At 71.0% G+C, this 55,691-nt stretch carries 55 protein-coding genes and 1 riboswitch (2 of these 56 cut by a window edge); of the genes, 20 read left to right on the forward strand and 35 right to left on the reverse strand.

Annotated features, from left to right (window positions below):
• Positions 1-653: the 5' portion of an ATP/GTP-binding protein gene (locus ACFY04_RS27540; protein WP_389120596.1), read on the reverse strand. Its footprint begins 1,696 nt before the window's first position; the window shows 653 of its 2,349 coding nt (coding positions 1-653); its start codon is at positions 651-653; its stop codon lies beyond the left edge, outside the window.
• 252 nt (positions 654-905) lie between these two features.
• Here ACFY04_RS27540 and gabT point away from each other — a divergent pair, with 252 nt between their 5' ends.
• Both gabT and ACFY04_RS27550 read left to right on the forward strand, forming a co-directional pair.
• Positions 906-2,252, forward strand: coding sequence for a 4-aminobutyrate--2-oxoglutarate transaminase (gene gabT, locus ACFY04_RS27545; protein ID WP_030012869.1), 1,347 nt, complete (start codon positions 906-908; stop codon positions 2,250-2,252).
• A 394-nt stretch (positions 2,253-2,646) separates the two neighbouring features.
• Positions 2,647-3,219: a phosphatase PAP2 family protein gene (locus ACFY04_RS27550; protein ID WP_389120599.1), complete on the forward strand. Its 573-nt coding sequence runs from the start codon at positions 2,647-2,649 to the stop codon at positions 3,217-3,219.
• Here the strand turns inward: ACFY04_RS27550 and ACFY04_RS27555 are convergent.
• The 8 genes from ACFY04_RS27555 to ACFY04_RS27590 all read right to left on the reverse strand — a co-directional run bounded on the left by ACFY04_RS27555 (position 3,185) and on the right by ACFY04_RS27590 (position 13,022).
• A complete protein-coding gene (locus ACFY04_RS27555; protein WP_389120821.1) occupies positions 3,185-4,948 on the reverse strand; it encodes a chitinase in 1,764 nt (587 codons plus the stop codon). The genes ACFY04_RS27550 and ACFY04_RS27555 overlap by 35 nt on opposite strands.
• Before the next feature lie 112 nt (positions 4,949-5,060).
• On the reverse strand, positions 5,061-5,525 hold the full coding sequence (locus ACFY04_RS27560; RefSeq protein ID WP_389120600.1) for a hypothetical protein: 465 nt from the start codon (positions 5,523-5,525) through the stop codon (positions 5,061-5,063).
• A gap of 171 nt (positions 5,526-5,696) precedes the next feature.
• The gene (locus tag ACFY04_RS27565; RefSeq protein WP_389120603.1) at positions 5,697-7,115 is read right to left on the reverse strand and encodes an NAD(P)/FAD-dependent oxidoreductase; all 1,419 of its coding nucleotides are present in this window, start codon (positions 7,113-7,115) and stop codon (positions 5,697-5,699) included.
• A gap of 42 nt (positions 7,116-7,157) precedes the next feature.
• Positions 7,158-7,964, reverse strand: a complete 807-nt coding sequence (locus tag ACFY04_RS27570; RefSeq protein ID WP_030718627.1) for an ABC transporter permease — start codon at positions 7,962-7,964, stop codon at positions 7,158-7,160.
• A complete protein-coding gene (locus tag ACFY04_RS27575) occupies positions 7,964-8,893 on the reverse strand; it encodes an ABC transporter permease (protein WP_389120606.1) in 930 nt (309 codons plus the stop codon). The genes ACFY04_RS27570 and ACFY04_RS27575 overlap by 1 nt, the downstream gene beginning before the upstream one ends.
• A complete protein-coding gene (locus tag ACFY04_RS27580) occupies positions 8,890-10,038 on the reverse strand; it encodes an ABC transporter ATP-binding protein (RefSeq protein ID WP_389120608.1) in 1,149 nt (382 codons plus the stop codon). Before ACFY04_RS27580 ends, ACFY04_RS27575 begins: the two co-directional genes overlap by 4 nt.
• A gap of 146 nt (positions 10,039-10,184) precedes the next feature.
• A complete protein-coding gene (locus ACFY04_RS27585; protein WP_389120610.1) occupies positions 10,185-11,435 on the reverse strand; it encodes a spermidine/putrescine ABC transporter substrate-binding protein in 1,251 nt (416 codons plus the stop codon).
• A gap of 69 nt (positions 11,436-11,504) precedes the next feature.
• The gene (locus ACFY04_RS27590; RefSeq protein WP_389120612.1) at positions 11,505-13,022 is read right to left on the reverse strand and encodes a gamma-aminobutyraldehyde dehydrogenase; all 1,518 of its coding nucleotides are present in this window, start codon (positions 13,020-13,022) and stop codon (positions 11,505-11,507) included.
• 194 nt (positions 13,023-13,216) lie between these two features.
• Between ACFY04_RS27590 and ACFY04_RS27595 the strand changes: the two genes are divergently transcribed.
• Positions 13,217-13,771, forward strand: a complete 555-nt coding sequence (locus tag ACFY04_RS27595; RefSeq protein WP_389120615.1) for an NADAR family protein — start codon at positions 13,217-13,219, stop codon at positions 13,769-13,771.
• A 534-nt stretch (positions 13,772-14,305) separates the two neighbouring features.
• Positions 14,306-15,895 carry a TROVE domain-containing protein gene (locus ACFY04_RS27600; RefSeq protein ID WP_389120617.1) on the forward strand — a complete coding sequence of 530 codons (1,590 nt, stop codon included), beginning with the start codon at positions 14,306-14,308 and terminating at the stop codon, positions 15,893-15,895.
• A gap of 10 nt (positions 15,896-15,905) precedes the next feature.
• Here the strand turns inward: ACFY04_RS27600 and ACFY04_RS27605 are convergent, their stop codons facing one another.
• Positions 15,906-16,613 carry a DUF4190 domain-containing protein gene (locus ACFY04_RS27605; RefSeq protein WP_389120619.1) on the reverse strand — a complete coding sequence of 236 codons (708 nt, stop codon included), beginning with the start codon at positions 16,611-16,613 and terminating at the stop codon, positions 15,906-15,908.
• A gap of 110 nt (positions 16,614-16,723) precedes the next feature.
• Here ACFY04_RS27605 and ACFY04_RS27610 point away from each other — a divergent pair, with 110 nt between their 5' ends.
• The 5 genes from ACFY04_RS27610 to ACFY04_RS27630 all read left to right on the forward strand — a co-directional run bounded on the left by ACFY04_RS27610 (position 16,724) and on the right by ACFY04_RS27630 (position 21,653).
• Positions 16,724-17,749: an adenosine deaminase gene (locus ACFY04_RS27610; RefSeq protein WP_389120621.1), complete on the forward strand. Its 1,026-nt coding sequence runs from the start codon at positions 16,724-16,726 to the stop codon at positions 17,747-17,749.
• Positions 17,750-17,785: 36 nt separating this feature from the next.
• Positions 17,786-18,475, forward strand: coding sequence for a glycerophosphodiester phosphodiesterase (locus ACFY04_RS27615; RefSeq protein WP_389120623.1), 690 nt, complete (start codon positions 17,786-17,788; stop codon positions 18,473-18,475).
• A gap of 86 nt (positions 18,476-18,561) precedes the next feature.
• The gene (locus ACFY04_RS27620; protein WP_389120823.1) at positions 18,562-19,638 is read left to right on the forward strand and encodes a sensor histidine kinase; all 1,077 of its coding nucleotides are present in this window, start codon (positions 18,562-18,564) and stop codon (positions 19,636-19,638) included.
• Entirely contained in the window at positions 19,635-20,303 is a 669-nt protein-coding gene (locus ACFY04_RS27625; protein WP_389120625.1) for a response regulator, read from the forward strand. The genes ACFY04_RS27620 and ACFY04_RS27625 overlap by 4 nt, the downstream gene beginning before the upstream one ends.
• A 150-nt stretch (positions 20,304-20,453) precedes the next feature.
• Entirely contained in the window at positions 20,454-21,653 is a 1,200-nt protein-coding gene (locus ACFY04_RS27630; protein WP_389120627.1) for a serine hydrolase domain-containing protein, read from the forward strand.
• Positions 21,654-21,656: 3 nt separating this feature from the next.
• Here ACFY04_RS27630 and ACFY04_RS27635 read toward each other — a convergent pair whose 3' ends face one another.
• From ACFY04_RS27635 to ACFY04_RS27645, 3 genes are all read right to left on the reverse strand, one after another.
• The gene (locus tag ACFY04_RS27635; RefSeq protein ID WP_389120629.1) at positions 21,657-22,121 is read right to left on the reverse strand and encodes a hypothetical protein; all 465 of its coding nucleotides are present in this window, start codon (positions 22,119-22,121) and stop codon (positions 21,657-21,659) included.
• Between the two features lie 79 nt (positions 22,122-22,200).
• The gene (locus tag ACFY04_RS27640) at positions 22,201-23,379 is read right to left on the reverse strand and encodes a spermidine/putrescine ABC transporter substrate-binding protein (RefSeq protein WP_389120632.1); all 1,179 of its coding nucleotides are present in this window, start codon (positions 23,377-23,379) and stop codon (positions 22,201-22,203) included.
• 92 nt (positions 23,380-23,471) lie between these two features.
• Positions 23,472-24,911 (reverse strand): gamma-aminobutyraldehyde dehydrogenase, encoded by a 1,440-nt coding sequence (locus ACFY04_RS27645; RefSeq protein WP_389120633.1) that lies wholly within the window; start codon positions 24,909-24,911, stop codon positions 23,472-23,474.
• A gap of 168 nt (positions 24,912-25,079) precedes the next feature.
• Between ACFY04_RS27645 and ACFY04_RS27650 the strand changes: the two genes are divergently transcribed.
• The 10 genes from ACFY04_RS27650 to ACFY04_RS27695 all read left to right on the forward strand — a co-directional run bounded on the left by ACFY04_RS27650 (position 25,080) and on the right by ACFY04_RS27695 (position 34,889).
• Positions 25,080-25,583, forward strand: coding sequence for an Lrp/AsnC family transcriptional regulator (locus ACFY04_RS27650; RefSeq protein WP_007266859.1), 504 nt, complete (start codon positions 25,080-25,082; stop codon positions 25,581-25,583).
• Positions 25,568-26,947 (forward strand): aspartate aminotransferase family protein, encoded by a 1,380-nt coding sequence (locus ACFY04_RS27655; protein WP_314244423.1) that lies wholly within the window; start codon positions 25,568-25,570, stop codon positions 26,945-26,947. Before ACFY04_RS27650 ends, ACFY04_RS27655 begins: the two co-directional genes overlap by 16 nt.
• 185 nt (positions 26,948-27,132) lie before the next feature.
• Positions 27,133-27,891, forward strand: coding sequence for an ABC transporter ATP-binding protein (locus ACFY04_RS27660; protein WP_389120634.1), 759 nt, complete (start codon positions 27,133-27,135; stop codon positions 27,889-27,891).
• A complete protein-coding gene (locus ACFY04_RS27665) occupies positions 27,873-28,946 on the forward strand; it encodes a hypothetical protein (RefSeq protein WP_389120636.1) in 1,074 nt (357 codons plus the stop codon). The genes ACFY04_RS27660 and ACFY04_RS27665 overlap by 19 nt, the downstream gene beginning before the upstream one ends.
• 26 nt (positions 28,947-28,972) lie before the next feature.
• A complete protein-coding gene (locus ACFY04_RS27670; protein ID WP_389120638.1) occupies positions 28,973-30,064 on the forward strand; it encodes an LOG family protein in 1,092 nt (363 codons plus the stop codon).
• An 80-nt stretch (positions 30,065-30,144) separates the two neighbouring features.
• Positions 30,145-31,050, forward strand: coding sequence for a hypothetical protein (locus ACFY04_RS27675; protein ID WP_389120641.1), 906 nt, complete (start codon positions 30,145-30,147; stop codon positions 31,048-31,050).
• Between the two features lie 100 nt (positions 31,051-31,150).
• A complete protein-coding gene (locus tag ACFY04_RS27680) occupies positions 31,151-31,789 on the forward strand; it encodes a hypothetical protein (protein ID WP_389120642.1) in 639 nt (212 codons plus the stop codon).
• A 121-nt stretch (positions 31,790-31,910) separates the two neighbouring features.
• Positions 31,911-32,174, forward strand: a complete 264-nt coding sequence (locus ACFY04_RS27685; protein ID WP_389120644.1) for a ferredoxin — start codon at positions 31,911-31,913, stop codon at positions 32,172-32,174.
• Positions 32,171-33,574, forward strand: coding sequence for an NAD(P)/FAD-dependent oxidoreductase (locus tag ACFY04_RS27690; protein WP_389120646.1), 1,404 nt, complete (start codon positions 32,171-32,173; stop codon positions 33,572-33,574). The genes ACFY04_RS27685 and ACFY04_RS27690 overlap by 4 nt, the downstream gene beginning before the upstream one ends.
• Positions 33,575-33,641: 67 nt before the next feature.
• Positions 33,642-34,889 carry a cytochrome P450 gene (locus ACFY04_RS27695; protein ID WP_389120648.1) on the forward strand — a complete coding sequence of 416 codons (1,248 nt, stop codon included), beginning with the start codon at positions 33,642-33,644 and terminating at the stop codon, positions 34,887-34,889.
• Here ACFY04_RS27695 and ACFY04_RS27700 read toward each other — a convergent pair.
• The 9 genes from ACFY04_RS27700 to rpsB all read right to left on the reverse strand — a co-directional run bounded on the left by ACFY04_RS27700 (position 34,886) and on the right by rpsB (position 44,743).
• On the reverse strand, positions 34,886-35,929 hold the full coding sequence (locus ACFY04_RS27700; protein ID WP_389120650.1) for an ABC transporter ATP-binding protein: 1,044 nt from the start codon (positions 35,927-35,929) through the stop codon (positions 34,886-34,888). The genes ACFY04_RS27695 and ACFY04_RS27700 overlap by 4 nt on opposite strands.
• The gene (locus ACFY04_RS27705) at positions 35,929-37,545 is read right to left on the reverse strand and encodes an ABC transporter permease (protein WP_389120826.1); all 1,617 of its coding nucleotides are present in this window, start codon (positions 37,543-37,545) and stop codon (positions 35,929-35,931) included. Before ACFY04_RS27705 ends, ACFY04_RS27700 begins: the two co-directional genes overlap by 1 nt.
• A 95-nt stretch (positions 37,546-37,640) precedes the next feature.
• Positions 37,641-38,741 carry a thiamine ABC transporter substrate binding subunit gene (locus tag ACFY04_RS27710; protein WP_389120653.1) on the reverse strand — a complete coding sequence of 367 codons (1,101 nt, stop codon included), beginning with the start codon at positions 38,739-38,741 and terminating at the stop codon, positions 37,641-37,643.
• Between the two features lie 83 nt (positions 38,742-38,824).
• A riboswitch (TPP riboswitch) is annotated at positions 38,825-38,934 on the reverse strand.
• A 59-nt stretch (positions 38,935-38,993) separates the two neighbouring features.
• Entirely contained in the window at positions 38,994-40,106 is a 1,113-nt protein-coding gene (rlmN, locus tag ACFY04_RS27715) for a 23S rRNA (adenine(2503)-C(2))-methyltransferase RlmN (protein ID WP_389120655.1), read from the reverse strand.
• 93 nt (positions 40,107-40,199) lie between these two features.
• Complete coding sequence (locus tag ACFY04_RS27720) at positions 40,200-41,273, reverse strand: phosphatidate cytidylyltransferase (protein ID WP_389120658.1); 1,074 nt, start codon at positions 41,271-41,273, stop codon at positions 40,200-40,202.
• Positions 41,273-41,830, reverse strand: coding sequence for a ribosome recycling factor (gene frr, locus ACFY04_RS27725; RefSeq protein ID WP_030016386.1), 558 nt, complete (start codon positions 41,828-41,830; stop codon positions 41,273-41,275). Before frr ends, ACFY04_RS27720 begins: the two co-directional genes overlap by 1 nt.
• 93 nt (positions 41,831-41,923) lie before the next feature.
• Positions 41,924-42,703 (reverse strand): UMP kinase, encoded by a 780-nt coding sequence (pyrH, locus tag ACFY04_RS27730; protein ID WP_030016384.1) that lies wholly within the window; start codon positions 42,701-42,703, stop codon positions 41,924-41,926.
• A 162-nt stretch (positions 42,704-42,865) separates the two neighbouring features.
• Positions 42,866-43,702: a translation elongation factor Ts gene (gene tsf / locus ACFY04_RS27735; protein WP_389120661.1), complete on the reverse strand. Its 837-nt coding sequence runs from the start codon at positions 43,700-43,702 to the stop codon at positions 42,866-42,868.
• A gap of 135 nt (positions 43,703-43,837) precedes the next feature.
• Entirely contained in the window at positions 43,838-44,743 is a 906-nt protein-coding gene (rpsB, locus tag ACFY04_RS27740; RefSeq protein ID WP_389120663.1) for a 30S ribosomal protein S2, read from the reverse strand.
• Between the two features lie 250 nt (positions 44,744-44,993).
• On the opposite strand from rpsB, the gene ACFY04_RS27745 reads away from it, so the two are divergent.
• Positions 44,994-45,464, forward strand: coding sequence for a M23 family metallopeptidase (locus ACFY04_RS27745; RefSeq protein ID WP_389120665.1), 471 nt, complete (start codon positions 44,994-44,996; stop codon positions 45,462-45,464).
• 33 nt (positions 45,465-45,497) lie between these two features.
• Here the strand turns inward: ACFY04_RS27745 and ACFY04_RS27750 are convergent, their stop codons facing one another.
• From ACFY04_RS27750 to trmD, 13 genes are all read right to left on the reverse strand, one after another.
• Complete coding sequence (locus ACFY04_RS27750) at positions 45,498-46,055, reverse strand: TetR/AcrR family transcriptional regulator (RefSeq protein WP_389120828.1); 558 nt, start codon at positions 46,053-46,055, stop codon at positions 45,498-45,500.
• A 52-nt stretch (positions 46,056-46,107) separates the two neighbouring features.
• Positions 46,108-46,944, reverse strand: a complete 837-nt coding sequence (whiG, locus tag ACFY04_RS27755; RefSeq protein ID WP_030012408.1) for an RNA polymerase sigma factor WhiG — start codon at positions 46,942-46,944, stop codon at positions 46,108-46,110.
• Between the two features lie 209 nt (positions 46,945-47,153).
• The gene (dprA, locus tag ACFY04_RS27760; protein WP_389120667.1) at positions 47,154-48,329 is read right to left on the reverse strand and encodes a DNA-processing protein DprA; all 1,176 of its coding nucleotides are present in this window, start codon (positions 48,327-48,329) and stop codon (positions 47,154-47,156) included.
• The gene (locus ACFY04_RS27765; protein WP_389120669.1) at positions 48,326-49,960 is read right to left on the reverse strand and encodes a YifB family Mg chelatase-like AAA ATPase; all 1,635 of its coding nucleotides are present in this window, start codon (positions 49,958-49,960) and stop codon (positions 48,326-48,328) included. Before ACFY04_RS27765 ends, dprA begins: the two co-directional genes overlap by 4 nt.
• Complete coding sequence (locus tag ACFY04_RS27770) at positions 49,960-50,331, reverse strand: YraN family protein (protein ID WP_389120671.1); 372 nt, start codon at positions 50,329-50,331, stop codon at positions 49,960-49,962. Before ACFY04_RS27770 ends, ACFY04_RS27765 begins: the two co-directional genes overlap by 1 nt.
• A gap of 126 nt (positions 50,332-50,457) precedes the next feature.
• Positions 50,458-50,766 (reverse strand): DUF2469 domain-containing protein, encoded by a 309-nt coding sequence (locus ACFY04_RS27775; RefSeq protein WP_005311352.1) that lies wholly within the window; start codon positions 50,764-50,766, stop codon positions 50,458-50,460.
• 55 nt (positions 50,767-50,821) lie between these two features.
• Entirely contained in the window at positions 50,822-51,328 is a 507-nt protein-coding gene (locus tag ACFY04_RS27780; RefSeq protein ID WP_389120672.1) for an NUDIX hydrolase, read from the reverse strand.
• On the reverse strand, positions 51,318-52,100 hold the full coding sequence (lepB, locus tag ACFY04_RS27785) for a signal peptidase I (protein WP_389120674.1): 783 nt from the start codon (positions 52,098-52,100) through the stop codon (positions 51,318-51,320). The genes ACFY04_RS27780 and lepB (ACFY04_RS27785) overlap by 11 nt, the downstream gene beginning before the upstream one ends.
• A gap of 43 nt (positions 52,101-52,143) precedes the next feature.
• Entirely contained in the window at positions 52,144-53,043 is a 900-nt protein-coding gene (lepB, locus tag ACFY04_RS27790) for a signal peptidase I (RefSeq protein WP_389120676.1), read from the reverse strand.
• A gap of 112 nt (positions 53,044-53,155) precedes the next feature.
• Complete coding sequence (gene lepB / locus ACFY04_RS27795; protein ID WP_389120678.1) at positions 53,156-53,971, reverse strand: signal peptidase I; 816 nt, start codon at positions 53,969-53,971, stop codon at positions 53,156-53,158.
• A gap of 67 nt (positions 53,972-54,038) precedes the next feature.
• Positions 54,039-54,776, reverse strand: a complete 738-nt coding sequence (gene lepB, locus ACFY04_RS27800) for a signal peptidase I (protein WP_389120680.1) — start codon at positions 54,774-54,776, stop codon at positions 54,039-54,041.
• Positions 54,777-54,820: 44 nt separating this feature from the next.
• Positions 54,821-55,171, reverse strand: coding sequence for a 50S ribosomal protein L19 (gene rplS, locus ACFY04_RS27805; protein WP_301366251.1), 351 nt, complete (start codon positions 55,169-55,171; stop codon positions 54,821-54,823).
• 133 nt (positions 55,172-55,304) lie between these two features.
• Positions 55,305-55,691, reverse strand: the 3' portion of a protein-coding gene (trmD, locus tag ACFY04_RS27810; protein ID WP_150259726.1) for a tRNA (guanosine(37)-N1)-methyltransferase TrmD. The gene runs 435 nt beyond the window's last position; only the last 387 of its 822 coding nucleotides appear in the window; its start codon lies beyond the right edge, outside the window; it ends in the stop codon at positions 55,305-55,307.

Genomic DNA, 55,691 nt, shown 5'->3' on the forward strand with positions numbered 1-55,691 from the left:
GCGGTCTTCGCCGTACTGTCGAGCGCGAGGTTGGCCTCCTGGTCCGTGCCGTAGGGCAGGAACGCGAAGACCAGCTGCCGGAGCGGCAGCTGGTGGTTGTCGACGAGGAGGAGCGTGACCCACGCGAGCGGTACGACCGCGAGGGCGGGAGCCCAGGGGCCGCGCTCGACGACCAGGCGGCTCCATGCGGTCCGCCAGCTGCCGAGCCGGCCGAACCCGCAGAGGAGCGCCGAGACGAAGAGCAGTTCGTAGACCGGCTTGGCCCGCATCCCGCCCGTCCCCATGACGGGTTCCCCGTTCGCGGCGTACCAGCTGTCGGGGGTGAAGAGGTTGAGCGGTGCGTCCCAGAAGGGGATGTACGTGTTGCGCATCAGGGACCAGACGAGGACGCACGCCAGGAACGAGACGAGTGCTCCGGTGGCAAGAGCCCGGTCGGGGGTCGTCGGTGGCTCCACCGCCTCCCGCGGGAGGTGGCCGTAGCGCCATACGCCCGGCTCGGCGACCGGCCGGGGGGTGCGCAGCCAGTCGGCGACGGTCGGCCCCCGGTCCGGCGCGTGGCGCGGCTTCGGGGGGTGCGCCGGCGGGGCGGCGGCAGGTCTAGGTACGCGATCCGAGCGGGTTGCCCGTCCGTCGTACGTGCCCTCGGTGTCCATGAAACCCCTGCCCCCTGCCCGTGCCTGCGCTGCGTCGCTCAATGTAGTTGCCCGGCGTCGGCCGTGGGCCCGTACCCGCGCTCCGATGCGCCGCGCCGTCCACAAGACGCGCGCCTGGGTCCTTCCTATGGCCGTCACGGACAAGGACACGCGGTGATCACTACCGAACGGAGCATGCAGGACCACCGCTCCCGGGCCTAGCCTGCGGACAAAGAGACAAGTGCGTCCGAAAACACCCCCCAGGAGCCCCCTATGACCGCTGTTCCGCAGGAGCGCAAGATCGTCACCGCGATCCCCGGCCCCAAGTCGCAGGAGCTGCAGGCCCGCCGCCTCCAGACCGTGGCCGGTGGCGTGGGCTCCGTGCTCCCCGTCTTCACGGCCCGCGCGGGCGGCGGCATCATCGAGGACGTCGACGGCAACCGCCTGATCGACTTCGGCTCCGGCATCGCCGTGACCTCGGTCGGCGCCTCCGCCGAGGCCGTCGTGCGCCGCGCCTCCGCGCAGCTCGCCGACTTCACCCACACCTGCTTCATGGTCACCCCGTACGAGGGCTACGTCGAGGTCTGCGAGGCCCTCGCCGAGCTGACCCCGGGCACCCACGCCAAGAAGTCGGCCCTGTTCAACTCCGGCGCCGAGGCCGTCGAGAACGCCGTCAAGATCGCCCGTTCGTACACCAAGCGCCAGGCCGTCGTCGTCTTCGACCACGGCTACCACGGCCGTACGAACCTCACCATGGCGCTGACCGCGAAGAACATGCCGTACAAGCAGGGCTTCGGTCCGTTCGCCCCCGAGGTCTACCGCGTCCCGGTCGCCTACGGCTACCGCTGGCCCACCGGTGCCGAGAACTGCGGCCCCGAGGCCGCCGCCCAGGCGATCGACCAGATCACCAAGCAGATCGGCGCCGAGAACGTCGCCGCGATCATCATCGAGCCGGTCCTCGGCGAGGGCGGCTTCATCGAGCCGGCCAAGGGCTTCCTGCCCGCGATCGTGAAGTTCGCCAACGACAACGGCATCGTCTTCGTCGCCGACGAGATCCAGTCCGGCTTCTGCCGCACCGGCCAGTGGTTCGCGTGTGAGGACGAGGGCATCGTCCCGGACCTGATCACCACCGCCAAGGGCATCGCGGGCGGTCTGCCGCTCGCCGCCGTGACCGGCCGCGCCGAGATCATGGACGCCGCGCACGCGGGTGGCCTGGGTGGCACCTACGGCGGCAACCCGGTGGCGTGCGCCGGTGCGCTCGGCTCCATCGAGACCATGAAGGAGCTCGACCTCAACGCCGCGGCGAAGAAGATCGAGTCCGTCATGAAGGCCCGTCTGACGGCCATGCAGGAGAAGTACGACATCATCGGCGACATCCGCGGCCGCGGCGCCATGATCGCGATCGAGCTGGTCAAGGACCCGGTGTCCAAGACCCCGTTCCCGGAGGCGGCCGGCGCGCTCGCCAAGGCCTGCCACGCCGAGGGCCTGCTCGTCCTCACCTGTGGCACCTACGGCAACGTGCTCCGCTTCCTCCCGCCGATCGTCATCGGCGAGGACCTGCTGAACGAGGGCCTGGACCTCATCGAGGCCGCGTTCGCGGCCATCGGCACGGCCATCTGATCGAACGGCTAGAACGTGCGCACGCAGCGACCGGCCCCTACCGGCGGTAACGGGCGGACGCTGTGAAGAAGCTGTGGGGGGCCGATGGCGGGAGCGCGATCCTGCTGCCGGTCCCCCTTTCACTGCCGTACGGTTTCTGCAGATGAGTGAGACACCCCGCTCCAGGGAAACCGGGGGCGACACCAGTACTGGGCTTCCCCAGCACCGTACTGGGCATGCGTTCGCGCACACTCCTCACCGATCGGACAGCCGTTCGCCCCAAACCCCCCGGGGCGCCCGGCAACCCGATCCGGGCGGCCGTCCCGGAACCATCCCCCCTGTTCCGGGACGGCCGGCCACTCCTCTCCTGATCGCCGCGGTCTGCGGCCTCCTCTTCTCCCTGGTCACCTGGCAGGTGCTGGTCTCCGGCCCGCTGCTGACCCCGGACCACGCGCTGAGCCGCGCCCTGGTGCGCACGGTCCCGGACTCCGTCACCGAGCGCCTCTCCGACCTCGGCAACATCCCGGTCGCCGTGCCCGTCCTCGTCCTGGCCATGGCCTACGCCGCCCGGCGCGGGCGGGCGCTCGCCGCCGGGGCCGCGGGCCTGGCGATGGCCCTGGTGCCGGCCCTGGTCATCCCGTTCAAGGAGTGGACCGCCCGGCCCGGACCCCTGGAGCCCTGGGCCGCCGGCTACTTCCCCTCGGGCCACACGGCCACCGCCGCCGTCGCGTACCTCGGCGCGGCCCTGCTCGTGCGCCCGTACGCCCGCCGGGCATGGCCGACGGCCGCCGCCCTGGTCCTCACGGGGGCGACGGCCGTCGGGCTGATCCTGCGGGGGTGGCACTGGCCGCTGGACGTACTGGCCAGCCTGCTGCTCTGCACTCCCCTGCTGCTCGGCGTGGCGTGGGCCGACCGGGCGAGGCGGGTCAGCCGGGTCGGCCGGGCGAGGCGGGTCAGCCTCCGAAGTACGCGTCGAAGTTCCGGCTGAACTCCCAGCCTCCGAAGCGGTCCCAGTTGATCGACCAGGTCATCAGGCCGCGCAGGCCCGGCCAGGCGCCGTGGGTCTGATAGGTCCCGCAGTCGGTCTTCTTCGTCAGGCAGTTCAGGGCCTTGTTCACCTCCGCGGGCGAGGTGTGGCCGTTGCCCGCGCTGGTCGTGGCCGGCAGGCCGATGGCGACCTGGTCCGGGCGCAGGGCCGGGAAGACCCGGGCGGTGTTCCCGGCGACCGGGAAGCCCGTGAGCAGCATGTCGGTCATGGCGATGTGGAAGTCCGCGCCGCCCATGGAGTGGTACTGGTTGTCGAGACCCATGATCGAGCCCGAGTTGTAGTCCTGGACGTGGAGCAGGGTGAGGTCGTCGCGCAGGGCGTGGATGACCGGGAGGTACGCGCCGGCCCGCGGGTCCTGGCCGCCCCAGGGGCCCGAGCCGTAGTACTGGTAGCCCAGCTGGACGAAGAAGGTCTCCGGGGCCATGGTCAGGACGAAGTCCGGTCCGTACCGGGCCTTCAGGGTCTTCACGGCCGAGATCAGGTTGACGACGACCGGGGTGGTGGGCGCCCGGAAGTCGGTGTCCCCGGTGGTCAGGGACAGGGAGTGGCCTTCGAAGTCGATGTCCAGGCCGTCGAGGCCGTACTCGTCGATGATCTTGCTGACGGAGGAGACGAAGGTGTCCCGGGCGGCCGTGCTCGCGAGCTGGACCTGGCCGTTCTGGCCGCCGATCGAGATCAGCACCTTCTTCCCGGCCGCCTGCTTGGCCTTGATGGCCGCCTTGAACTCCGCAGGGGATTCGACGTTCGGGCATTCCGCGACCGGGCAGAGCCGGAAGCGGATGTCGCCCGAGGTCACCGAAGTGGGTTCGCCGAAGGCGAGGTTGATGACGTCCCAGGAGGCGGGGACGTCGGCCATCCGGACGTAGCCGGAGCCGTTGGCGAAGCTCGTGTGCAGGTAGCCGACGAGCGCGTGCGCGGGGAGGCCGCCCCCGCCGCCTCCCCCGCCACCGGGCGTGGTCGCGGAGGCGGGCGCGCTCTGCGGGGAGGTGCCCGCCGCGTTCACCGCGCTGACCCGGAAGGTGTAGGTGGTGGCCGCGGCGAGGCCGGTCACGGCCGCCGAGGCGGAGGTGACGCTCACGGGCGCCGCGCCGTCCCGGTGGACGGTGTACGAGGTGGCGCCCGGGACCGCCGACCAGGACAGCGCGACGGACGTCGACGAGGTGGCGGAGGCGGTCAGGCCGGTGGGGGCGGCCGGGGGCTGGGGCTGCCCGGGACCGCCGGGGTCCGGGCCGACCAGGGTGAGGTCGTCGGTGACATGGGCGGGCTGGCCGTACCAGCCGTGGGTGTAGACGGTCACCGAGGTCGTGGCCGGGCCGGTACGGAAGGTGGTCGTCAGCTGCTTCCACGCACCCGGCGTCTGTGTCCAGGCCGACACGTCGGTGGTGCCGGTGCCGGTCGCGCCGAGGTAGACGTACGCGCCCTGCACCCACGCGCCGAGCATGTACGCCGAGTCGGGCTTGACGGTGACGGTCTGGGAGCAGCGGGCGTTGTCCTGGCCGGCCGGGGTGGCCCGCAGGGCGGAACCTCCGCCGTGGACGGGTGCGGTGACGACGGCTCCGCTGCCGCCCGAGCAGCTCCAGCCGTCGAGGCCGGCCTCGAAGCCGCCGTTGCGTACGAGATCGGCGTCGGCCGCCGCGGCGGGCGGTCCCGCGGCGAGGAAGCCGGCCACCGCGAGGGCGGCGGCCGTGAGGAGGGGTAGGGCTCTGCGCACAACTGCCTCCGGTGCATGGGGGGATGGAGGGGGTCAGCGGCGCCCAAGATGGTCCAGACCAATGCCCTTGTCAAGACGTCCGGCCCGCCTTCGCCGGCACGCCCGCAACGGCCTCGTGCATCGCGAGCTCCAGCACGGCCGGATCGGTGAGCGTCCCCTCGCCGTCCGGGATCACCAGCCAGCGCACCCCGCCGGTCGCCCGGCCGGGATACGGGACCACGATCCAGCTGCCGCGCCCGGCACCCCGTACGCCCGTGCCGAGCCACCGCGACGCCGTGCCCGCGGGCGCGAAGAAGCCCACCCTGCAGTCGCCGGAGTCGGCGAGCACCGGGCCGGGCCGGCCGAGCAGCAGGCGGAACACGTCGAGAGTGGGCCGGCCCAGCTCCCCGGGCAGGATCAGCACGTCCCAGCGCCGGCCGGCGGGCAGCAGGGCGACCCCGAGGGGGTTGCGCTCCCACTCCCTCCGGCAGGCGTCCGGATCCGGCGCCACCGATACCAGCCAGTCCACTGCCGTCCTGGCCCCCGGAATCGTCATCGCCCGGCCTCCGCTCCCTGTAGGTGAGGGGTTCTCGCCTGGAGAGAGCGGGGCCGGGCGCAGGTATGACGCGGGTTTCTTTACTCCATGGCAGTGAACCGGGCCACACGGTGACCGGCGGTCCGCGCCGGGCGCGCGGTGGGCAGCGCGCGGTTCGGGGTCAGGGGCGGCCTAGCTGTCGAATCCGAGGCCGAAGCGGTCCAGCGTCTTGAGCCACAGGTTCCGGTGTCCACCGCGGGCGTCCGCGCGGGCCAGCGACCACTTGGTGAGCGCGATCCCGGTCCAGGCGAAGGGCTCGGGCGGGAACGGCATCGGCTTGGACTTCACCATCTCCAGCCGCGTGCGCTCGGTGGAGAGCCCGTCCAGCAGGTCCAGCATCACGTCCGCCCCGAACCGGGTGGCCCCCACGCCGAGGCCGGTGTAGCCGGCCGCGTAGGCCACCTTCCCCGAGTGCGCGGTGCCGAAGAAGGCGGAGAAGCGCGAGCAGGTGTCGATCGCGCCGCCCCAGGCGTGGCTGAACTTCAGCCCCTCCAGCTGCGGGAAGGCTGTGAAGAAGTGCTCCGCGAGCTTCAGGTAGGTCTCGGGACGGTGGTCGTACTCGGAGTCGAGCTTCCCCCGGTAGGGGTAGACCGCGTCGTAGCCGCCCCACAGGATCCGGTTGTCACGGGTGATCCGGAAGTAGTGGAACTGGTTGGCGCTGTCGCCGAGCCCCTGCCGCCTCTTCCAGCCGATCGCGGCCAGCTGGGCCTCGTCGAGCGGCTCGCTCATCAGCGCGTAGTCGTAGACGGGGACGGTGAACGGGCGGACCCGGCGGACCAGCGAGGGGAAGATGTTGGTGCCGAGGGCGACCCGGCGCGCGAGGATCGTGCCGTAGGGGGTCGTCACGGTCATCCCGGAGCCGGCCGCGGCCAGCTTGAGGCCGCGGGTGTTCTCGTAGATCCGCACCCCGAGCTCCAGGCAGGCCCGCTTGAGGCCCCAGGCCAGCTTCGCCGGGTTGAGCATGGCGACGCCGTCGCGGTCCCAGAGGCCCGCGAGGAAGGTCGGCGAGTCGACCTCGGCGCGCACCGCCTCGCCGTCCAGCCATTCGGAGCCGTCGGCGAGGCCCAGGCGCAGCGCCTCCTCGTGCAGTTCGCGCAGCTCCTCGACCTGGTGCGGTTCGGTGGCGACGTCGATCTCGCCGGTCCGCTCGAAGTCGCAGTCGATGCCGTAGCGGGCGACGGCCTCCTCGATGGCGTCGAGGTTGCGGGCGCCCATCTCCTCCAGCCTGGCCAGCTCGCCGGGCCAGCGGGCGATTCCGTTGCTGAGGCCGTGGGTGAGGGAGGCGGCACAGAATCCGCCGTTGCGGCCGGAGGCGGCCCAGCCCGCCTCCTTGCTCTCGATCAGTACGACGTCCCGCTCCGGGTCGCGCTCCTTGGCGATCAGGGCGGTCCACAGTCCGCTGTAGCCGCCGCCGATGACCAGCAGGTCGCAGCGCTCGTCGGAGGTCAGCGCCGGCTCGGGGGCCGGCTTGCCGGGGTCGTCCAGCCAGTACGAGACCGGCTTCGCTTCGGAAAGGGATTTCGCAACACTACGCATGGCGACTGGGGCCATGGCTTCCAACTCCCTACGGAACTGATGACGTGCTTTCCCGAATTACTTCGGTTGTGCCTTCTTGCGGCGGTTGCCGACCATCTGGCCGGCGAGGACCACCAGCACCGCGATGACGAACATCGCCGTACCGATGACGTTGATCTGCACGGGCGTACCGCGCTGGGCCGATCCCCACACGAACATGGGGAAGGTGACGGTGTTGCCCGAGTTGAAGTTGGTGATGATGAAGTCGTCGAAGGAGAGCGCGAAGGAGAGCAGCGCGCCCGCCGCGATACCGGGTGCCGCGATCGGCAGGGTGACCCGTACGAAGGTCTGCACCGGGCCGGCGTAGAGGTCGCGGGCGGCCTCCTCCAGCCGCGGGTCCATGGACAGGACACGCGCCTTGACGGCGGCGACGACGAAGCTGAGGCAGAACATGATGTGCGCTATCAGGATCGTCCAGAAGCCCAGCTGGATGCCCATGTTGAGGAAGAGCGCGAGCAGTGACGCCGCCATCACGATCTCGGGCATGGCCATGGGCAGGAAGATCAGCGAGTTGACCGCCCCGCGCGCCCGGAAGCGGTAGCGCACGAGGGCGAAGGCGATCGCGGTGCCCAGCGCGGTCGCGACGAGGGTGGACCAGAGGGCGATCTGGAGCGAGAGGGACAGGGAGCCGCACATGTCGGCGACCCCGCAGGGGTCCTTCCACGCGTCGAGGGAGAACTCCTGCCAGGCGTAGTTGAACCGCCCGGTGGGGTTGTTGAAGGAGAAGACGGTGACGACGACGTTCGGAAGGATCATGTACGCGAGCGTGCCGAGGCCCGCGATGACGACCAGGTTGCGCCGGAGCCAGGTGAGGGGATTGCGCATCAGACCAGGTCCTCCGTCCCCGCTCGGCGGATGTAGATGGTGACCATGATCAGCACGATGGCCATGAGAATGAAGGACAGCGCGGCCGCCGTCGGGTAGTCGAGGATCCGCAGGTACTGCGACTGGATGACGTTGCCGATCATCCGGGTGTCCGTGGACCCGAGCAGCTCGGCGTTCACGTAGTCACCGCTCGCCGGGATGAAGGTGAGCAGGGTCCCGGAGACCACGCCCGGCATCGAGAGCGGGAAGGTCACCTTCCGGAAGACCGTGGCGGGGCGTGCGTACAGGTCCCCGGCCGCCTCGTGGAGGCGGGTGTCGATGCGCTCCAGCGAGGAGTACAGCGGCAGGATCATGAAGGGGAGGAAGTTGTACGTCAGACCGCAGACCACCGCGAGCGGCGTGGCCAGCACCCGGTCCCCCTCCGTCATGCCGAGCCAGCTGGTGACGTCGAGGAAGCCGATGTTGTTGAGGACGCCGACCACCGGGCCGCCGTCGGCCAGGATCGTCTTCCAGGCCAGCGTGCGGATCAGGAAGCTGGTGAAGAACGGGGCGATCACCAGGACGAGGAGCAGGTTGCGCCAGCGGCCCGCCTTGAAGGCGATCAGGTAGGCCAGCGGGTACCCGAGCAGCAGGCACAGCGCGGTCGCGGTGCCCGCGTAGAGCAGGGAGCGCAGGAACTGCGGGTAGTACTCGGTGAAGGCGTCCCAGTAGGTCCCGAAGTGCCAGGTGACCTGGAAGCCCTCTTCGAGGGAGCCGGTCTGCACCGAGGTGGAGGCCTGGTAGACCATCGGAAGCACGAAGAACACCAGCAGCCACAGGATGCCGGGGAGCAGCAGCCAGTACGGGATCAGCCGCTTGCGCAGGGCCGCCTTGTGCACCGGGGGTTCGGTGGCGGCGGGCGCCTGGGGCGGCGCCGCGGTGGTCGTCATGCGCTCTCCTCCACCGTCTCGATGCCCGCGTCGATGTCCTGGGCCGCGTCGAGGCCGAAGGTGTGCTCCGGGTTCCAGTGCAGGATCACCTCGGCACCCGGCACCAGGCGGCCGTCCCGCTCGATGTTCTGGGCGTACACCTCCAGCTCCGGACAGACCTGGCTGTCGATGACGTACTGGGTGGAGACGCCTATGAAGGAGGAGTCGGCTATCCGGCCGGTGATCTTGTTGCGGCCGGCCGCGATGGTGTGTTCCTCGTCGGCGTGGACCAGGGAGATCTTCTCGGGGCGCACCCCGACCAGGAGCTTTCCGCCCGCGCGGGGGGTGGTCGAACACCGTGCGGCGGGCAGCCGCAGGGTGGTGCCGGAGGCGGAGACGACGACCTCGGAGCCGGCGGAGTCCACCGAGGCCTCGATGAGGTTCGAGGTGCCGAGGAAGTTGGCCACGAAGGTGGTGCCCGGGTTCTCGTACAGCTCGGCGGGGGCGCCCAGCTGCTCGACGCGGCCGCCGTTCATCACGGCGACCGTGTCGGCCATGGTCATGGCCTCCTCCTGGTCGTGCGTGACGTGCACGAAGGTGATGCCGACCTCGGTCTGGATCCGCTTGAGCTCCAGCTGCATCTGGCGGCGCAGCTTGAGGTCGAGGGCACCGAGCGGCTCGTCGAGGAGGAGGACCTGCGGGTGGTTGATCAGGGCGCGGGCGACGGCGACGCGCTGCTGCTGGCCGCCGGAGAGCTGGTGCGGCTTGCGCTGGGCGAACTGGCCGAGCTGGACCAGCTCCAGCATGTCGTCGACCTGCTTCTTGACCGACTTGATGCCGCGGCGGCGCAGCCCGAAGGCGACGTTCTCGAAGATGCTCAGGTGCGGGAAGAGCGCGTAGCTCTGGAAGACCGTGTTGACCGGGCGCTTGTACGGCTGCAGGTCGGTGACCTCCCGGTCGCCGAGGTGCACCGTGCCGGTGGAGGGCTCCTCCAGGCCGGCGATCATGCGCAGGGTGGTGGTCTTCCCGCAGCCCGAGGCGCCGAGCAGGGCGAAGAAGGAGCCCTGGGGGATGGTGAGATCCAGCGGGTGCACGGCGGTGAAGGTGCCGTAGTGCTTGCTGATCCCGGAGAGGCGGACGTCGCCGCCCGCGGTCTTGTCAGTCATGGATGGTCCCGGGGTTGGGTGGGTCAAGGGGTCGAAGGCTCGGCGGAGCAGAACGGAGCGGAACGGGCCGGGCCGGGCCGGGCCGCCGGAGAGGTCCGGCGGCTGGCGCCGCGGTCCGGCGGGACCGGCCCGCCGCGGGGCGTGCGTCAGGCGCCGATGAGCTTGGCGAACTTCTCCTCGTACTCCGTCTCTTCCTCGCTGGTGAGGGAGCGGAAGGCGTGGGCCTTGGCGGCCATCGCCTTGTCCGGGACGATCAGGGGGTTGTCCGCGAGCGCGGGGTCGATCTTGGCCAGCTCGTCCTTGACGCCCTCCACCGGGCAGACGTAGCTGATGTACGCGGCCAGCTGGGCGGCGATCTCGGGCTCGTAGTAGAAGTCGATCAGCTTTTCCGCGTTGGCCTTGTGCCGGGCCTTGACCGGGACCAGCAGGTTGTCGCTGGAGGTGATGTATCCGGGGGCGGGGATGGCGTACTTGATGTCCGGGTTGCCAGCCTGGAGCTGGATGATGTCCCCGGCCCAGGCGAGGCAGGCGGCGAGGTCGCCCTTGTCGAGGTCGGAGGTGTAGTCGTTGCCGGTGAAGCGGCGGATCTGGTTCTTGTCCACGCCCTTCTGGAGCCGGCCGATCGCCTCGTCGAAGTCGGCGGTGGTGAACTTCGCCGGGTCCTTGCCCTGGTCGAGCAGGGTCATGCCGACGCTGTCGCGCATCTCGGTGAGGAAGCCGACGCGGCCCTTGAGGGAGGGGTCGTCGAGCAGCTGGGTGACGGAGTCGACCTTCTTGCCGCCGGTCGCCTTCTCGTTGTAGGCGATGACGGTGTCGATACCGGTCCAGGGGTAGCTGTAGGCCCGTCCCGGGTCCCAGTCCGGGGTGCGGAACTGCGGGATCAGGTTGGCGTAGGCGTGCGGGAGGTGCGCGGGGTCCAGCTTCTGCGCCCAGCCGAGGCGGATGATGCGGGCGGCGAGCCAGTCGGTGACGACGATCAGGTCGCGGCCGGTGTCCTGGCCGGCCGCGAGCTGGGGGCGGATCTTGCCGAAGAACTCGACGTTGTCGTTGATGTCCTCGGTGTACTTGACCTTGATGCCGGTCCGCTTGGTGAACTCCTCCAGCGTGGGACGGCTCTTCTCGTCCTCGCTGGTGTCCATGTACTCGGTCCAGTTGGAGAAGTTGATCTCCTTCTCCTGGGCCGAGTGGTCGTCGGAGGCCACGGCCGCGTCGCCCTCACGTTTGGCGGGCGGAATCCCGCACCCGGTGAGGGCGGACAGCCCTCCGAGGGTGAGCGCTCCGACCCCGGAGGCGCGCAGCAGTGAGCGGCGGGTGAGGGCGCCGCGCCCGCTGGTGAGGCTGCGCCGCATCGCGGCGAGTTGCGCCGCCGAGAGGCGGTCGGGCTCGAACTGCTCCATGCGCTGTGCCCTTTCGGGAGGTGTACCGCTGGTCAGGCGGTGGGCCCACGCGGCGTCGGCCGCTGATGGTTACGGACGGTCCCCGAAGATCGTGCGGTGCCAGTCCTTCTCGGCTACCGCGGTGTTGTCGTACATCACGTGCTTGACCTGCGTGTACTCCTCGAAGGAGTAGGTCGACATGTCCTTTCCGAAGCCGCTGGCCTTGTAGCCCCCGTGGGGCATCTCGCTGATGATCGGAATGTGGTCGTTGACCCAGACGCAGCCCGCCTTGATCTCGCGGGTGGCCCGGTTCGCCCGGTAGAGGTCGCGGCTCCAGGCGGAGGCCGCGAGTCCGTACGGGGTGTCGTTGGCCAGCGCGATGCCCTCGTCGTCGGTGTCGAAGGGCAGGACGACGAGGACCGGGCCGAAGATCTCGGACTGGACCACCTCGCTGTCCTGGGCGGCGCCGGCGATGAGGGTGGGCCGGTAGTACGCGCCCCCGGCCAGGTCCCCGGCCGGGATCTCGCCGCCGGTGACGACGGTGGCGTAGGCGCGGGCACGCTCGACGAACCCGGCGACCCGATCGCGCTGGGCGTGCGAGACCAGCGGGCCCAGGTCGGTGGTGGGCGCGAAGGGGTCGCCGAGGCGGACGCTCTCCATCAGCTCGGCCACCCGGGAGACGAAGGCGTCGTGCAGGGGGCGCTGGACGTAGGCACGGGTGGCGGCCGTGCAGTCCTGGCCGGTGTTGATGAGGGAGGCGGCGACGGCGCCGTGCGCGGCGGCCTCCAGGTCGGCGTCGTCGAAGACGAGGAAGGGTGCCTTGCCGCCGAGCTCCAGGTGGAGCCGCTTGACGGTGGCGGTGGCGATCTCGGCGACCCGCTTGCCGACGGCGGTGGAGCCGGTGAAGGAGGTCATCACCACGTCGGGGTGGCCCACCAGGTGCTCTCCGGCTTCGCGGCCGGCGCCGGTGACGATGTTGATCACGCCGTCGGGCAGGCCCGCTTCCTTGGCCGCCTGCGCGAACATCAGGGAGGTGAGCGGGGTGAGCTCGGCGGGCTTGAGGACGATGGTGTTGCCCGCGGCGATCGCCGGGAGGATCTTCCAGGCGGCCATCTGGAGCGGATAGTTCCAGGGCGCGATCGAGCCGACGACCCCGATGGCCTCACGGCGTACGTACGAGGTGTGGTCGCCCGAGTACTCGGCGGCCGCCTGCCCCTGGAGGTGCCGGGCGGCGCCCGCGAAGAAGGCGGTGTTGTCGATGGTTCCCGGTACGTCGAACTCCGTGGACAGCTTGATCGGCTTGCCGCACTGGAGGGACTCTGCGTACGCGAAGTCCTCCGCCTGCTCGGCCAGGACGGCCGCCAGCCGGTGCAGGGCGTCCGAGCGCTCGCCGGGGGTGGCGCCGGACCAGCCCGGGAAGGCCCTCTTGGCGGCGGCGACGGCCTCGTCGACGTCCGCGGTGCCGGCGAGCTCGTAGGTCAGGACCTCGTCGCCGGTCGCCGGATCGACCACGGTGTGTGACTGTCCGGAGGTGCCGGACCTCAGTTGCCCGTCGATGTACTGCGCGCCGTCTGCGAAGCGGTCTTTGACCTGGAAGCGGTTGCCCATAACGCTCTCACGCTCTCCGTAGCTACAGTTCGAGCTACAGCTCGAATTGAGTGCCGATCCTGACAGAGGTGGTGCCCTCGGCCAAGGGATTCCGTTGTTGCCTTTTGATTACGCGACGGAATCGGTCGACCATGTGTCGAGGCACACCGAAAATCCGGTACGAAGTGTCAGTGGCGACTGCCAGACTCGCGTGCATGGAGAAGATGGACGAACTGATCAAGCAGGTCAGCCGCGGTGAGCGGGTGAAGTACCTGCCGTTCTGGGGGCACCGCCCGCAGCCGGACGGCAGGCTCGGTCCGAGCTGTCTGAGCCAGTGGTGGCCCGCTTCCTTCACTGTCGGTGACGTCCGTTATGCGACTGCCGAACACTGGATGATGGCCGGCAAGGCCCGGATCTTCGGCGATGCCGAGGCGGAGCGCGCCGCGGTGGAGGCGAAGAGCCCGGCGGCCGCGAAGAAGGTCGGGCGCCTCGTGCGCGGCTTCGACGGCGCGATCTGGGAGCGGGAGCGCTTCGCCCTGGTGGTGGAGGGCAGCGTGCACAAGTTCGACTCCGACCCGGCGCTGCGCGGGTACCTGCTGGGCACCGGGAAGCGGGTGCTGGTGGAGGCGAGCCCGATGGACCGGATCTGGGGCATCGGACTGGCGGCCGACGACGAGCGCGCCCTGGACCCGGCGCGCTGGCGCGGACTGAACCTGCTGGGCTTCGCCCTCATGGAGGCCCGCGAGCGGCTGCGCGAGACGAACGGGTGACGCAGCGGCGCCGGGCCGCCGCCGTCCCGCCGCTCCCGGCGGCGCGGGTCTGACATAAATGCGTGGCGGCGACCCGGACGGGCCGCCTAACGTGATCAGCGTCCAGGTGCGAAGGCGAGACCTACTTCGACTCATAATCGGGCGGCCGCGGGTTCGAGTCCCGTCACCGGCTTCGGGCCGGTGTAGCTCAGCTGGTAGAGCACCTTGTGGTTTCGCCGACTTCGATCTCTGGACACCTACGTCACGCACCTCCCGGTGCGCAGGCTGCGGCTCCTTCTTTTGCAAAGAAACCCAGGCCGCCGCCACCTTGATCTCGGGAGGCCGGCGTGGGGGATGCCCGGTGCGCAGGCGACGGTTACTTCTGGGGACCCGGAGGCCGTGGGTTCGAATCCCACCCGGCTCGTCACCCGCAAGGGAACGGGCCGGTGGAGCAGCCAGGCAGCTCGCCGGGCATAAAGTCCGCCGCCGACTCCCGATCTCGGGCATCCCTCACCCCATGCCTCCCCCGCTTCCATCGAATTCGGGGGGATTCTCATGGCTCGCTTCAACCAGCGCGCGCTCAAGTCGGCGCCCGCCTCGCCCACTTCGCCCGTCCGCTCCGCCGGACCCGCTCGCACCGCTCAGGGCGGCCCGGGCCACCTGCGTGACCCGCGCTCCGAGCTGTTCCTGCTCGCCGTCGCCAACTTCGTGACGCAGCGGACCGCCTACGAGGGCGGCGGGGCGCGCGACGACCGGTTCGCGGCGCTCGTACGCACCCTCGCCGTCGAGGATCCCGCCTGGACGGCCGGCCTGCTGGGCTGGCTCCGCGGGGACGCGAACATGCGGACCGCCTCGCTCGTCGGCGCCGCCGAGTACGTGAAGGCCCGACTCGACGCGGGCGTCACCGACGGGCCTTCGAACCGCCGGGTGGTCGACTCCGTGCTACGGCGCGCGGACGAGCCCGGTGAGCTGCTGGCCTACTGGACGGCGGCGTACGGGCGCAACGTGCCCAAGCCCGTCAAGCGCGGTATCGCCGACGCCGTACGCCGGCTCTACTCCGGCACCTCGCTGCTGAAGTACGACACCGACTCCAAGGCCTACCGCTTCGGCGACGTCCTCAACCTCGTGCACGCCTCCCCCGATCCGGCCAAGCCCTGGCAGGGCGAGCTGTTCCGCTACGCCCTCGACCGCAGGCACAACCCGGAGAGCGCCGAGGTCCCGGCGGGCAACCGGACCCTCGTGGCCCACCGGGCGCTGATGGAGCTGCCGGTGCAGGAGCGCCGGGCACAGGTCATCGCCCCGGACGGGGCGGAGCGGCTCGCGGCGGCGGGCATGACCTGGGAGTCGCTGGCCGGTTGGCTGCAGGGGCCGATGGACGCGGCCGCCTGGGAGGCGGTCATCCCGTCCATGGGTGCGATGGCGCTGCTGCGCAACCTGCGCAACTTCGACCGGGCCGGGGTCTCGGACGCGGTGGCCGCGCAGGTCGCGGCGAGGATCTCCGACCCGGAGGTCGTCGCCCGGTCCCGGCAGTTCCCGTTCCGCTACCTGGCCGCCTATCAGCACGCGCCCTCGCTGCGCTGGTCGTACCCGCTGGAGCAGGCGCTCGGCCACTCGCTGGCCAACGTACCGGCGCTGCCGGGCCGGACGCTGGTGCTCGTCGACCGGTCCGGTTCGATGTGGTCCCCGCTGTCGGACCGCTCCGAGCTCAACCGGGCTGACGCCGCGGCCATTTTCGGAACGGCGCTGGCGCTGCGGGCCGAGCAGGCCGACCTGGTGCAGTTCGGTACGCACAGCGAGGCGGTCCCGTGCCGCCGCGGCGAGTCCGTACTGAAGGTGCTGGAGCGGTTCGGGCAGCTCGGCGGGACCTACACGGCCGCGGCGGTGAAGAAGTATTACGACGGCCACGACCGGGTGCTGATCGTCACCGACGAGCAGGCCGCCTCGTACGGCTACGGCGGCGATCCGACGGCCGAGGTGCCGGCCGCGGTTCCCGTCTACACCTGGAACCTGGCCGGCTACCGGGTGGGCCACGCGCCCTCCGGTACCGCGAACCGGCACACCTTCGGCGGGCTCACCGACGGGGCCTTCCGGATGGTGTCCCTGATCGAGGCCGGCCGCGACGCCGACTGGCCCTGGGCCTCCTGAGGCGGCCCGGTCAGACCTTCTCGCGCACCCGGGAGTTGTCGTAGGGGCTGTCGTAGGGCGAGTCGTCGGTGGACCCCCGCTCCATGAAGCCGGCGAACACGACCGCGATCATCACGGCGCCCAGCACGATGCCGATCGCGCCCAGGATGATGCCGGCGAGCGCCATCCCGCCGTTGTCCGCCTCGCCGCGGCTCGCCTTGCCTCGGCCCAGCGCGCCGAAGACGACCGCGGCCGCCCCGAGCGCCACCGCGAAGAAGCTGGTGATGCAGCCGATGACCGCGAGGATCCCGAGGACGAGCGCGGTGATGCCGAAGCCGTTGCTGCGCTGCGCCCCGTAGGGCGGCGGGTACCCGCCCTGGCCGGGGTATCCCGGATACCCGGGATACCCCGGGTGACCGGTCTGCACGGGGTATCCGGTCTGTGCGGGGTATCCGGCGTCGCCGGGGTATCCGTAACCGGGCTGGACCGGGTACCCGTACGCCGCGGAGGCGGGCGGGCCGGTCATCGGGGGCGGGGTCGGCGTCGGTATCGGAGCCGGGGCCGGCGCGGACGGGGGGAACTGGTCGCCCGGCATCCCGGCGAGTGTCGGCTGGTCGTGCACGGAAGGCGGGCCCGACACGCCCGGCGCCCCCTGTGCACCCTGCGGCTTGCCCAGCTCGACCGCCGGCCGCTCCAGCGGCGCCCACGGGTCTCGCGGCTCGGGACTGCTGTCGGTCATACGGCGCCCCCCTCTCGTACAGCCATGCTAAGCGCTGCCACCGACAGTCACGGGCGTGCCTACGATGAATCCCGACCTGCCCGCACCCGCGTCCTCCCGGAGGCACCCCCATGACCGACCTGCACCCCTTCATCGCGGGGCTGCCGAAGGCCGAACTCCACGTCCACCACGTCGGCTCGGCATCCCCGCGCATCGTGGCCGAGCTCGCCTCCCGGCACCCCGACTCGAAGGTTCCCACCGACCCCGAGGCCCTCGCCGACTACTTCACCTTCACCGACTTCGCGCACTTCATCGAGGTCTACCTGTCGGTGGTCGACCTGGTCCGCACCCCGGACGACGTGCGCACCCTCACCTTCGAAGTCGCCCGCGACATGGCCCGGCAGAACATCCGCTACGCCGAGCTGACCATCACCCCGTACTCCTCCACCCGCCGCGGCATCGACGAGAAGGCCTTCATGGAGGCCATCGAGGACGCCCGCCGGGCCGCCGAGACCGAACTCGGCGTCATCCTGCGCTGGTGCTTCGACATCCCCGGCGAGGCCGGCCTGGAGGCCGCCGCCGAGACCGCCCGGCTCGCCGTCGACCACCACCCCGAGGGACTGGTCTCCTTCGGCCTCGGCGGCCCCGAGATCGGCGTCCCGCGCCCGCAGTTCAAGCCGTACTTCGACGCCGCCCGCGCCGCTGGTCTGCGCAGCGTCCCGCACGCCGGCGAGACCACCGGCCCGGAGACGATCTGGGACGCCATCCGCGAGCTCGGCGCCGAGCGCATCGGCCACGGCACCAGCGCCACCCAGGACCCCGAGCTGCTCGCCTACCTCGCCGAGCACCGGATCGCGCTGGAGGTCTGCCCGACCTCCAACATCGCGACCCGCGCGGTGACCGACCTCGACCGGCACCCCGTCAAGGAGATGGTCGCGGCGGGCGTGCTCGTCACCATCAACAGCGACGACCCGCCGATGTTCGGCTCCGACCTGAACAACGAGTACGCGGTGGCCGCCCGCCTCCTCGACCTCGACGAGCGCGGGCTCGCGCAGCTCGCCAAGAACGCCGTCGAGGCCTCCTTCCTGGACCCGGCCGGCAAGGCGAAGCTGAACGCGGAGATCGACACGTACACCGACGAATGGCTCGCGCGCTGACGCGTTCTCGGCAACTGCGCCCCTGAGAATGGGGACATGAGCACTCTGACTGCCGTCGGCCACCGCGGCGATCCCTACCGTGTCCGTGAGAACACCCTGGCCTCGATCCGCTCCGCGTTCGCGCGCGGGGCGGACTCCGTCGAGATCGACGTACGGCTGACCAGGGACGGGGTGCCGGTGCTCCTCCACGACGAGACGCTCCTGCGGCTGTGGGGCCACGACGTACGCCTCGACGACGTCACGGCCCCGCAGCTGAAGGGGCTGACGCTGGGCGGAGTTCCGACGCTGCGCGACGCCCTGACGGCCGCCGGGCCGGGCCGGCTGATGCTCGACCTCCCCGGCGCCACGCCCGAGGCGGTACGCATCGTCGTGGGCCAGGTCCACGAGTGCGGGGCGCGCGAGCGGACGTACTACTGCGCGGGCCCGAACACGATGCTGGCGGTCCGCGCCGCCGATCCGGGCGCGGAGATCGCGCTGACCTGGACCTCGCTGTCGCCGCCGCGGCGGGCGCTGATCGACGCCGTGGCGCCGCGCTGGCTCAACTACCGTTTCGGACTGGTGAGCCGGGAGCTGGTGGACGCGCTCCACCGGGACGGCCTGCTGGTGTCGGCCTGGACGGCGGACACCAAGCGGACGATGAAGGGCCTCGTCGCGGCGGGGGTCGATTCGATCACCACGAACCGGCTGGACGCGCTGACGGCCGTACGGACCGGGCTCGGGCGGTGATACGGGCCTTCCGGGAGGGCATCCGCGGCGCCGATCCGCGGTGGCAGGACCTGGGCCTGACCCTGCTGGTGCAGCTGGCCGTCACGATGCCGTTCGTCGTGGCCCGGTCGCCCGAGCTCCCGCCCGCGACCTGGACCTCGTACGCGCTGACCACGGCCGCCGTACTGCCCCTGATCTGGCGGCGCCGGGCACCGGTGGGTGTACTGGCGGCGATTCTGGTCCTCGGAGGGATCTACAAGGTCGTGGTCGACGGGCCGGGCCAGCCGCTGCCGTACGCGGGCCTCATCGCCTTCTACACGGTCGCCCTGCAGTGCGCCCTGCGGGTCCGCGCGGCCGTGGGGCTGGCCACCGTGGTGGTGGTGGCCGTGTCGGTGGGCTGGGAGACGGGGACGGCGCGGGAATTGCTGTTCACGCTGTTCGTCTCGGCGGCGGCGTACGCCCTGGGACGGCTCCAGCACACGCGGCAGGCCTACACCGAGGCCGCCCTGGCCCGCGCCGCCGAGCTGGAGCGGGCCAACCGGATCGAGGCGGAGCAGGCTGCCGCACGCGAACGGGCCAGGATCGCGCGGGAGATGCACGACATCCTCTCGCACGCGGTCAGCATCATGATCGTGCAGGCGGAGGCCGGACCGGTGGCCGTGCGCAGGGCTCCGGAGCGGGCCGAGGCGGCCTTCGAGGCGATCGCGGAGACGGGGCGGGACGCGATGGCGCAGCTGCGCGCGATGCTGGGTGTGCTGCGCACCGACGAAGCCGCGCCCCGGAGCCCGCAGCCGGGGATCGCCGGGCTGACGGAGCTGGTGGACCGGGTACGGGCCAGCGGGCTGCGGGTGACGTACGAACGGACCGGCGCGGTGCGCGAGCTGCCGGCCGCACTGGAGGCGACCGTGCACCGGGTGGTGCAGGAAGCCCTGACCAACGTGGTCAGGCACGCCGGGGCTTCGGCGGCGGACGTCACGCTCGTGTACGGACCGGGGACGCTCACGGTGACGGTCACGGACGACGGCCGGGGACCCGGTGGCGCCTCGGGCGGGCACGGGCTGATCGGCATCCGCGAGCGGGCGGCGGCCCACGGCGGAACTGCAGAGTCCGGCCCGGGCCCGGACGGGGTCGGGTACTCGGTGCGGGTGTCCCTTGTAACCTCGCCGCTGGAGGTGGGGAATTGACGATCCGTGTGGTGGTGGCCGATGACCAGGAGCTGGTGCGCAGCGGCTTCGCGATGATCCTGGACGTCCAGGAGGACATCGAGGTCGTGGCCGAGGTGGGGGACGGCGCGGCGGCGGTGGAGGCGGTGGCCCGGCTCGCGCCGGACGTGGCGCTGCTGGACATACGGATGCCGGTGCTGGACGGGATCGAGGCGTGCCGGGCGATTTCGGCCGGGAGCGCGTGCCGCACGGTGATGCTCACGACCTTCGACTCGGACGAGTACGTGTACGAGGCACTGCACGCGGGAGCGAGCGGGTTCCTGCTGAAGGACGTGCGGCGGGACGACCTGGTGCACGCCGTACGGGTGGTGGCGGCGGGCGAGTCGCTGCTGGCGCCGTCGGTGGCGCGGCGGCTGATCGAGGAGTACACGACGGCGACGGCGCGGCCTTGTCTTCCGGCGGACCGGCTGGAGGTGCTGACGGCGCGGGAGCGGGAGACGCTGCTGCACCTGGGGCGGGGCCTGTCCAACGCAGAGATCGCGGCGTCGCTGGTGGTGAGCGAGCACACGGTGAAGTCGCACGTGGGGAACGTGCTGGCGAAGCTGGGGCTGCGGGACCGGATCCAGGCGGTGATCTGCGCGTACGAGACGGGCCTGATCGCGGTGGGTACTCCCTCCGGGGAGTGAGGGGACGGCGTGTCGCCTCCCCCGCACCGGGTAGTTGTCGTACCGGTGAAGACCCCTCTGGATGGTGATCCGCAACTACCCCTTGGACCTGGAGCATTGAGGTCATCGGGGCAGACGGCACCGATGGCCTCACAGGGGGAGCACACCACCATGAACGCACGTACGCGCACGCTGATCGCAGCCGCTCTGGTCCTGGGCATCGCGTCCGGACCCGTCGTCGCACACGCCGCTTCGGTTCCCGCACGGGCGGGGGGCACGGCGGGCGTCTCGGCGCCCCTCGTGCCGGCCCCGCCGAATGCCGCGGTACTGGAGCGGGCGATCGCCGGTCTCGGAGCGGAGCACAAGGACGCGACTGCCGCGCTGGTCCGCGTCGGGGGTACGAGCGGTGGCTGGCGGGGCAGTTCCGGTGTCGCGGACATCGTCACGGGGCGGGCGGCCGTCGAGCAGGGGAGGTTCCGGGCGGGGTCGGTGACCAAGACCTTCACCGCGGCGGTGGTGCTCCAGCTGGCGGCCGAGGGCCGGGTGGATCTGGACGGGCCGGTCCGGCGGTACCTGCCCGGGACCGTCCCCGATGCCTACGGCACCGTCACTGTCCGGCAGTTGCTCAACCACACCAGCGGCATTCCGGCGGCGGACGGCCCGGGCGACTCGTTCGAGGCGCAGTGGGAGCACCGCTTCGATGTGACCGACCCGCACGACCAGCTGGTCAATGCCCTGGCGAAGAAGCCGGAGTTCACCCCGGGCTCGGCCCAGCACTACCTGAACATCAACTACACCTTGCTGGGCGTGCTCGTCGAGAAGGTGACGGGCACCTCGTACGAGGAGGCGGTCGGCCGGCGGATCCTGAGGCCGCTCGGTCTGCACCAGACCTCCTTCCCGTCCCGGACGCAGACGAGGATCCACGGTCCGCACAACCGTGGGTACCAGGCGCTCCCCCAGGCGGACGGCTCCCGGGAGCTGCGGGACGTGACCGAGTGGAACTCCTCGGACCGCTGGGCGGCCGGGGACATCATCTCGACCACGGCCGATCTGGAGCGGTTCACCAAGGCCCTGTTCAGCGAGCGGATCGTGCCGGCGGCCCAGCTGGAAGAGATGTTCACCGTGCCCGCGGTGAAGAACTTCGCCGGCGGGAAGGACGCCACGCTGACCGCGGGACTGTCCAGGATCGCCCTGCCGGACGGCACGGTGGCGTGGGGCAAGTCCGGCGGCCGGCACGGGTACAACACCGGCATAGGTGCGACGCGGGACCTGTCCCGCACCTTGGCCTACTCGGTCAACTCCACGAACGCCAAGGGCGAGGACACGAACCCGGTGGTCTTGGGCATCGTGATGGCGGCCTTCGCCGGGTAGGCATCAAGCAGGCATCGCTTCGAGGCGCTTGATCATGCGGCGGAGGATCAGCAGGGGGATCACCCCGAAGACGCCGAACGACATGTCGATGACGCTCCACCAGACGGGGATGCCCCGGATCGGGCCGCATATCAGGGCCAGCGGAATCACTCCGGCGCAGGCGATCAGGCCGGCTTCGACGATCCAGATGTTGCGGACCGGGTCGCGGTGGACCCCGTAGAAGAAGACGGCGATGACGAGGTGGGCGAAGGCGAGCCAGTCGGTTCCGTAGAGGAGGAAGGGGTAATCGGCGTCGGCCCGCTCCAGCCCGTCGCCCACCCGTCGCAGCCACTCGTTGTCGATCAGGGCGTTGGCCCACCGGAGCTCGCTCACCAGGGGGAAGGCCGTGAGGCCGCTGAGTACCAGGCAGATCAGGAACAGGGTCAACCAGGCACGGATCCGCCGCTGAAGGGCGCTTCTCTCGCTCATGGAAGGAAGCCTACGCCTATTTCTGAACACGTTCAGCCAAGTTGCTGAACGTGTTCAATACCCGCTGCCGGGTGCCCTGTCAGAGACCGACGATCGCGTTCCAGCGCTTGGCGAGGGACCGGCGCTCGGCCGAGGAGATGTCCCGGGCCACGACCAGCCGCTTGCGCATGTCGTCGTCCGGGAAGATCAGCGGGTTCTCGGCCAGTTCGGCGGTCTCCTGGTCGTCGGAGGCGGCCAGGACCTCCCGGGCGGCCGGGACGGGGCAGACGTAGTTGACGGAGGCGGCGAGCGAGGCGGCCACCTCGGGTGCGTAGTAGTAGTCGATGAGGGCCTCGGCATTGGTTTTGTGCCGGGCCAGGTTGGGGACGAGCAGGCTCTCGGCCCAGAGTTCGGCCCCTTCCTCCGGAACGACGAACTCGATGTCCGGGTTGTCGGCCTGGAGCTGGATGGCGTCACCGGAGTAGGCCTGGCAGGCGAGGACATCGCCCTTGCTCAGATCGGAGGTGTAGTCGTTGCCGGTGAAGCGGCGGATGTGCTTCCTCTTCACCATGTTCTCGACCTGGTCGCACATCCGGTGGAAGTCGGACTCGGTCCAGCGGGTGACGTCCACGCCGTTGCCCTGCATGAGCAGGGCGAAGGACTCGTCGAGGCCGGAGAAGAGGGTGACCTTGCCCGCCAGGTCCGCCTGCCACAGGTCCTTGACGGACTTGATCTCCCGGCCCAGGGCCTTGCGGTTGTAGGCGATACCGGTGATCCCCGACTGCCAGGGGACGGTGTGCAGCCGGCCCTCGTCGAAGGCGGGGGACCGCAGTTGCGGGTCGAGGTGCCGGGCCACGTTGGGCTGGGCCGACCGGTCCAGCTGCTGGGCCCAGCCCAGGTGGACGAAGCGGGCGGCCATCCAGTCGCTGACCACGATCAGGTCGTGGCCGGTCTCCTGGCGGTTCATCAGGGCCGGGCTGACCTTGCCGAAGAACTCGTCATTGTCGTTGATCTCCTCGGTGTACCGGACCTCGATGCCGGTCCGCTCCGAGAAGGCCTCCAGTGTCGGGCGGCGCTCCTCGTCCTCCTCGTCGGTGTCGATGTAGAGCGGCCAGTTGGAGAACGTGACGCTGCGGTCCCGCTCGGAACGGTCCGGGCCCTCGCGCCCTTCCTCGGGAACGTAGGCGGCGGGAACGCCGCAGCCGGAGAGGGCGGCCGCGAGGCCAGCGGCACCGAGGCCGTACAGCGCAGAACGGCGGGAGAAGGCGAGTTCAGGCATGGGCACAGCCTCGGCGAACGCGAGGGGGCGGGCAATAGACATGTTGTCTACTGCCCGCCCCGTCAACGCTGTGCTGTGATCGATGCGGCCGATCAGCTGTCGAGCGAGGTCATCACGTGCTTGATGCGCGTGTAGTCCTCGAAGCCGTAGGCGGAGAGGTCCTTGCCGTAGCCGGACTTCTTGAAGCCGCCGTGCGGCATCTCGGCGACGAGCGGGATGTGGGTGTTGATCCACACGCAGCCGAAGTCGAGGTTCTTGGACATCCGCATCGCGCGGCCGTGGTCCTTGGTCCACACGGAGGAGGCGAGGGCGAACTCGACGCCGTTCGCGTACTCCAGGGCCTGGCCCTCGTTCGTGAAGGACTGGACGGTGATGACGGGGCCGAAGACCTCGTTCTGGATGATCTCGTCGTCCTGCTTGAGGCCGGAGACCACGGTCGGGGCGTAGAAGTAGCCCTTGTCGCCGACCTGGTGGCCGCCCGCCTCGACCTTGGCGTGGGCGGGGAGGCGCTCGATGAAGCCCGCGACCTGCTTGAGCTGGTTCGGGTTGTTCAGCGGGCCGTACAGGACGTCCTCGTCGTCCGGCTGACCGGTCTTGGTGTCGGCGGCGGCCTTGGCGAGCGCGGCCACGAACTCGTCGTGGATCGACTCGTGCACGAGCACGCGGGTGGCGGCCGTACAGTCCTGGCCGGCGTTGAAGTAGCCGGCGACCGCGATGTCCTCGACGGCCTTGGCGATGTCGGCGTCCTCGAAGACCACGACCGGGGCCTTGCCGCCGAGCTCCAGGTGGACGCGCTTGACGTCCTTGGAGGCGCTCTCGGCGACCTGCATGCCCGCGCGCACCGAGCCGGTGATGGAGGCCATCGCCGGGGTGGAGTGCTCGACCATGGCCTTGCCGGTCTCGCGGTCACCGCAGATGACGTTGAACACGCCCTTGGGCAGCACCGAGTCGATGATCTCCGCCATCAGGACGGTGGAGGCCGGGGTGGTGTCCGAGGGCTTGAGCACGACGGTGTTGCCCGCCGCGATCGCCGGGGCGAACTTCCACACGGCCATCATCATCGGGTAGTTCCACGGCGCGACCTGGGCGCAGACGCCGACCGGCTCACGGCGGATGATCGAGGTCATCCCCTCCATGTACTCGCCGGCCGAGCGGCCCTCCAGGAGCCGTGCGGCACCCGCGAAGAAGCGGATCTGGTCCACCATCGGGGGCAGCTCCTCGCTGGCCGTGAGGGCCAGCGGCTTGCCGGTGTTCTCCGACTCGGCGGCGACGAGCTCGTCCGCGCGCGCCTCGAAGGCGTCCGCGATCTTCAGCAGGGCCTTCTGGCGCTCCGCGGGGGTGGTGTCGCGCCAGCCCGGGAAGGCGGCAGCGGCAGCCGCCATGGCGGCGTCCACATCGGCCTGGCCCGAGAGCGGGGCGGTGGCGTACACCTCGCCGGTGGCCGGGTTGACCACCTCGGTGGTCCGCCCGTCGGCGGCGTCCTTGAACTCCCCGCCGATGTAGTTGCGCAGACGACGCAGTTCGGTGGTCACTACAGCCACACTCCTGATCACATGTCCAACGATTGAGACGATTACCAAGCCTAGCCTCTCGGCGGAGGCTTTCGACAGACCCAGACGCCACCAACTACGAAATCAGTGAGATCGGAGTCTTCAAACAACGGATTTCATCGATTCCGTCTTGCGGAACAGACGACCCTCGTGCACAGTGAGGTCGTGGTCAGTCGAAGCGCAGATTCCAGGAACAGACAACCGTCCCCTTCGGTCGATGCTGTGTCCCTGGCGATCATCGAGCAACTGCAGGAGGACGGTCGCCGTCCCTATGCATCGATCGGCAAGGCCGTAGGCCTTTCCGAAGCAGCCGTGCGCCAGCGGGTGCAGAAGCTGCTCGACCAGGGCGTCATGCAGATCGTCGCCGTCACCGACCCGCTCACCGTGGGCCTGCGACGCCAGGCCATGGTCGGCATCAACGTCGAGGGCGACCTCGACCCGGTGGCCGACGCGCTGACCGCCATGGCCGAGTGCGAGTACGTGGTGATGACCGCAGGGTCCTTCGACCTGATGGTGGAGATCGTCTGCGAGGACGACGACCACCTGCTCGAAACGATCAACAAGAAGATCCGCACGCTCCCCGGCGTGCGATCAACCGAAAGCTTCGTTTACCTGAAGCTGAAGAAGCAGACCTACATGTGGGGAACCCGATAACCGTGAGCCAGGACCTCTCCAAGACCGCGTACGACCATTTGTGGATGCACTTCACCCGCATGTCGTCCTACGAGAACTCCCCCGTCCCCACCATCGTCCGGGGCGAGGGCACCTACATCTGGGACGACAAGGGCAAGCGCTACCTCGACGGTCTCGCCGGACTGTTCGTGGTCAACGCAGGTCACGGCCGCAAGGAACTGGCCGAGGTCGCCTACAAGCAGGCCCAGGAACTCGCGTTCTTCCCCATCTGGTCGTACGCCCACCCCAAGGCCGTCGAGCTCGCCGAGCGCCTCGCCCACTACGCCCCGGGCGACCTGAACAAGGTCTTCTTCACCACCGGTGGCGGCGAGGCCGTGGAGACCGCCTGGAAGCTCGCCAAGCAGTACTTCAAGCTGCAGGGCAAGCACACCAAGTACAAGGTCATCTCGCGTGCGGTCGCCTACCACGGCACTCCGCAGGGCGCCCTGTCCATCACGGGCCTGCCGGCCCTGAAGGCCCCCTTCGAGCCGCTGGTCCCCGGCGCGCACAAGGTGCCGAACACCAACATCTACCGCGCCCCGATCTTCGGCGACGACCCGGAGGCCTACGGCCGCTGGTGCGCCGACCAGATCGAGCAGGAGATCCTCTTCGAGGGTGCCGACACCGTCGCCGCCGTCTTCCTGGAGCCGGTGCAGAACGCCGGTGGCTGCTTCCCGCCGCCGCCCGGGTACTTCCAGCGGGTCCGCGAGATCTGCGACGAGTACGACGTGCTGCTCGTCTCCGACGAGACGATCTGCGCGTTCGGCCGTCTGGGCACGATGTTCGCCTGTGACAAGTTCGACTACGTCCCGGACATGATCACGTGTGCCAAGGGCATGACCTCGGGCTACTCCCCGATCGGCGCCTGCATCATCTCCGACCGCCTGGCGGAGCCGTTCTACAAGGGCGACAACACCTTCCTGCACGGCTACACCTTCGGCGGCCACCCGGTCTCCTCGGCGGTCGCGCTGGCCAACCTCGACATCTTCGACAAGGAAGGCCTCAATCAGCACGTGCTGAACAACGAGGACGCCTTCCGCTCGACGCTGGAGAAGCTCCACGACCTGCCGATCGTCGGTGACGTACGCGGCAACGGGTACTTCTACGGCATCGAGCTCGTCAAGGACAAGGTCACGAAGGAGTCCTTCACGGACGAGGAGACGGAGCGCGTGCTCTACGGCTTCCTCTCCAAGGCGCTCTTCGAGAACGGCCTGTACTGCCGGGCCGACGACCGCGGTGACCCGGTCATCCAGCTCGCGCCGCCGCTGATCGCCGACCAGGGCACCTTCGACGAGATCGAGGGAATCCTGCGCTCGGTGCTCACCGAGGCATGGACCAAGCTGTAACCGGGCCGTAGACCGCCCGGGCCGCTGTAGTCCAACCACACGGCCCGGATCCTCCGTTCGAGTGAGAACGCGGGGGTCCGGGCCGTGTGCTGTCACCATCCAAGACGTTCATCTCTTTACATCTCAGTGCGGCGCCAGTGACTTCGACCGGTTCCGCTTCGTTCCCTCGGACGGAGGTGTACGCCATGGTGGCTCCACCGGACATTGCCCCGCCTGACAATGACGTCCTGTGGGCTCGGTCCCTTCACTACTCCCACGACGGCTCCCCCGCCCTCGTCGAGATCTCCGTCGCGGTCCGCCAGGGCGAGATCCTCGCCCTGACCGGTCCCCGCGGCAGCGGCAAGACCACCCTGCTCCGCTGTCTGTCCGGGCAGCTGCGGCCCCAGCAGGGCGAGGTCTGGTTCAACAGCGTCCCCGTGCACACCATGGGCACGCTCGTCCGCGAACGGCTGCGCCGCGACCGGTTCGGCTGGATCGGCCACGAGCCCCAGCTGCTGCCCGAGCTGAAGGTCTGGGAGAACGCGGCCCTGCCCCTGCTGCTCGCCGGGGCCTCCCACCGCACCGCCCGCAAGGCCGCCTGCGAATGGCTGGACCGCCTCGACATCGCCGGCTTCGCCCGCAAGCGCCCCGGCGCCCTGACCCGCGGCGAGTGCCAGCGGGTCGCGCTCGCCCGGGCCCTGGTCAACGAGCCCGCGGTGATCTTCGCCGACGAGCCCACGGCCCCACTGCACCGCACCGAGCGGGCCCTGCTGCTCCGAACGCTGACCACCGCGGCCCGCTCCCACGGCATCACCGTGCTGCTGGCCACCCACGACGAGGCCACCGCGGCCGTCGCGGACCGGCGGATCGCCCTGCTCGACGGCCGCCTCGCGGGGGCCGCGGCCGCCGCCTCCCCCGTCGCCGACACCACGGAGGACCAGGCCGCGTGCTCGCTCTCCGCCTAGCCCGCGGTTCCCGGCCGCTCGTCCAGCTGCGGCGGCTCCTCGTCGCCGCGGCCTCGGCCGGAACCGGATTCCTGCTCCTCTATGTACTCGCCGGTGCCGTGGCCCAGCCCGCCGGATCGTTCCCTCGCCTGCTGTGGGCCCTGATCCCGCTGGCCGTCACCGTCCACTTCGCCGTCGTCGTCGCCCGGGCCGACCCCGCGACCCAGCCCCGCGAGGGGCTGGACGCCGTCGGGCTGGGACCCGTTCGGCTCATGCTGGCCGCCGCGATCTCCACCGCCGTCGCCTGCACTCTGGGCAGCGCCGTGGCCCTGGCCGTCTTCCTCCACCTGCGCGGGGAACTGGCGGGGCTGCCGTTCGACGGGACCGGGGCCGAGCTGCTCCACGCCGACCAGCCGCTGCCGGTGGCGGGCTCCCTCACCCTGCTGGCCCTGATCCCGCTGACCGCCTCGGCCGCCACCGCCCTCGCGCTGCGCCCGCACCCGCCGCTGGCTCCCCAGACCGGACTGCCCTGGGGCATCGCCCTGACCGCCTGCGGGCTCGCGGCCTCGGCCTACGCGGGCCCGGTCGACGCCGGGATGCTCATCGGCTGGTCGCTGACCGCGGTCGGGCTCGCCCTCGCCGGACCGGGGCTCGCCTACGCCTGCGGGAGCCTGGTCCAGGCCGTGCGCCCGGGAGCGCTGCGGCTGCTGGCCGGGCGGACCCTCCAGGAGGAGGCCCCCCGGATCGGCCCCCCGCTGGGAGTGCTCTGCTCGGTGGCCGCGGGCGCCCTGACCGCGTTCGCCCTGCGCGACCGGGGCGGGCTGCCCCTCCCGCTGGGCCCGCTGACCGGGCCGGCCGTCGCCCTGGTGACCCTGTGCGCCGCCGCGACCCTTCTCGCATCCGTGCTGGAGGCCCGCAGGAGCCGGGAGCCCGGACGCACGGCCCTGCTCGACCTCGGTGCCCCGTCCAACGTCCTTCGCAGCGCCGCGAGTCTGCGGGCCACCGCGCTCCTGGCCGTGTGCGTCCCGCTCAGCTGGGGTGTGGCGCAGCTGACGTCGCTGGCATTGACCCGCTGACACGAGCAGCCCTTAGGGTGGGCCGAATGGTCAACCCAGACATCGAGATCGAGACGCTCGCCGAATTCGACCAGGTCGTGGCACGCGGCTCGCTCAGCGGCTACCGGATCCAGTCGGTCAACCTGCTGGAGCGGACCTTCGCGCTGCTGTCCGCCGACACCTCGGCGGCCGTGTTCCTGGGCTGTGCGATGGAGCCCGACGCGGCGGTGAAGGTCCGCGCCGACGGCGCGCTGGTCTTCCCGCCCGTACCGGACCTGCCGTTCAACCCGTACCGGGGCCTGCTCTACACGCCCGAGGAGCTCTTCGCCGGGCTGCCCGACGGGTACGAGGCCACCCCGGACGCCGAGGCGTACGCCTGGTTCCAGGAGACGAAGTCCGACGGTGACGTCTTCTCCTCGATGCTCCGTTCCATCCATGACGACGCCATCTCCGACGCCCTCGACGAGCGCCTCGCCGGTGTCCGGGTCGTCGGTGTGATGGGCGGCCACGCGATGGCCCGCGGCGGTGGGGACTACCGCGGCGCGGCGGAGCTGGGGCGGGCACTGACCCGGTCCGGGCTGACGGTGGCCACCGGCGGTGGCCCCGGCGCGATGGAGGCCGCCAACCTCGGCGCCTACCTGGCCCCGGCCCCGGACGAGGCCCTCGTGGAGGCCCTGGAGCTGCTGGCCAAGGCCCCTTCCTTCGCGCCGTCGGTGTCCGACTGGGCGCGCGCGGCCTTCGCCGTGCGTGAGCGCTTCCCCGCAGGCGGGGACTCGGTGGGCATCCCGACCTGGTTCTACGGGCACGAACCGCCGAACGCCTTCGCGGGCCACATAGCGAAGTACTTCGCGAACGCCACCCGCGAGGACGGGCTGCTGGCCCGCTCCAACGCGGGCGTGGTCTTCCTGCCCGGGGCGGCGGGCACCGTCCAGGAGATCTTCGACAACGGGACGCCCAACTACTACGAGTCCCGGGGCGAGCCGGCCCCGATGATCCTGGTCGGCCGCACCCACTGGACCGAGCACCTTCCGGCCTGGCCCCTGCTCCAGGCACTGGCGCGCGGCCGTGCGATGGAGTCCCGGATCGCGCTCGTCGACTCGGTGGGCGAGGTCCCGGACGTCCTCGCGTCGATGAGCTGAGATCCGGAGGCAACTTCCCGGCCCGTTCTGACGTCTGGCAGAGGTACCGCAAAACCTGCCAGACGTGAACGGAGCCCTTGGTGCTCATAGGCCTGCTGACCGCTGTCGCGGCGTCCATCTGCTACGGCACGGGTTCCGTGCTGCAAGCCGTCGGCTCGCGCCGCGCCGCACGCATGTCCCCGACCGCCGCCGGGGTGACCGCCCACGGCGGCCCCAACCTGTCGTCCACCGCGAAAGCGGCGATGACCTGGGAATTCATCGTCGGCACCATCCTGGACTTCGTGGGCTTCGGACTCGGGGCCCTGGCCGCCCGTCTGCTGCCCCTCTTCCTCTCGCAGACGGTGATCAGTGCCAACCTGGTGATCACGGCCGTGCTGAGCGTGAAGATGCTCGGCATCCGGCTGAGCCGGAAGGAATGGACCTCCATCGGTGTCGTCTGCACCGCGCTGGTGCTGCTGGCGACGGCCGCGGGCCACGAGGGCGGCCACCACGCGCCGATGTCCACGCACTGGTGGCTGCTGGGGATCACCCTGCTGCTGATGGTGGGCGGCACGGTGGCCGTACGCCTCCTCGGCGGCGGCGCCGCGATCCTGGCGGGCCTGCTGTCGGGCCTGGGCTTCGGCGCGCTCGGCGTCGGCGTCCGGATCCTGAACGGCGTGGACCCGTTCGACCTCGGCGCCCTCCTCACCGACCCGGCCCTCTACGCCATCCTGGTGGCGGGCGTCGGCGGCATGTACCTGCACACGGTCGCCCTCCAGATCGGCTCGGTGAACGGCGCCACGGCGGCCCTGGTCGTCGGCGAGACGGTCCTCCCCGGCGCGATCGGCGTCCTGTGGCTCGGCGACGCCTCCCGCCCAGGCCTGGCCTGGCTCGCGGTCCTCGGCTTCGTCCTGGCCGTCGCCGGAGCGGTGGCGGTCGCCTGGTACGGCAAGCACGAGGGGGCCGACGAAGCGGCGGCCGACCCGGTGCCGGAGCCGGTCGGCTGACCCGCCGGCCCGCCGGGCTCCCTCACCCGGTCGGCCGCCCCCCGGTGGTGGCGCGGCAGTGACTGCCGCTTGCTGGACCAGGGGAGAGAGTGAGGGGTTCGTGAGTCCCACGACCGATCGGCTCGATACGCCACGCGCGGCCGGGATGGCCGGAATCGCCTTCGCCGTGCTGCTCGGGGCGGCGATCGTCCTGATGCGGATCGCCGTCCCGGGCAACGTCGCCGACGCACCCGTCGACCCGGACAAGCGCTGGGCGGTCCAAGTGGCACTGGAGATCGTGCCCTTCGCGGGCATCTTCTTCCTCTGGTTCATGGGTGCCCTGCGCGCGCACACGGGTGCGGCCGAGGACCGGTTCGTCGCCACCGTGTTCCTCGGCAGCGGATTCGTCTTCGTGGCCACCTTGTTCGCCTCCGCCGCGGCGGCGGGCACGGTGCTGGCCGAGGGCACGCCCTCCGATTTCGGCCGCCACTACGCCTACACGCTCCTCGCGACGTACGCCATGCGGATGGCGGCCGTCTTCGTCCTCGCGACCTCGACCATCGGGCGGATGCTCGGCGTCTTCCCGCGGCCGCTGGCCCTGCTGGGCACCGTCGTCGGCCTGCTCCTGCTCGTGATCGGTTCCGGAGTGCCCTGGTCCGAGCTGCTGTTCCCGGCCTGGGCGCTGATCCTCAGCGTGTACGTCCTGCGCGTCCGGCGCGGCACCGCCCGTCGGCCTCCTACCTCCACAGACTCGCCCTGACCTGGGGATCCTCACTCCGGCAGGCAGCCTGTGGGTGCCGCGTGCATGCTGGTGGGAAGGGAGGACCCGGGGGCTCCGGGGGGTGACGGGGATGAACGGCCAAGGGAAAGGCAGAACCGTCATGAGGCTTGTCGTCGACCTCAACCGCTGCCAGGGATACGCCCAGTGCGCTTTCCTCGCTCCCGATGTCTTCGCCATGCACGGCGACGAGTCGCTGCTCTACAACCCGGAGGCGGATCCGGAGCAGCGCGAGGACGTCATGCGTGCCGTGGCCGCGTGTCCCGTGCAGGCCATCCTTCTGGAGATCACGGACGAGGACATGGCGAACATGGTGGCCCCGGAAGCCGTGGCCGGCGCCGGATCTCGTTCCGGAGGCGCGCGGTGACCGGTGCAGGAACACACGACGGATCCCTGGAGCGCCTCAAGCGCGAGGGCCGCATCGTCGTCGTCGGCGCGTCCCTGGCCGGCCTGCGGGCCGCCGAGACCATGCGCGAGAAGGGTTTCGCCGGTTCGCTCACGATGATCGGCGACGAACCGTACGAGCCGTACGACCGGCCCCCGCTGTCCAAGCAGGTCCTGCTGGGCAATGCGGTCGCCGACCACACCGCGCTCCCCCGCCGCCGAGCCATCGACGCCGACTGGCGCCTCGGGGTCCCGGCCACGGGCCTGGACATGGCCGGGCACCGGGTCAAGCTCGGCAACGGCGACGAGGTCGAGTACGACCGGCTGCTGATCGCCACCGGCGTACGCGCCCGGCCCTGGCCCAACGCGGAGGAAGGCGCCCTCAAGGGTGTCTTCGTGCTGCGCACCCGCGACGACGGCGAAGGGCTGCAGCGTGCCCTGGCCGCCGGTCCCCGCCGGGTGCTGGTCATCGGAGCCGGGTTCACCGGGTCCGAGATCGCCTCCGCGTGCCGGGAGCGAGGCCTGGACGTCACCGTCGCCGAACGGGGCGAGGCGCCGCTGGTCGGTGCGCTGGGCGGGGTGATCGGCGCGGTGGCGGCCGAGATGCACCGCGAGAACGGCGTCGACCTGCGTACCGGAATCATGGTGACCTCGCTGGAGGGCGACCCCTCCGGGCGGGTCCGCGCCGCGCACTTCTCCGACGGGTCCACCGTGGAGGCGGACGTGGTGGTCGTCTCGCTGGGCGCGCAGCGCAACACCGAGTGGCTCGCCGGGTCCGGGCTGGGCGCGGGTCCGCGGGGCATCGCCTGCGACGCGGGCTGCCGGGCCTTCGACGTCCGGGGCATCGTCACCGATGACATCTATGTGGCGGGTGACGTGGCACGTTCCCCGCACGCCCTGTTCGGCTACCAGTTCCTGTCGCTGGAGCACTGGGGCAACGCCGTCGCCCAGGCCGACACCGCCGCGCACAACATGCTCAGCGTGAGCGCCGACCGCCGCCCCCACCTGTGGGTTCCGGCGTTCTGGTCCTCCCAGTTCGGCGTGAACATCAAGTCGGTCGGGGTACCGCCGATGGGGACCGAGATCCTCATCACCCAGGGCTCGCTCGCCGAGCGCAGGTTCGCGGCCGTGTACGGGTACCAGGGGCGGCTGATCGCCGCCGTCACCTTCGACAACTGCCGCTGGCTGCCGTTCTACGAGCAGCAGATCGAGGCCACCGCGCCGTTCCCGCCGACGTTCTCCACGGTGGACCGCCGGCCCGAGGGGGCCAAGGCGCTGCCGGCCGACTTCCCCGACCCCTCCGTCCCGACCCACGGGCCGACCATCACGCTGAGCGGCTATTCGCCGGCGGACCGGAAGATGACCTTCACTCCCGGACGATGACCTTCGCCCCCGCGCATCACCGGCCGCGCCGCACCGCGCCCTCCCCCGAGGATCACGAGGACCCGTCATGACACAAGCCCTGCTGCGGGAGATCATCGACTACGCGAACCGCGCGAATCCGTACCCGCTGTACGAGGAACTCCGCAAGACGCCGGTCTCCCACGACGGGGACGGCCCGTACGTCATCAGCACGTACTACGAGATCCACAGCCTCCTGCACGACCCGCGGATCAGCTCCGACGCCAAGAACCTGAAGGCGACCGGGGACGATCCGCTGGGGGGCCAGTCCGACGAGGAGGGGGCGACGCTGCCCCCGTCCTTCCTCAAGCTCGACCCGCCCGACCACGACCGCCTGCGGCGGATGACGAACCGGCCGTTCGGGCCGCCGCACACCCCCCACCGGGTGCACGACATGCGCGACGAACTCGGCGGCCTCGTCTCCGGGCTCATCGACGGCATCGTGGAGACCGGGCAGATGGACCGGATCGACCTCGTCGACCAGTTCGCGTACCCCTTCCCGGTCTCGGTCATCTGCCGGCTGCTCGGCATCCCCCGCGAGGACGAGCCCCGCTTCCACGTGTGGGCGGAGACCCTGGCCGCCAGCCTGGACCCCGACCCGGACGCGGACCCCACGCAGCACGGCAAGGGAACGATGGACGCCCGCATGGAGCTGGGCATGTACCTGGCCGGGCTGATCGAGGAGCGCCGCAAGAAGCCGGGCGACGACATGCTGTCCCAGCTGGCGACGGCGGACGGCCCGGACGGCGCGATGACCACCATGGAGGCGCTCAGCACCTCCGCGCTGCTGCTGATCGCGGGCCACGAGACCACCGTCAACCTCATCACCAACGGGATGCTGACGCTGCTGCGCCACCCGGAGGTCCTCCAGCGGCTGCGCGACGATCCGGACCTGGCCGTCCCGATCGTCGAGGAGCTGCTGCGGTACGAGCCGCCCGTGCAGCTGCTGCCCCAGCGCACCACCCTCTCCGACATCGAGGTCGCCGGTGTCACCATCCCCAAGGGCGCGTCCCTGTGGCTGATGCTGGCCTCCGGGAACCGCGACCCGAAGCGGTTCGAGGACCCGAACCGCTTCGACCCGGACCGCAAGGACATCCAGCACCTCGGCCTCGGCAGCGGGATCCACAGCTGCTTCGGGGCACCGCTGGCCCGGCAGGAGGCCCAGCTGGCGCTGAGCGAGCTGGCCCGCCGGCTGGAGAATCCGCGGCTGCTGGAGGACCCGCCCCAGTACCGCCAGAACGCGGTCCTGCGCGGCCCGCGCCACCTGCCGATCGCGTGCGACGGCATCCGGCCTTAGGGGGTGTCCTGCCGATCAGGCAGTACGACCACCTCGGCGGGGGTGAAGGCCACCTCGACCCGGTCCCCCACGGCCGGCGCCCCCGCCAGCCCGCACTCGGCCTCCAGCACCGGTCCCGCCTCCGGCCGCAGCAGCAGCGCGACGTGCGTGCCGCGGAAGGTGCGGGAGACCACCTCGCAGCGCAGGCCCGACGCGCAGAGCACGACGCCGGCCGGGCGGATCAGCAGCCGCTGCTCCCCCTCGGGCGATCCGGGCGGTACCGGGACCTTGCCCCACGCGGTGGCGGCCCGCGTGCCGGAGACCACGGCGGGGACCACGTTCTCGAAGCCGAGGAACCGCGCGACGAACTCCGACGCGGGCCGCTGCCACACCTCCAGCGGGGTCCCGGCCTGCGCGATCCGGCCGTCCCGCATCACCACCACCCGGTCGGCCAGGGCGAACGCCTCGCCCTGGTCGTGCGTGACGGCCAGCACGGTCGTGCCCAGCCGGGCGAACAGCCCGCGCAGCTCCACCACGAGCCGCTCCCGCAGCCCCCGGTCCAGCTGCCCCAGCGGTTCGTCGAGCATCAGCAGCCGCGGCGACGGTGCCAGCGCCCGGGCCAGCGCCACCCGCTGCTGCTCGCCGCCCGACAGGGAGGCCACCGCCCGGCCCTGGGCCCCGGGCAGCCCGACCAGTTCCAGCAGTTGCGCGACCCGGTCCGCGGACGAGGCCCGTCCGGCTCCCCGCACCCGCAGCCCGAAGGAGACGTTCGCGCCGACGTCGCGGTGCGGGAAGAGCTGGTGGTCCTGGAACATCAGGCCCACGCCCCGCCGGTGCACGGGTACACCGGCCTGGTCGGCCCCGCCCAGCAACACCCGGCCGGCGGACACCTGCTGGAGTCCGGCGACGACCCGCAGCAGCGTGGACTTGCCGCTTCCGCTCGGCCCCAGCACGCACACGACCTCGTGCTCGGCGACCGCGAGGTCCACGCCGTCCAGGGCGTACTGGGCCGCGCGTTCACCGAAGCGGACCGACACCCCCTCCAGCTGAAGCAGTGTCATCAGAACTCTCCGGAGGTCTTGTCGGGCCGCAGTCGCTCCAGCAGCAGCAGGGACACCGCGCACACCAGCATCAGAATCGTGCTCAGGGCCATCGCCTGCCCGTAGTTCAGCTCTCCGGCCCGCCCCAGCAGCCGCGCCACGGCCACCGGCAGCGTCGGCCGGTCCGCCCGCGCGATGAACACGGTCGCGCCGAACTCCCCCAGCGACACGGCGAAGGCGAACCCGGCCGCGATCAGCAGTGCCCGCCGCACCAGCGGAAGGTCCACCTCCCGCCAGGCCCGCAGCGGCGACGCGCCGAGGACCGCGGCGGCCTCCCGCAGCCGCCCGTCCACCGCGCGCAGCACCGGCAGCATGGTCCGTACGACGAAGGGGACACCCACCAGGGCCTGCGCCAGCGGCACCAGGATCCACGAGGTCCGCAGGTCCAGCGGCGGCTCGTCCAGGGTGATCAGGAAGCCGAAGCCCACGGTCACCGCGGACACCCCGAGCGGAAGCATCAGCAGCGCGTCGAAGCCGCGTACGAAGCGGCCCGCGCGCCGGGTCAGGGCCGCGGCCGCCAGTCCCCCGATGACCAGGGCGATCGCGGTGGCGGCGAACGCGTACTGCAGGGAGTTCCAGATCGCCTCCAGCGGGGCCACCAGGAAGGTCCCGCCACCGGCGCCCGCGTCCTGCAGGGCCCGGTAGTAGCCGAGGCCGTAGCCGCCGGGGGTGCCGAAGGACCGCTCGACCAGCACGCCCAGCGGCAGCACGATCAGCAGTGCGACGGTCAGCAGCACCCCGCCCAGCAGCGTGCGCTGCGCCCAGCCGCGCGGCCGGTGCGTGGTACGGCCCGGATCGACCAGCCGCAGCGCGGTCTCGCGCTTGCGGACGGTCCAGGCGTGCACGGCGAGGATCGCGCCGATCGCGGCGAACTGCACCATCGTCAGGACGGCCGCCGTCGGCAGGTCCAGGAGCTGCGCGGTCTGCCGGTAGACCTCCACCTCCAAGGTGGAGTACGAGGGTCCGCCGAGGATCAGTACGACGCCGAAGGAGCTGAAGGTGAACAGGAACACCATCAGCGAGGCGGCGGCCACCGCCGGGGCGAGCGCGGGCAGCGTCACCCGCCGCCAGGCCGTGAACCGCCCGGCGCCCAGCACCCGGGCGGCCTCTTCCTGGCGCGGATCCAGCTGGGCCCACAGCCCGCCGACCGTGCGGACGACAACGGCGTAGTTGAAGAAGACGTGCGCGAGCAGGATCGCCCAGACGGTGGTGTCGAGCCGGACGCCCACCCGTTCGTCCAGCAGGCCGCCCCGCCCCAGCAGCGCGAGGAAGGCGGTGCCGACCACCACGGTCGGCAGCACGAAGGGAACGGTCACCACGGCGCGCAGCAGCTGCTTGCCCGGGAACTCGAAGCGCGCGAAGACGTACGCGGCGGGGAGTGCGATCAGCAGGGTGAGCAGGGTGGAGGCGAACGCCTGCCAGGTGGTGAACCACAGCACGTCGGCGATATCGGGCCGGGACAGCACCTCCGCGAACCGGCCGAACTGCCACCCTTCGCCGGTCTTCAGGCCGCGCCCGACGATCGCGGCGACGGGGTAGGCGAAGAACAGCCCGAAGAAGGCGAGGGGGACGGCCATCAGGGCGAGCCGCACGGCGGTCGCCCGCGCCCCCTCGCGGGGGCCGGAGCCCGGCGCGGCGTCCCCCGGCGCCACGCCCGGCTCCTTGGTACCGCTTACTTCACGACGAGCGCGGTCCATGCCTTGACCCACTGCTCACGGTTCTTGGCGATGGTCTCGGGAGCCACGTTCTCCGGCTTCTCGACCACCACGCCGTGCTTGGTGAACAGCTCCGGCAGGGCGGCGTCCTTCGTCACGGGGTTCACGAACATCTGGAGCGGCATGTCCTCCTGGAACTTCTTGCTGACCAGGAAGTCCACCAGGGCCTTGCCGCCCTCCTCGTTCTTGGCGCCCTTGAGCAGACCCGCGAACTCGATCTGGCGGAAGCAGGTGCCGGTGGAGACGCCCGTGGGGGCCTCGGCCGGCTGCGGCTCGCCGTACAGGACCTCGACCGGCGGGCTGGAGGCGTAGGAGACGACCAGCGGGCGGTCGCCCTTGGCCTTCTTGCCGCCCGCGGAACCGGAGAAGCGCTCGTTGTAGGCCTGCTCCCAGCCGTCGACGACCTCGACGCCGTTGGCCTTCAGCTTGCTCCAGTAGTCCTTCCAGCCGTCCTCGCCGTACTTGCCGACGGAGGCGAGCAGGAAGCCGAGGCCGGGCGAGGAGGTCGCGGCGTTCTCGGTGACCAGGAGGTTCTTGTACTCCGGCTTGATCAGGTCGTCCAGCGTCTGCGGCGGGGCGATCTTCTTCTCGGCGAAGTACGCCTTGTCGTAGTTGACGCAGATGTCACCGGAGTCGATCGGGGTGACGCGGTGCTCCTTGTCGAGCACGTACTCGGGCTTCACCTCGGCCAGGCCCTTGGCCTCGTACGGGGTGAAGATGCCGTTGTCGAGGGCGCGCGAGAGGAGGGTGTTGTCCACGCCGAAGAAGACGTCACCGCGCGGGGAGCCCTTGGTGAGGATCTCCTGGTTCAGCGCGGCGCCCGCGTCCCCGGACTTCAGCACCTTGACCGTGTAGCCGCTCTGCTGCTCGAACTCCTTGAGGACCGTGTCGGTCACGTTGAAGGAGTCGTGGGAGACGAGCGTGACGGTCTTGGACTTCGGGGCGTCGCTCGCGCCCGCGGCCTTGTCCTTGGCGTCGCCGCCGCCGCAGGCGCTGAGCGTGGTCACGCCCAGCGCGGCCGCGAGTGCGACGCCCGCCAGCTTCTTGGTGGTGCTCATTGGTGAATTCCTCCTGGGATGTCCAGGAGAAGACGCGGCCCTGCCCGGCGCTGCGAGAGCGGACGCCGGGCAGGGCGCAACAGCAAGAGTGGTGACCGAACTTCCTACCCCGAATGACCGGGGCGAGGTTCAGAGGGTCTGCGGATGACGGATACCGCACTCTCAGCGCTGTGGCGCTCCCCTGTCGGAATATGAAATTTGGTTCGGCCACAGGGTACCCCGTGGCCGAATCGCATCGAACAGAAGCGGAATCTAGCGCTCCGAGGCGGCCAGCTGGCCGCACGCGCCGTCGATCTCCTGGCCACGGGTGTCCCGTACGGTCACCGGCACGCCGTGGCGGGCGATGGCCTCCACGAAGGCCTTCTCGTCCTCGGGCCGCGAGGCGGTCCACTTGGAGCCCGGCGTCGGGTTGAGCGGGATCAGGTTGACGTGCACACGCTTGCCCTTGAGCAGCTTGCCCAGGAGGTCACCGCGCCAGGCCTGGTCGTTGATGTCGCGGATCAGGGCGTACTCGATCGAGATCCGGCGGCCGGACTTCTCGGCGTACTCCCAGGCCGCGCCGAGCACCTCGCGGACGTTCCAGCGGGTGTTCACGGGGACGAGGGTGTCGCGCAGCTCGTCGTCGGGCGCGTGCAGCGAGACGGCCAGACGGCACTTGAAGCCCTCGTCGGCGAAGCGCAGCATTGCCGGGACCAGGCCGACGGTGGAGACGGTGATACCGCGCTGCGACAGGCCCAGGCCGTCGGGCTCCGGGTCGGTGAGCCGGCGGATGGCGCCGACCACGCGGTTGTAGTTGGCGAGCGGCTCGCCCATGCCCATGAAGACGATGTTCGACAGCCGCGCCGGGCCGCCGGGGACCTCGCCGTCGCGCAGCGCGCGCATGCCGTCGACGATCTGGTGCACGATCTCGGCGGTGGACAGGTTGCGGTCCAGGCCCGCCTGGCCGGTGGCACAGAACGGGCAGTTCATGCCGCAGCCGGCCTGCGAGGAGATGCACATGGTGACCCGGTCGGGGTAGCGCATCAGCACGGACTCGACGAGCGTGCCGTCGTGCAGCTTCCACAGGGTCTTGCGGGTGGTGTCGTCGTCGCACGAGATGTGCCGGATGACGCTCATCAGGTCCGGCAGCAGCTCCTGCTGGAGCTTCTCCCGCGAGCCGGCCGGGATGTCGGTCCACTCGGCCGGGTCGTGCGCGTACCGGGCGAAGTAGTGCTGGGAGAGCTGCTTGGCCCGGAACGGCTTCTCGCCGATCGCGGCGACCGCCTCGCGGCGCTCGGCCGGGGTCAGGTCGGCAAGGTGCCGGGGCGGCTTCTTGGTTCCGCGAGGGGCGACGAAGGTGAGCTCTCCCGGAACGGGGCGGGCCATGGCAGGTACTCCTTGTAAGACGAAAGGCGCGCCGCAGAAGCAGCGCGCCTTGCAAGAGTAACCGCCCGGCGTCCTGCGACGCCTTTTCGCAGGTCAGCCGGTGCCGACGAAGGCCGCCAGCAGCAGCCACACCACGGGGGCCGTCGGAAGCAGGGAGTCCAGCCGGTCCATGATGCCGCCGTGTCCCGGCAGCAGGGTGCCCATGTCCTTGATGCCCAGGTCCCGCTTGATCATCGACTCGCCCAGGTCACCCAGGGTGGCGCTGACCGCGACCGCGAGGCCCAGCAGCAGGCCCTGCCACCAGGAGCCGCCGTCGATCAGGAACTCCATGCACAGCGCGCCGGCCGCCATCGCGAAGGCCACCGCGCCGAACAGTCCCTCGCGGGTCTTGCCGGGGCTGATGCGCGGCGCCAGCTTGGTCTTGCCGAAGCGCCAGCCGACCGCGTAGGCCCCGGTGTCGCTGACCACGGTCAGGAGCAGGAAGGTGATCACGCGCTGGGGACCGTCGTCGGCGGTGAGCAGCATCGCGACGAAGGTGGCCAGGAAGGGCACGTAGAACGCCGCGAAGGCGCCCGCCGTGACGTCCTTGAGGTAGTCCTCGGGTGGTTCGGTCATCCGCCACACCAGGACCGCCAGCACGGTCAGGGCCATGGCGACCCAGGCGCCCTCGGCCCCCCGGACGTATCCGGCGATGACCATGGCGGCGCCGCCGACCGCGAGCGGGACCAGGGGGGCCTTGATGCCCTTCTGCTCCTGCAGCCGGGAGGTGAGCTCCCACAGGCCGACGACGACCGCGACGACGATGACGCCGACGAAGACGGCCTTGACGATCAGCAGCGAGGCGAAGATCACCGCGCCGAGACCCACGCCCACCCCTATGGCGGCACGCAGATCCCGGCCCGCGCGCTTCTTCGGCGGCGGCGAGGCGTCCTGCGGCTGCTGGGCATGCGGAGGCGGGGGGCTGGGCATGGGCTCCTGCGGCGGCGTATCGGCGCGGAAGAGGGGGCCGCTGTCGGCGGCGACCCCCCGATCGCGTGCTTCCCGGTCGTCGAAGTCACGGCCGGCGGCATCGGGCACGATGGGCATGGGCCGAGTGTGCGGGCCCACCTGCGCATCGTATGCGGGACCCGCCGGAACCGGCTCCGGCTGCCAGGAAGTGTCGTTCATCAGACTTCGAGGAGCTCGGCTTCCTTGTGCTTCAGGAGCTCGTCCACCTGCGCGACGTACTTCGCGGTGGTGTCGTCGAGCTCCTTCTCCGCGCGGCGCACCTCGTCCTCGCCGGCCTCCTTGTCCTTGACCAGCTTGTCAAGGGCGTCCTTGGCCTTGCGGCGGACGGCGCGGAGCGAGATCTTCGAGTCCTCGGCCTTGGTGCGCGCGACCTTGATGTACTCCTTGCGGCGGTCCTGCGTCAGCTCGGGGAAGGTCACCCGGATGATGCTGCCGTCGTTGCTCGGGTTGACACCGAGGTCGGAGTCGCGGATCGCCTGCTCGATGTTGCGCAGGGCGCTCTTGTCGAACGGGGTCACGATCGCCATGCGCGGCTCGGGCACCGAGAAGGAGGCGAGCTGGTTGATGGGCGTGATGGCGCCGTAGTACTCCGCCACGATCTTGTTGAACATCGCCGGGTGCGCACGGCCGGTGCGAATCGCGGCGAAGTCTTCCTTGGCGACGACGACGGCCTTTTCCATCTTCTCCTCGGCCTCGAGGAGGATCTCTTCGGTCACCACGTGCTCCTGCATGTCAGATATGGATGGTTCAGGCGGGCGGGCGGGGCCGGCGAGCCGGCCTGCGGCTCGCTCGGTCCGGCAGCGGACTGCTCAGGCCCGGGTTTCCTGGTCGCTCACGAGCGTGCCGATCTTCTCACCCTTGACGGCGCGGGCGATATTGCCCTCGGCGAGGAGCTCGAAAACAAGGATCGGCAGCTTATTGTCGCGGCAGAGCGTGATCGCGGTGGCGTCGGCGACCTTGAGGTCGCGGGAGAGGACCTCGCTGTACTCCAGCGCGTCGAACTTCACCGCGTCCGGGTTCTTCTTCGGGTCGGAGTCGTAGACCCCGTCGACACCGTTCTTGCCCATGAGCAGGGCCTCGGCGTCGATCTCCAGGGCGCGCTGGGCGGCCGTGGTGTCGGTGGAGAAGTAGGGCATGCCCATGCCGGCGCCGAAGATGACGACGCGGCCCTTCTCCAGGTGCCGCACGGCACGCAGCGGGATGTACGGCTCCGCGACCTGGCCCATGGTGATGGCCGTCTGCACGCGGGAGTCGATGCCCTCCTTCTCCAGGAAGTCCTGGAGCGCGAGGCAGTTCATGACGGTACCCAGCATGCCCATGTAGTCGGACCGGGCCCGGTCCATGCCGCGCTGCTGGAGTTCGGCGCCGCGGAAGAAGTTGCCGCCGCCGATCACGACGGCGATCTCCGCGCCGTCGCGGACCACCGCGGCGATCTCGCGCGCGATGGCGTGGACGACGTCGGGATCGACGCCCAGTCCTCCGCCACCGGAGAAGGCCTCGCCCGACAGCTTCAGCATGAAGCGGCGGCCCTTCTTGTCCTGGTCGCTCTTGTCGTCGGATGCGGTGTGGGGGTCCACGCCCTGATTCATGGAGATCTCCTCGTGCACATACGAAGAAGGCCATTGCCGGTGGGTCCTTGCGGTTCCCTCTACGGCAATGGCCTCCTCGTCAGATCTGCGGTCGTCTCGCGCAAGCGCGGACGACTGCCTCAGACCCTACCGGGGTCCGGTGTCCGTCGCGTACGGACGGACTCAGATGCCGACCTTGATGCGGGTGAAGCGCTTCAGGGTGACACCGGCCTCGTCCAGAACCTTCTGGACGGACTTCTTGTTGTCCAGGGCGTACGCCTGGCCGAGCAGCGTGGCGTCCTTGAAGAAGCCGTTGACGCGACCCTCGACGATCTTCGCGATGGCAGCCTCGGGCTTGCCCTCCGCGCGGGTGACCTCTTCGGCGATGCGACGCTCGGACTCGACCTTCTCGGCCGGGACGTCCTCGGCGGACAGCCACTGCGGGGCGAACGCGGCGATGTGCTGCGCGACGCCGCGGGCGACCTCGGCGTTCTCCTTGTCGAGCTCGACCAGGACGCCGATCTGGAACGGCAGGTCGGGCATCGTGCGGTGCATGTACGCAGCCACGTAGCCGCCGCTGAACTGCGCGAAGCGGTCCAGGACGATCTTCTCGCCGAGGTTGGCGTTGGCCTCGTCGACGAAAGCGGTGACGGTCTTGCCGGGCTCGATCTCGGACGCGAGCAGCGCCTCGATGTCGGCCGGGGAGGTGGCGGCCACGTGGGCAGCCAGCTGGTTGGCGACGGCCAGGAACTTCTCGCCCTTGGCGACGAAGTCGGTCTCGCACTTCAGCTCGACGATGACACCGGAGGTGTTGTCGTCGGCGATGAGGGAGACGACCGCACCGTTCTCGGCAGAACGGCCCTCGCGCTTGGCGACGCCCTTCTGACCCTTGATGCGGAGCGCTTCCTGGGCCTTCTCGACGTCACCGTCGGCGTCCACGAGCGCGTTCTTGCAGTCCAGCATGCCGGCGCCGGTGAGCTCGCGGAGCTTCTTGACGTCAGCGGCGGTGTAGTTCGCCATGAGTCTGTGATTCTCTCTCGAAGTCGTAGATCTACGGGTGAACGGCGGAGGTGCCGCGCTGTTGGCGCGGCTCCCCCGCCGTCATCGTCCGTACTGCGAGTGCCCGGCGGGTGAACGCCGGGCGCCCTCAGTGGGTCAGGCCTGCTCGGCGTCGGCGGCCGGGGCCTCGACGGCCTCGGCGGCCGGGGCCTCGACAGCCTCGACAGCCTCGGCGGCCGGGGCAGCGGCCTCGGCCGGGGCGGCCTCGGCGTCGTCGGCCTTCTTCTCGCCCTCAAGCAGGTCGCGCTCCCACTCGGCGAGCGGCTCGGCGGCGGCCTTCTCGCCCGGCTTCGAGTCGCCGGTCGCAGCGCCGGAGCGGGCGATGAGGCCCTCGGCGACGGCGTCGGCGATCACGCGGGTGAGCAGGGTGACGGAACGGATCGCGTCGTCGTTGCCCGGGATCTTGTAGTCGACCTCGTCGGGGTCGCAGTTGGTGTCGAGGATCGCGACGACCGGGATGTGGAGCTTGCGCGCCTCACCGACGGCGATGTGCTCCTTCTTGGTGTCGACGATCCAGACGGCGCTGGGAACCTTCGACATCTCGCGGATACCACCGAGGGTCTTCTCCAGCTTGGTCTTCTCGCGGGAGAGGACCAGGAGCTCCTTCTTGGTGAGACCCGAGGCGGCGACGTCCTCGAAGTCGATCGCCTCAAGCTCCTTCAGACGCTGAAGGCGCTTGTAGACGGTGGAGAAGTTGGTGAGCATGCCACCCAGCCAGCGCTGGTTGACGTACGGCATACCAACGCGCGTCGCCTGCTCGGCGATGGCCTCCTGGGCCTGCTTCTTGGTACCGACGAACATGATGGAGCCACCGTGCGCGACGGTCTCCTTCACGAACTCGTAGGCGCGGTCGATGTACGACAGCGACTGCAGCAGGTCGATGATGTAGATGCCGTTGCGCTCCGTGAAGATGAAGCGCTTCATCTTCGGGTTCCAACGGCGGGTCTGGTGACCGAAGTGGACGCCGCTTTCCAGCAGCTCCCGCATCGTGACGACGGCCATGGCCATCTCCTTGGTTTCTCGGTTTGGTTCCTGACGCCCCACCGCGCCCTGCCCCCATGAGGGACCGAGAGACGCTGTCACCTGGCTGTTTAAGCCTGGCGCCGGGGCGTGCGAAGTCGACCCGGTGACCCGGATCGCCACAAGAAGTGTACGGGACCCGGCGGTATGCCGGGTGACGCCGTTGTCCACAGCGCCGCGGCCGTCCACAGGCCGGAGCGGCGGCCCGGGGGTGCGCGGGACGCTGGGGTCCATGACGACCTTGCTGCTCAGCCTGCTCCTGGCCCTGGCCCAGTCGGTTCCTCCCGGGGTCCGCCCACTGCCCGCCCCACTGTCGGTGGCCCGCTGGTGGGACCCGCCGCCGACCCCCTACGCGGCCGGTCACCGCGGTGTGGACCTGTCCGCGCCGGTGGGCGCGGAGCTCCGGGCGGTCGCGGCCGGCCGGGTCCACTACGCCGGGCTCGTCGCCGGGCGCGGAGTGCTCTCGCTGGCCCTGCCGAACGGGCTGCGCACCACCTACGAGCCGGTCCGGCCCCTGGTCACGGAGGGCGAGCAGGTCGCGGCAGGCCAGGTGGTGGCGGTTCTGACGGAGGGCTCGCACTGCCCGGCGCCGTGCCTGCACTGGGGTCTTCTGGCGGGCGAGACCTATCTCAACCCGCTGAGCCTCCTCCCCCGCCCGACACCCCGCCTCCTGCCGGCCGGGTCCAGCGCCGCGGGCGTTTGAGGTGCGGGATCCGGGGCGGAGCCCCGGGGGACCTCAGCCCTGGACGCCCCGCAGGGCCATGGCCACGGCGGCCTCCGTCACGACGGCGGGATCCTCGGCCGCGCCGAGCTCGATCCGCCGCACAGCAGCGTCCACGACCCCCTGCAACAGCATCGCGGCCAGCCGCGGCTCCGCGTGCCCCAGGGAGCTCAGCGCCTCGACGATCATCGCCACGAGACCGCCGTGGGCCGCGCGGATCTTCTCGCGGGCCCCCGCGTCGAGCTCGCTGGCCGAGATGGCCACGACCGCCCGGTGCCGCCGGTCGCCCACCAGCCCCAACTGGCTGCGTACGTAGGCCTCGATCTTCTCCTCCGGCGACGGGGCCTGCTCCATCGCCGCTTCGATCTCGGCGGCCCATACGGGGAAGTCCACTGCGCACAGTTCTTCGACCACGGCGGCGCGGGAGCGGAAGTACTCGTACACGGAGGACCGGGCGAGCCCGGTGCGCTCCGCGAGGGCGGGGAAGGTCAGCGCCTCCGTCCCGCCTTCGGACAGCAGGGACCGGGCAGCGTCCAAGAGGGCGCCGCGCTGCATCGACCGGTGCTCGGCCACGGAGGCCGCTCGAATCCTGGGCACGCATCCACTGTACGGAGGTGGCGCAAGCTCACCTCCCCACATCTGCCAACTTTGCGCGCAACTGCAGAACGGACTTGGTGTGGATCTGGCTGACCCGGCTCTCGGTGACGCCGAGGACATTGCCGATCTCGGCCAGCGTGAGGCCCTCGTAGTAGTAGAGGGTCACCACGGTCTTCTCCCGCTCGGGCAGCGTGTTGATGGCCCGCGCCAGCAGGCGCCGCAGCTCGCGGTCCTCGGCCACCGCCACCGGGTTGTCGGCGGCGGTGTCCTCCAGGGTGTCCATCAGCGAGAGGCGGTCGCCGCCCTCCCCGCCGACGTGCAGCAGCTCCTCCAGGGCGACCACGTTGGCCAGCGACAACTGGCTGAAGACGGTGTGGAGATCCTCCACCCCGATCCCCATCTCCCCGGCCACCTCGCTCTCCGTCGGGGTGCGCCGCAGCTGGGCCTCCAGCGTGGCGTAGGCCCGTTCCACGGCGCGCGCCTTCTGCCGGACCGAGCGCGGGATCCAGTCCAGCGCCCGCAGCTCGTCGATCATCGCGCCGCGGATGCGGGTGATCGCGTACGTCTCGAACTTGATCGACCGGTCGATGTCGAACTTCTCGATGGCGTCGATCAGCCCGAAGACCCCGGAGGAGACGAAGTCGGCCTGCTCCACGTTGGGCGGCAGGCCCACGCTGACGCGGCCGGCCACGTACTTCACCAGGGGCGAGTAGTGCAGGATCAGCTGCTCCCGCAGCCGCTCGTCACCCGATTCCTTGTACGAGCGCCACAGCACCTCCAGGGACGAGGGCGCGGTGGACCGCACGCTGCCTCTGGCAGCGGGGGGCACCGCAGCGCGGTCGGACCCTGAGGTGTGCTGGGGCATGCTTCGCCTTTGCCGGAGCCGGATTCCTTGGGAGCGTAGCGTGACGAGAGTGTCGCGGTGCGCGAAGAGTACGGGATGGCGCGGGGGCCGGGAGGCGCCCGGACTCGCGCGGGCGACCCGGGACCGGCGCCTGGCGCTCGGTCCCGGCGACCGCCACCGGGAAGACCGCGTCTCTCATCGGTTTCACTCTTTCACCGGAACACCCCAGGTCAACGACCGCCTCGCCGTGCAGCTCCGGTTTGTGTGCCTCCTCCAGCCGTTTGTCTGCTCAACTGCCAGCCGTCGCCCTGCCGTTCGACGAACCCCAGAGAGTGAAGTTCGTACAGTCTGCCGATGACTTCATCGGCGCCGGTGCCGGAGGCAAGTGCCAGCTCGGCCACGCCCGCCGGGCGGCCGGCGGGCAGCGCTTCGAGCACACGGGCGGTGTCCGGGTCCAGCAGGTCCCGGGCGAGCACCGGGCCGCGCCGCTCGGGAGCCAGCTCGCCCATGGCCCCGACCAGCTCGACCACCTCGGCCGCGTCGGTGACGACCACGGCCTCGCCCCGCAGCAGTTCGTGCACCCCGGCGGAGAGCCCGCTGGTGGCGGGTCCGGGGACGCCCATCGTGAACCGCCCCAGGCACTGCGCCCGCCGGGCCGTGACCAGGGAACCACTGCGGTGCGCGGCCTCCACGACGACCGTGCCCCGGGTGAGGGCGGCGATGACCCGGTTGCGCAGGACGAACCGGCTGCGTGTCGGGTGGCTGCCCGGTGGCAGCTCCCCGAGGATCAGCCCCTGCCCGGCGATCCGGCCGAGCAGCCCGGCGTGTCCGCGCGGGTAGGCGACGTCCACCCCGCAGGCCAGCACCGCCGCGGTCGCGCCGCCCGAGGCGAGGGCCCCTCGGTGGGCGGCGCCGTCGATCCCGAACGCGGCGCCGGACACCACGACCCAGCCCCGCTCGGCGAGTCCGGCGGCCAGGGTCTGGGCCATGTGCGCGCCGTACGGGGTGCAGGCGCGGGCCCCGACCACGGAGACCGAACGCAGTGCCCAGGTGCGGAGGTTCGGCCGGCCCCGCAGCCACAGCCCGACGGGCCTCTCGTCGCCCAGGTCGTCGAGCTGGGTCGGCCACTGCGCCGATCCCGGGTGGACGAACCGGCCCCCCGCCTCGGCGGCATCCGCGAGGTCCCGCTCGGGATCGGCCAGCGCGGCGCGTCTGCGGTACCCGGCGAGCCGCTCGGGCCCCACGCCGGACGGAGTGTCCGGCTCCGCCCCGGGGTCGGTCAGCAGCCGCATCAGCCGCACCGCGCCGAACTCCCGCAGCCACCGCCCGCCGTGCGCGTCGCCGGGCTCCAGCACCCGGGTGAGCGCCGCCCGCGCCAGCAGTTCCGCGTCCCCGGAGCCGGTCATGTCCCGGCCCCCGGCAGCGACATCGCCCCGCGGGCGATCCCGGTCCGCAGCTCCAGCGCCACGGCCACGTCCAGCGCCTCGGGCCGGTCCCGCCCCCGCAGGTCGGCCACGGTCCAGGCGACCCGCAGCACCCGGTCCAGCCCGCGCGCGGTGAGCAGCCCCCGTTCCAGATCGCGCTCGGCGGGGGCCAGCGCGCCGGGCCCGGCCCGCCACCGGGTGCGCAGTTCCTGCCCGGGCACTTCGGAGTTGAGCCGCCACGGCGTGTCGGCGAGCCGGGCCGCGGCGCGCTCCCGGGCCTGACGCACCCGGTCGGCGACCACCGCGGTGGATTCCCCGCGGCCGCCCTGCCCCAGCAGGTCGCAGCGGGTCACCGGCTCGACCTCCACCCTCAGGTCCACCCGGTCGAGCAACGGCCCGGACAGCCGCGCCTGGTAACGCCGGATCACCGAAGGCGGGCATTCGCAGCCGGCTCCGTGCAGGGTGTGGCGCCCGCACGGGCACGGGTTGGCTGCGAGCACCATCAGGAACCTGGCGGGCAGCCTTACCACTCCGGCGGCGCGGGCGATGACCACGTGCCCCGATTCGAGGGGCTGGCGCAGCGCGTCCAGCGCCCGGCTGTGGAACTCCGCGGCCTCGTCCAGAAAGAGAACGCCGCGGTGTGCCAGGGAGACCGCCCCGGGCCTGGGGATCCCGGTCCCGCCGCCCACCAAGGACTGCATGGTCGCCGAATGGTGCGGCGCGCAGTAGGGCGCTCTGGCGACCAGCGGTTCGCCGGGCGGGAGGATTCCCGCGACCGAGTGGACGGCCGTGACCTCCACGGAATCCCGACGGGTGAGCGGCGGCAGGAGCCAGGGCAGCCGCTCGGCGAGCATGGTCTTGCCCGCTCCGGGCGGTCCGCTGAGGAAGAGGTGGTGTCCCCCGGCGGCCGCCACCTCCAGGGCGCGGCGCGCCGTGTGCTGCCCGGCCACGTCCGCGAGGTCGGGGAAGTCCGTGCCGTCCTCCCGGCCGGGCCGGCCCCGGGCGAGCCCCGTGCCCAGTCCCGCCCCCGGGACGAGCAGTCCGGCCAGCATCGGGTCCGGCCTGCCGGGCGGGTCGCAGGGTTCCTCCTCGGGGACCTCCCCGCCGGTCAGCACCGCGATGAGCTGGCGCAGGCTGCGTACGCCGAGGACCGAGACGTCCGGTACGAGCGCGGCCTCGGCCGCGCACTGCTGCGGCACCACCACCTGCCGGTAGCCGGCCTCCGCCGCGGCGAGTACCGCCGGCAGGATCCCGCGGACCGGGCGCACCCGGCCGTCCAGCCCCAGTTCCCCGATCAGGACGAGGTCGGCGATCGCGCCCGGGTCGACCACCTCGGCGGCCCCGAGCACGGCCGCCGCGACGGCCAGGTCGAAGCCGGCGCCGGATTTCGGAACGGAGGCCGGGCTCAGCCCGACCGTGAGCTTCTTCTGCGGCCAGGCCGCCCCCGAGTTGACCACGGCCGCCCGCACCCGGTCCCGGCTCTCGACCAGGGTCTTGTCCGGCAGCCCCACCAGGGTGAAGGCGGCCACGCCGGGCTCCAGGTCGGCCTGCACCTCGACCACCACGCCGTCGACGCCGACCAGGGCCACCGAGCAGGCCCGCGCGAACCCCATCAGGCCACCCCCCTGACGTGTTCCACCAGGGGGGCGCCGCGCCGCGGCAGCAGGACCCCGACGAGGTCGATGCGCACCCCGCCCGGGGGTGGTCCGCCGTGGTCGGCGAGCCAGCGCCCGGCGAGCGAGCGTAAGCGCTCGGCCTTGGCGGGCCGTACGGCGGCCATGGGATGCTCGAACTCGCCCGCGCGGCGGGTCTTGACCTCGCACACGACGAGGGCGTCCCCGTCCCGGGCGACGATGTCGATCTCGCCGCCGCGGCACCGCCAGTTCCGCGCGATCACGGTCATCCCGGCCTCGGTCAGCCGCCGTGCCGCGAGTTCCTCGCCGTACCGCCCCAATGCCTGCTGTGCCACGCCCTTCGCGTTCATCCGGCACCACCTCCGGCACCGACGGTCCCGCACCCCCGCCCACTTTGTGGATCTTGGTGGACGGACCGGCCGTTGTGGACAACCGCCTCACCCTTGCGGGTGAGGCGGCCCGGCCGGTGCCGGCCCTCAGCTGCCGGGCAGTTCGAGATCGCTCTTGTTGAGCTCCTCGATGTTCACGTCCTTGAAGGTCAGCACCCGCACCTGCTTCACGAAGCGGGCCGGCCGGTACATGTCCCAGACCCAGGCGTCGGCCATGGAGACCTCGAAGAACACCTCCCCCTGAACCGAATGCACCTGCATCTCGTAGTCGTTCGTGAGGTAGAAACGGCGCTCCGTCTCGATCACATACTTGAACAGCCCGACGACGTCGCGGTACTCCCGATAGAGCTTCAGCTCCATCTCGGTCTCGTACTTTTCGAGGTCCTCGGCACTCATGGCATGTTCCCCTTCAGCCGTGCGTCCCCCTATTGTGCGCCAGGCCCCTGTGCCCCTAAACGATTTCCGGGGCCAGGACCACCGGCTCACCCGGAGGACCGTCGTCGAGCAGCGTACGGAGCAGCTCGGCGAGTCTGGTCGGGTACACCGTCTCATGGGCCGCGAGAAGTTCCTCGGAGGTCCACCACCTGGCTCCGGTGACGCTGCGCCGCTCCAGCTCGGTGAGGCCGCCCAGCTCGGTCTCGGTCCGCGTGGTCCGGGCGAGGAAGTACCACTCGTCCTGTTCCCAGCGCCGCCCGTCGAAGGGGAAGGAGCAATAGCGGTGCCACAGCACCGGACCCAGCTCCACCTCCTTGATCCCGGTCTCCTCCGCCAGTTCACGCAGTGCGGCCTGCTCGCGGCTCTCGGTCCCTTCCAGTCCGCCGCCGGGGGTGAACCACCAGTCGTCGGAGGGGTCGGCCGGTTCGAAGCCGTGCAGCAGCAGGATCCGGTCGGCCGGGTCCAGCAGGATCACCCGCGACACCTTCCGGCGGCCGTGCCCGGCGGCCGGGTCAGCGGACACCGGCCCGCTCCTGTCGCCGTCCGCGCGCCAGGACCCGTGCGACCGGCCCGTACGCGGCCCCCAGCACCACCAGGGCGGCCCCGGCCAGCACCGCCGCCACCTGGAGGCGCAGCGGACCGGGCCGCGAGATCCCGCCGGGCAGGGCCGCGTACGTGGCCGGCCGGTCCAGCATCGACACGGAGGGCCAGGCCAGGGCGTCGACGCGGGCGCTGACGGCCGATCGGGACACGCTCCCCTGCCCGGTCTCCTGCAGGTGGGCCCGGGAGTCCAGGGAGGCGGCCCGCCGGTCGCCCAGCAGGAAGAGGCTGCCCTCGGGGACCGCCACCTCGAAGGGGGTCCCCGAGGGCGCGGTCTGTCCGGGCGGCATGGCCAGGCCCGAGTCCGGCGCGGTGGTGTCGGCGTACGGCTCGTCCAGCCGGGTGCCGTTGACCGTCAGCTCGCCGGCCGCGCCGCAGCACTTCACGACGTCCCCGCCGATGCCGACGACCCGCTTGACCATGGGGGAATCGCTCCACAGGGAATCGGTGAAGATGACCACGTCCCCGCGGCGCACCTCGGCGCCGTCGATCCGCTGCGCCAGCACCCGGTCCCCGGGCCGCACCGTGGGCATCATCGAGTCGGTGGGGACCGTGTAGGGCCGGTAGACGACCGCCCCCCACACGAAACCGCCCAGAAAGAGCGCAAAGCCGATGGCCACGGCGATTCCCGACAGCACATTGCCGAGACCGCCGCGGCCATCCTTGCCACTGCGTATTGCTTGTGTTCCGCCCATTGCAGCGCCCCCACACTTCGGGATCGTCGACCTGGGCGGCACCCTACCCGTCGGTACGGCCGCTGGTCAGCTTCTGCCTGCGCCACATGACGAGCGGGACGGCTCCCACGAGGCCCAGCGCGGCCGGGCCGAGCCCGACCGGGGCCAGCCCGGCGGCCCCGAGGCCGAGCGCGGCCGCCGCGGCCTGGTTGCCGATGCCCGGCTGGTCGAAGGTGTCCGGGACCGGCAGGGTGGACCAGCGGGTGACCGGCCACGCGACCACCACGGCCCGCCCGACGACCTTGTCCACCGGGACGAAGCCCTTGGTGGAGTCCCGCTGGTGCCAGCGGGAGTCCTCGGAGTTCTGCCGGTGGTCACCCATGACCCAGATCTTGCCCTTGGGCACGGTGATCGGGCCGAACGGGAAGTCGTCGCACGCGGTGTCGCCGGGGTAGATGTACGGCTCGTCCAGCTCCTTGCCGTTGACGACGACCGGTCCCCCCTTCTTGCACTCGACCGTGTCCCCGCCGATCGCGATGACCCGCTTGATCAGGTCCTTCTCGGAGGGGTCCGGCATCAGGCCGATCTTGCTGAGCACCTGCTGGAGGATGTTCGGCTCGGGAGTGGGCTGCCCCGACAGCCAGTCCGCCGGGTCGTGGAAGACGACGACCTCGCCGCGCTCCGGCTCGGAGCCGAACCACGGGGTCAGCTTGTCCACCAGCACCCGGTCCCCCATCTGCAGGGTGTTCTGCATAGAGGCCGACGGGATCGAGAACGCCTGGAGCAGGAACGTCTTGATCAGCAGGGCCAGCAGCAGGGCGATGCCGATGAGGAGCGGGAGCTCCTTCCAGAAGGACCGGTGCGCGTGCTCCTTGGCATCGCCGTCCTCCTCGGTCCCGCGCTCGACGGCGTCGTCCGGCCGCTCCTCGCCTTCGTCGCGTCCGGACCGTGCGCCTACCGCCACGTCCCCCACATCCACTCCTCACTCGCGATTGCCGCCCGCGCCGAATCCGGAACGGGCCCTCCCCTCCCTTAACGAGCGGGAGTTCCCTAAGGCGCGGGAGACCGAGGACACACTATGCGAACGGCGCGTCCCGACGGCGCCGTCGTCGGCCGCGTCCCTGGCGCCGTGCCTGATCGGGGACCATCCGGAAGGTCGCCGGCTGCTCCAGCCGGGTCCAGTGCCCGTAGGGCCAGGCGATCACGACGGCCTCCCCGACCACCCCGCTCTCGGGGATGGTGCCCTGAAAGCCCTCGTCTAGGTGGAACCGGGAATCGGAGGAGTTCGCGCGGTGATCGCCCATCACGAAGAGCCGACCCTCCGGCACCTGCACCTCGAACGTACTGTCCGAAGGAGTGTTGCCCGGGTTCACGTACGGCTCATCGAGGGGCGATCCGTTGACGGTGACCCTGCCCCGGCTGTCACAGCATTTGACGGTGTCCCCACCGACCCCGATGACCCGCTTGATCAGGTCCTGCTCGTCGGCCGACGGCAGCAGGCCGATGAAGGTCAGTCCCTGCTTGATCTGCTTGACCACGATCGGGTCCTTGGGCGGACGGGCCGCCTCGCCCTTGAGCCAGCCTCCGGGGTCCTTGAACACGACGATGTCGCCGCGCTCGATCTCGGAGCCGAACCACGGCGTCAGCTTGTCCACCAGGACCCGGTCACCGATCCGGATCGTCTGCTCCATCGAGCCCGACGGAATGAAGAAGGCCTGCACCAGGAAGGTCTTGAGGAGCAGGGCGATGCACAGTGCCACGACCACCAGCAGCGGCACCTCGCCGGCCCGGCGCGTGCGGCGGCGCCGGCGCACCTTGCGGGCCGTCCGGCGCCGTTCGGCCCGGCCGCCCTCCACCCGGCCGCCCCCCACCAGCGGGGGCGGGGTGGGCACCGGCTCGGGCTCGGGCTCGGGCTCGGGCTCGAAATCCCAGTCCCGTCCGCCTTTCGGTCGTCCGCGGCTACCCATGACCACCACCGATGTCGTCCCAGCGCGAGAGCGGCCAGCCGATCCAGTCGGCCCGCCCGATCACCTTCTCCATCGGCACCATCCCCCCGCCCGGCTCCCCCAGGTGGTCCCGGGAGTCCCGGGACTGGGAACGATGATCGCCCATGACCCAGAGGGTCCCAAGCGGTACGACGATCCGGAAGGGCACCGCCGAGGGCGCGTCGCCGGGATGGAGGTACGGCTCGTCCAGCGGCACGCCGTTGACCGCCACCCGCCCACCGGCGTCGCAGCACACCACGTCGTCGCCGCCGACCCCCACGACCCGCTTCACGAAGTCGGTGTCGGACGGCTCGGCCAGCCCGAGCGCCGAGGCCGCGCCGTGCAGCACGGTGCCGACCGGATTGCCGTCGGGGCGTTCCCGTACGAAGGAACCCGTGCCGTCGAAGACCACCACGTCGCCGCGGCGCGGCTGCTCGCCGAAACGGTACGCCAGCTTGTTGACCAGTACCCGGTCGCCGACCCGGAGCGTCGGCTCCATGGAGCGGCTCGGGATCAGGAAGGGCTGGACCACGAAATTGCTGAACAGCAACAGGAAGACGGTGCAGATCACACCGAGCACTCCGGCGCGGCGCCAGGTGAGGGGTCTCCCCCCGGCCGTCCGCCCGGTCCGGGAGAACGCAAAACGCGGCCTCCCGTCCCCCTCGACGGGGGAAGAGTGGCCGCGCTGCGTGTGAGGTGCTTCGGTGTCCATCGGGGGCGAGCCTATCCGGCCGCCTCCGGACTCCGGGAGTTACCTCAGCGGTCGCGCTTCTCCTTGATCTTCGCGGCCTTGCCGCGGAGCTCACGGAGGTAGTACAGCTTGGCGCGGCGAACGTCACCGCGGGTGACGAGCTCGATCTTCTCGAAGATCGGGGAGTGGACCGGGAAGGTACGCTCCACGCCGACGCTGAAGGAGACCTTGCGCACGGTGAAGGTCTCGGAGACACCGGCGCCCTGGCGGCGGATGACTACGCCCTTGAACTGCTGGATACGGGAGCGGTTGCCCTCGATCACGCGGACGTGCACGTTGATCGTGTCACCCGGGCGGAAGGCCGGGACGTCCGTGCGGAGCGTGGCGGCGTTGACGCCGTCGAGCAGGTGAGACATGTTCTTCGTCTGCTTTCTTCGCATGACGCCACAGGTCGCCAGTGCGGGTTTCCGTAGAGAATTCGGGAGCTGCGGGACCCGGCGGACGACGGTCCCCCTGTGGCAGGGGCGCCCGCGAGCACACAGCAGCCGCCTATTCTTCCACGGCCTGCGCTCTGCGCCAAAATCGGCCGTCGGCGGACGGCTGCCAGCCCAGGACGGAGAGGATCTCCCGGTCCTTCTTGTCGAAGCCGGCGGCCTCGCAGCGCTCGATCAGGTCGGGGCGGTTCTGCGCGGTCCGGCGGAAGGCCTCGTCCCGGCGCCACCGGGCGATCTTCCCGTGGTGCCCGCTGAGCAGCACCTCGGGGATGTCCCGGCCGCGCCACACCGGGGGCTTGGTGTAGACGGGCCCCTCCAGCAGGTTCGCCATCTCGCCCGGCGCGAAGGAGTCGTCGCGGTGCGATTCGGCGTTGCCGAGCACCCCGGGCAGCAGCCGGGCCACGGCCTCGGTGACCACCAGTACGGCGGCCTCGCCGCCCGC

This window comes from Streptomyces sp. NPDC001549, from assembly GCF_042894025.1.
Taxonomy (GTDB): Bacteria; Actinomycetota; Actinomycetes; order Streptomycetales; family Streptomycetaceae; genus Streptomyces; species Streptomyces kutzneri.

What these genes read in the sequence shown, in the direction of transcription:
- ACFY04_RS27775 (WP_005311352.1), bottom strand. Translation starts at nt 50,766, where the DNA reads ATGAGTGCCGAGGACCTCGAAAAGTACGAGACCGAGATGGAGCTGAAG.
- ACFY04_RS27600 (WP_389120617.1), top strand. Translation starts at nt 14,306, where the DNA reads ATGGCTCGCTTCAACCAGCGCGCGCTCAAGTCGGCGCCCGCCTCGCCC.
- ACFY04_RS27580 (WP_389120608.1), bottom strand. Translation starts at nt 10,038, where the DNA reads ATGACTGACAAGACCGCGGGCGGCGACGTCCGCCTCTCCGGGATCAGC.
- ACFY04_RS27700 (WP_389120650.1), bottom strand. Translation starts at nt 35,929, where the DNA reads ATGACACTGCTTCAGCTGGAGGGGGTGTCGGTCCGCTTCGGTGAACGC.
- ACFY04_RS27705 (WP_389120826.1), bottom strand. Translation starts at nt 37,545, where the DNA reads ATGGCCGTCCCCCTCGCCTTCTTCGGGCTGTTCTTCGCCTACCCCGTC.
- ACFY04_RS27670 (WP_389120638.1), top strand. Translation starts at nt 28,973, where the DNA reads ATGGTCAACCCAGACATCGAGATCGAGACGCTCGCCGAATTCGACCAG.
- ACFY04_RS27570 (WP_030718627.1), bottom strand. Translation starts at nt 7,964, where the DNA reads ATGCGCAATCCCCTCACCTGGCTCCGGCGCAACCTGGTCGTCATCGCG.
- ACFY04_RS27685 (WP_389120644.1), top strand. Translation starts at nt 31,911, where the DNA reads ATGAGGCTTGTCGTCGACCTCAACCGCTGCCAGGGATACGCCCAGTGC.
- ACFY04_RS27630 (WP_389120627.1), top strand. Translation starts at nt 20,454, where the DNA reads ATGAACGCACGTACGCGCACGCTGATCGCAGCCGCTCTGGTCCTGGGC.
- rpsB (WP_389120663.1), bottom strand. Translation starts at nt 44,743, where the DNA reads ATGGCCGTCGTCACGATGCGGGAGCTGCTGGAAAGCGGCGTCCACTTC.
- ACFY04_RS27710 (WP_389120653.1), bottom strand. Translation starts at nt 38,741, where the DNA reads ATGAGCACCACCAAGAAGCTGGCGGGCGTCGCACTCGCGGCCGCGCTG.
- ACFY04_RS27620 (WP_389120823.1), top strand. Translation starts at nt 18,562, where the DNA reads ATGCCGTTCGTCGTGGCCCGGTCGCCCGAGCTCCCGCCCGCGACCTGG.
- ACFY04_RS27695 (WP_389120648.1), top strand. Translation starts at nt 33,642, where the DNA reads ATGACACAAGCCCTGCTGCGGGAGATCATCGACTACGCGAACCGCGCG.
- pyrH (WP_030016384.1), bottom strand. Translation starts at nt 42,703, where the DNA reads ATGAATCAGGGCGTGGACCCCCACACCGCATCCGACGACAAGAGCGAC.
- ACFY04_RS27560 (WP_389120600.1), bottom strand. Translation starts at nt 5,525, where the DNA reads ATGACGATTCCGGGGGCCAGGACGGCAGTGGACTGGCTGGTATCGGTG.
- rlmN (WP_389120655.1), bottom strand. Translation starts at nt 40,106, where the DNA reads ATGGCCCGCCCCGTTCCGGGAGAGCTCACCTTCGTCGCCCCTCGCGGA.
- whiG (WP_030012408.1), bottom strand. Translation starts at nt 46,944, where the DNA reads ATGCCCCAGCACACCTCAGGGTCCGACCGCGCTGCGGTGCCCCCCGCT.
- lepB (WP_389120680.1), bottom strand. Translation starts at nt 54,776, where the DNA reads ATGGACACCGAAGCACCTCACACGCAGCGCGGCCACTCTTCCCCCGTC.
- ACFY04_RS27640 (WP_389120632.1), bottom strand. Translation starts at nt 23,379, where the DNA reads ATGCCTGAACTCGCCTTCTCCCGCCGTTCTGCGCTGTACGGCCTCGGT.
- ACFY04_RS27575 (WP_389120606.1), bottom strand. Translation starts at nt 8,893, where the DNA reads ATGACGACCACCGCGGCGCCGCCCCAGGCGCCCGCCGCCACCGAACCC.
- ACFY04_RS27615 (WP_389120623.1), top strand. Translation starts at nt 17,786, where the DNA reads ATGAGCACTCTGACTGCCGTCGGCCACCGCGGCGATCCCTACCGTGTC.
- tsf (WP_389120661.1), bottom strand. Translation starts at nt 43,702, where the DNA reads ATGGCGAACTACACCGCCGCTGACGTCAAGAAGCTCCGCGAGCTCACC.
- ACFY04_RS27585 (WP_389120610.1), bottom strand. Translation starts at nt 11,435, where the DNA reads ATGGAGCAGTTCGAGCCCGACCGCCTCTCGGCGGCGCAACTCGCCGCG.
- ACFY04_RS27720 (WP_389120658.1), bottom strand. Translation starts at nt 41,273, where the DNA reads ATGAACGACACTTCCTGGCAGCCGGAGCCGGTTCCGGCGGGTCCCGCA.
- rplS (WP_301366251.1), bottom strand. Translation starts at nt 55,171, where the DNA reads ATGTCTCACCTGCTCGACGGCGTCAACGCCGCCACGCTCCGCACGGAC.
- dprA (WP_389120667.1), bottom strand. Translation starts at nt 48,329, where the DNA reads ATGACCGGCTCCGGGGACGCGGAACTGCTGGCGCGGGCGGCGCTCACC.
- gabT (WP_030012869.1), top strand. Translation starts at nt 906, where the DNA reads ATGACCGCTGTTCCGCAGGAGCGCAAGATCGTCACCGCGATCCCCGGC.
- ACFY04_RS27635 (WP_389120629.1), bottom strand. Translation starts at nt 22,121, where the DNA reads ATGAGCGAGAGAAGCGCCCTTCAGCGGCGGATCCGTGCCTGGTTGACC.
- ACFY04_RS27565 (WP_389120603.1), bottom strand. Translation starts at nt 7,115, where the DNA reads ATGGCCCCAGTCGCCATGCGTAGTGTTGCGAAATCCCTTTCCGAAGCG.
- ACFY04_RS27770 (WP_389120671.1), bottom strand. Translation starts at nt 50,331, where the DNA reads ATGAACGCGAAGGGCGTGGCACAGCAGGCATTGGGGCGGTACGGCGAG.
- ACFY04_RS27595 (WP_389120615.1), top strand. Translation starts at nt 13,217, where the DNA reads ATGGAGAAGATGGACGAACTGATCAAGCAGGTCAGCCGCGGTGAGCGG.
- ACFY04_RS27660 (WP_389120634.1), top strand. Translation starts at nt 27,133, where the DNA reads ATGGTGGCTCCACCGGACATTGCCCCGCCTGACAATGACGTCCTGTGG.
- ACFY04_RS27745 (WP_389120665.1), top strand. Translation starts at nt 44,994, where the DNA reads ATGACGACCTTGCTGCTCAGCCTGCTCCTGGCCCTGGCCCAGTCGGTT.
- ACFY04_RS27765 (WP_389120669.1), bottom strand. Translation starts at nt 49,960, where the DNA reads ATGGGGTTCGCGCGGGCCTGCTCGGTGGCCCTGGTCGGCGTCGACGGC.
- lepB (WP_389120674.1), bottom strand. Translation starts at nt 52,100, where the DNA reads ATGGGCGGAACACAAGCAATACGCAGTGGCAAGGATGGCCGCGGCGGT.
- ACFY04_RS27590 (WP_389120612.1), bottom strand. Translation starts at nt 13,022, where the DNA reads ATGGGCAACCGCTTCCAGGTCAAAGACCGCTTCGCAGACGGCGCGCAG.
- ACFY04_RS27605 (WP_389120619.1), bottom strand. Translation starts at nt 16,613, where the DNA reads ATGACCGACAGCAGTCCCGAGCCGCGAGACCCGTGGGCGCCGCTGGAG.
- ACFY04_RS27610 (WP_389120621.1), top strand. Translation starts at nt 16,724, where the DNA reads ATGACCGACCTGCACCCCTTCATCGCGGGGCTGCCGAAGGCCGAACTC.